Origin of the sequence: Aeromonas sp. QDB63, assembly GCF_027707425.1 — a bacterium.
GTDB classification, from domain to species: Bacteria; Pseudomonadota; Gammaproteobacteria; order Enterobacterales; family Aeromonadaceae; genus Aeromonas; species Aeromonas caviae.
In genome coordinates this window covers 150,436-206,896 of record NZ_JAPCIS010000002.1, presented here as the reverse complement: position 1 = coordinate 206,896, position 56,461 = coordinate 150,436, and the positions used below count along the sequence as shown (strand labels likewise).

The 56,461-nt window shown below is 61.6% G+C and carries 53 protein-coding genes and 4 tRNA genes (1 of these 57 cut by a window edge); 31 read left to right on the top strand and 26 right to left on the bottom strand.

The window, feature by feature from the left end:
- Positions 1-266, bottom strand: partial view of a GMP reductase gene (locus tag PG879_RS02465; protein ID WP_119196915.1) — the start only. It extends 778 nt beyond the left edge of the window; only the first 266 of its 1,044 coding nucleotides appear in the window; it begins with the start codon at positions 264-266; its stop codon lies beyond the left edge, outside the window.
- A 391-nt stretch (positions 267-657) separates the two neighbouring features.
- On the opposite strand from PG879_RS02465, the gene rloA3 reads away from it, so the two are divergent.
- A complete protein-coding gene (rloA3, locus tag PG879_RS02460; protein WP_041201491.1) occupies positions 658-1,137 on the top strand; it encodes a retropepsin-like aspartic peptidase RloA3 in 480 nt (159 codons plus the stop codon).
- A gap of 67 nt (positions 1,138-1,204) precedes the next feature.
- Here the strand turns inward: rloA3 and PG879_RS02455 are convergent, their stop codons facing one another.
- From PG879_RS02455 to PG879_RS02425, 7 genes are all read right to left on the bottom strand, one after another.
- Positions 1,205-2,644, bottom strand: a complete 1,440-nt coding sequence (locus PG879_RS02455) for an ATP-binding protein (RefSeq protein WP_045525604.1) — start codon at positions 2,642-2,644, stop codon at positions 1,205-1,207.
- Positions 2,641-3,333 carry a response regulator gene (locus PG879_RS02450; RefSeq protein WP_041215642.1) on the bottom strand — a complete coding sequence of 231 codons (693 nt, stop codon included), beginning with the start codon at positions 3,331-3,333 and terminating at the stop codon, positions 2,641-2,643. Before PG879_RS02450 ends, PG879_RS02455 begins: the two co-directional genes overlap by 4 nt.
- Positions 3,334-3,414: 81 nt before the next feature.
- On the bottom strand, positions 3,415-4,062 hold the full coding sequence (locus tag PG879_RS02445; RefSeq protein WP_134996602.1) for a tetratricopeptide repeat protein: 648 nt from the start codon (positions 4,060-4,062) through the stop codon (positions 3,415-3,417).
- A 1-nt stretch (position 4,063) separates the two neighbouring features.
- Positions 4,064-4,912: an SDR family oxidoreductase gene (locus PG879_RS02440; RefSeq protein WP_039039562.1), complete on the bottom strand. Its 849-nt coding sequence runs from the start codon at positions 4,910-4,912 to the stop codon at positions 4,064-4,066.
- Positions 4,909-5,565: a TenA family transcriptional regulator gene (locus PG879_RS02435; RefSeq protein WP_039039563.1), complete on the bottom strand. Its 657-nt coding sequence runs from the start codon at positions 5,563-5,565 to the stop codon at positions 4,909-4,911. Before PG879_RS02435 ends, PG879_RS02440 begins: the two co-directional genes overlap by 4 nt.
- The gene (locus PG879_RS02430) at positions 5,562-7,043 is read right to left on the bottom strand and encodes an AMP-binding protein (protein ID WP_270829663.1); all 1,482 of its coding nucleotides are present in this window, start codon (positions 7,041-7,043) and stop codon (positions 5,562-5,564) included. Before PG879_RS02430 ends, PG879_RS02435 begins: the two co-directional genes overlap by 4 nt.
- Positions 7,040-7,705, bottom strand: coding sequence for a thermostable hemolysin (locus tag PG879_RS02425; RefSeq protein WP_041215639.1), 666 nt, complete (start codon positions 7,703-7,705; stop codon positions 7,040-7,042). The genes PG879_RS02430 and PG879_RS02425 overlap by 4 nt, the downstream gene beginning before the upstream one ends.
- Before the next feature lie 187 nt (positions 7,706-7,892).
- Between PG879_RS02425 and PG879_RS02420 the strand changes: the two genes are divergently transcribed.
- From PG879_RS02420 to PG879_RS02410, 3 genes are all read left to right on the top strand, one after another.
- The gene (locus PG879_RS02420; RefSeq protein WP_201955596.1) at positions 7,893-8,534 is read left to right on the top strand and encodes a class I SAM-dependent methyltransferase; all 642 of its coding nucleotides are present in this window, start codon (positions 7,893-7,895) and stop codon (positions 8,532-8,534) included.
- Between the two features lie 74 nt (positions 8,535-8,608).
- Positions 8,609-9,835: a winged helix-turn-helix domain-containing protein gene (locus PG879_RS02415; protein WP_201932375.1), complete on the top strand. Its 1,227-nt coding sequence runs from the start codon at positions 8,609-8,611 to the stop codon at positions 9,833-9,835.
- Between the two features lie 94 nt (positions 9,836-9,929).
- Complete coding sequence (locus PG879_RS02410; RefSeq protein ID WP_270829662.1) at positions 9,930-10,892, top strand: hypothetical protein; 963 nt, start codon at positions 9,930-9,932, stop codon at positions 10,890-10,892.
- A gap of 69 nt (positions 10,893-10,961) precedes the next feature.
- Here PG879_RS02410 and frdD read toward each other — a convergent pair whose 3' ends face one another.
- From frdD to mscM, 7 genes are all read right to left on the bottom strand, one after another.
- Positions 10,962-11,318: a fumarate reductase subunit FrdD gene (gene frdD / locus PG879_RS02405; protein WP_010673803.1), complete on the bottom strand. Its 357-nt coding sequence runs from the start codon at positions 11,316-11,318 to the stop codon at positions 10,962-10,964.
- Positions 11,319-11,430: 112 nt separating this feature from the next.
- A complete protein-coding gene (locus PG879_RS02400; protein WP_010673804.1) occupies positions 11,431-11,829 on the bottom strand; it encodes a hypothetical protein in 399 nt (132 codons plus the stop codon).
- 16 nt (positions 11,830-11,845) lie between these two features.
- Entirely contained in the window at positions 11,846-12,580 is a 735-nt protein-coding gene (locus tag PG879_RS02395; protein ID WP_042065016.1) for a succinate dehydrogenase/fumarate reductase iron-sulfur subunit, read from the bottom strand.
- Positions 12,573-14,357 carry a fumarate reductase (quinol) flavoprotein subunit gene (gene frdA / locus PG879_RS02390; protein WP_143237203.1) on the bottom strand — a complete coding sequence of 595 codons (1,785 nt, stop codon included), beginning with the start codon at positions 14,355-14,357 and terminating at the stop codon, positions 12,573-12,575. The genes PG879_RS02395 and frdA overlap by 8 nt, the downstream gene beginning before the upstream one ends.
- Positions 14,358-14,872: 515 nt before the next feature.
- Complete coding sequence (locus PG879_RS02385; RefSeq protein WP_270829660.1) at positions 14,873-16,750, bottom strand: methyl-accepting chemotaxis protein; 1,878 nt, start codon at positions 16,748-16,750, stop codon at positions 14,873-14,875.
- Between the two features lie 156 nt (positions 16,751-16,906).
- Positions 16,907-17,584 carry a glycerophosphodiester phosphodiesterase gene (locus PG879_RS02380; protein WP_270829659.1) on the bottom strand — a complete coding sequence of 226 codons (678 nt, stop codon included), beginning with the start codon at positions 17,582-17,584 and terminating at the stop codon, positions 16,907-16,909.
- 29 nt (positions 17,585-17,613) lie between these two features.
- Complete coding sequence (mscM, locus tag PG879_RS02375; protein ID WP_270829658.1) at positions 17,614-20,889, bottom strand: miniconductance mechanosensitive channel MscM; 3,276 nt, start codon at positions 20,887-20,889, stop codon at positions 17,614-17,616.
- Positions 20,890-21,042: 153 nt separating this feature from the next.
- Here mscM and PG879_RS02370 point away from each other — a divergent pair, with 153 nt between their 5' ends.
- Entirely contained in the window at positions 21,043-22,377 is a 1,335-nt protein-coding gene (locus tag PG879_RS02370) for an MATE family efflux transporter (RefSeq protein WP_042880248.1), read from the top strand.
- A gap of 87 nt (positions 22,378-22,464) precedes the next feature.
- On the opposite strand, the gene PG879_RS02365 is transcribed toward PG879_RS02370, so the two are convergent.
- A complete protein-coding gene (locus tag PG879_RS02365; RefSeq protein WP_010673811.1) occupies positions 22,465-23,292 on the bottom strand; it encodes a M23 family metallopeptidase in 828 nt (275 codons plus the stop codon).
- Between the two features lie 137 nt (positions 23,293-23,429).
- On the opposite strand from PG879_RS02365, the gene PG879_RS02360 reads away from it, so the two are divergent.
- Positions 23,430-23,738, top strand: a complete 309-nt coding sequence (locus PG879_RS02360; protein ID WP_270829657.1) for a hypothetical protein — start codon at positions 23,430-23,432, stop codon at positions 23,736-23,738.
- 40 nt (positions 23,739-23,778) lie between these two features.
- On the top strand, positions 23,779-24,561 hold the full coding sequence (locus PG879_RS02355) for a BPSS1780 family membrane protein (RefSeq protein WP_270829656.1): 783 nt from the start codon (positions 23,779-23,781) through the stop codon (positions 24,559-24,561).
- A 61-nt stretch (positions 24,562-24,622) separates the two neighbouring features.
- Here PG879_RS02355 and PG879_RS02350 read toward each other — a convergent pair whose 3' ends face one another.
- A complete protein-coding gene (locus PG879_RS02350; RefSeq protein WP_041215629.1) occupies positions 24,623-25,537 on the bottom strand; it encodes a LysR family transcriptional regulator in 915 nt (304 codons plus the stop codon).
- Positions 25,538-25,657: 120 nt separating this feature from the next.
- Here PG879_RS02350 and PG879_RS02345 point away from each other — a divergent pair, with 120 nt between their 5' ends.
- The 3 genes from PG879_RS02345 (at position 25,658) to oxyR (ending at position 28,260) form a co-directional block, all read left to right on the top strand.
- Positions 25,658-26,515, top strand: a complete 858-nt coding sequence (locus tag PG879_RS02345; RefSeq protein WP_270829655.1) for a Vmh family MBL fold metallo-hydrolase — start codon at positions 25,658-25,660, stop codon at positions 26,513-26,515.
- 74 nt (positions 26,516-26,589) lie between these two features.
- On the top strand, positions 26,590-27,234 hold the full coding sequence (locus PG879_RS02340) for a DsbA family protein (protein ID WP_043155970.1): 645 nt from the start codon (positions 26,590-26,592) through the stop codon (positions 27,232-27,234).
- Between the two features lie 129 nt (positions 27,235-27,363).
- On the top strand, positions 27,364-28,260 hold the full coding sequence (oxyR, locus tag PG879_RS02335) for a DNA-binding transcriptional regulator OxyR (RefSeq protein WP_010673817.1): 897 nt from the start codon (positions 27,364-27,366) through the stop codon (positions 28,258-28,260).
- Between the two features lie 69 nt (positions 28,261-28,329).
- Here the strand turns inward: oxyR and PG879_RS02330 are convergent, their stop codons facing one another.
- Positions 28,330-30,819, bottom strand: a complete 2,490-nt coding sequence (locus PG879_RS02330) for a penicillin-binding protein 1A (RefSeq protein WP_270829653.1) — start codon at positions 30,817-30,819, stop codon at positions 28,330-28,332.
- 298 nt (positions 30,820-31,117) lie between these two features.
- On the opposite strand from PG879_RS02330, the gene tapM reads away from it, so the two are divergent.
- From tapM to PG879_RS02235, 19 genes are all read left to right on the top strand, one after another.
- Positions 31,118-32,179: a PilM family type IVa pilus assembly protein TapM gene (gene tapM / locus PG879_RS02325; protein ID WP_164884753.1), complete on the top strand. Its 1,062-nt coding sequence runs from the start codon at positions 31,118-31,120 to the stop codon at positions 32,177-32,179.
- Entirely contained in the window at positions 32,167-32,736 is a 570-nt protein-coding gene (gene tapN / locus PG879_RS02320; RefSeq protein ID WP_039039579.1) for a PilN family type IV pilus biogenesis protein TapN, read from the top strand. Before tapM ends, tapN begins: the two co-directional genes overlap by 13 nt.
- On the top strand, positions 32,733-33,329 hold the full coding sequence (gene tapO / locus PG879_RS02315) for a PilO family type IV pilus biogenesis protein TapO (RefSeq protein ID WP_041212566.1): 597 nt from the start codon (positions 32,733-32,735) through the stop codon (positions 33,327-33,329). The genes tapN and tapO overlap by 4 nt, the downstream gene beginning before the upstream one ends.
- Positions 33,330-33,331: 2 nt before the next feature.
- Entirely contained in the window at positions 33,332-33,859 is a 528-nt protein-coding gene (locus PG879_RS02310) for a pilus assembly protein PilP (protein ID WP_029314119.1), read from the top strand.
- Between the two features lie 16 nt (positions 33,860-33,875).
- A complete protein-coding gene (locus PG879_RS02305; RefSeq protein ID WP_128344347.1) occupies positions 33,876-36,101 on the top strand; it encodes a type IV pilus secretin PilQ in 2,226 nt (741 codons plus the stop codon).
- A gap of 191 nt (positions 36,102-36,292) precedes the next feature.
- A complete protein-coding gene (aroK, locus tag PG879_RS02300; protein WP_010673824.1) occupies positions 36,293-36,811 on the top strand; it encodes a shikimate kinase AroK in 519 nt (172 codons plus the stop codon).
- 17 nt (positions 36,812-36,828) lie between these two features.
- Positions 36,829-37,911 carry a 3-dehydroquinate synthase gene (gene aroB, locus PG879_RS02295; RefSeq protein ID WP_039039582.1) on the top strand — a complete coding sequence of 361 codons (1,083 nt, stop codon included), beginning with the start codon at positions 36,829-36,831 and terminating at the stop codon, positions 37,909-37,911.
- The gene (locus PG879_RS02290; protein WP_270829650.1) at positions 37,901-39,454 is read left to right on the top strand and encodes an SPOR domain-containing protein; all 1,554 of its coding nucleotides are present in this window, start codon (positions 37,901-37,903) and stop codon (positions 39,452-39,454) included. The genes aroB and PG879_RS02290 overlap by 11 nt, the downstream gene beginning before the upstream one ends.
- A gap of 70 nt (positions 39,455-39,524) precedes the next feature.
- Positions 39,525-40,397 (top strand): Dam family site-specific DNA-(adenine-N6)-methyltransferase, encoded by an 873-nt coding sequence (locus tag PG879_RS02285; protein ID WP_029314124.1) that lies wholly within the window; start codon positions 39,525-39,527, stop codon positions 40,395-40,397.
- A gap of 190 nt (positions 40,398-40,587) precedes the next feature.
- Complete coding sequence (rpe, locus tag PG879_RS02280; protein WP_270829648.1) at positions 40,588-41,262, top strand: ribulose-phosphate 3-epimerase; 675 nt, start codon at positions 40,588-40,590, stop codon at positions 41,260-41,262.
- Positions 41,249-41,914, top strand: coding sequence for a phosphoglycolate phosphatase (locus tag PG879_RS02275; protein ID WP_045525578.1), 666 nt, complete (start codon positions 41,249-41,251; stop codon positions 41,912-41,914). Before rpe ends, PG879_RS02275 begins: the two co-directional genes overlap by 14 nt.
- A gap of 39 nt (positions 41,915-41,953) precedes the next feature.
- On the top strand, positions 41,954-42,958 hold the full coding sequence (trpS, locus tag PG879_RS02270; RefSeq protein ID WP_010673830.1) for a tryptophan--tRNA ligase: 1,005 nt from the start codon (positions 41,954-41,956) through the stop codon (positions 42,956-42,958).
- Between the two features lie 119 nt (positions 42,959-43,077).
- On the top strand, positions 43,078-43,293 hold the full coding sequence (locus PG879_RS02265; protein WP_010673831.1) for a hypothetical protein: 216 nt from the start codon (positions 43,078-43,080) through the stop codon (positions 43,291-43,293).
- A 321-nt stretch (positions 43,294-43,614) separates the two neighbouring features.
- On the top strand, positions 43,615-44,196 hold the full coding sequence (locus PG879_RS02260) for an aminodeoxychorismate synthase component II (RefSeq protein ID WP_041212570.1): 582 nt from the start codon (positions 43,615-43,617) through the stop codon (positions 44,194-44,196).
- A 278-nt stretch (positions 44,197-44,474) separates the two neighbouring features.
- Entirely contained in the window at positions 44,475-45,692 is a 1,218-nt protein-coding gene (locus tag PG879_RS02255) for an aspartate aminotransferase family protein (protein ID WP_041212571.1), read from the top strand.
- Positions 45,693-45,767: 75 nt separating this feature from the next.
- Complete coding sequence (astA, locus tag PG879_RS02250; RefSeq protein ID WP_039039587.1) at positions 45,768-46,787, top strand: arginine N-succinyltransferase; 1,020 nt, start codon at positions 45,768-45,770, stop codon at positions 46,785-46,787.
- 67 nt (positions 46,788-46,854) lie between these two features.
- Positions 46,855-48,324, top strand: a complete 1,470-nt coding sequence (gene astD / locus PG879_RS02245; RefSeq protein ID WP_143237210.1) for a succinylglutamate-semialdehyde dehydrogenase — start codon at positions 46,855-46,857, stop codon at positions 48,322-48,324.
- A 69-nt stretch (positions 48,325-48,393) separates the two neighbouring features.
- Positions 48,394-49,191 (top strand): DUF1338 domain-containing protein, encoded by a 798-nt coding sequence (locus PG879_RS02240; RefSeq protein ID WP_270829647.1) that lies wholly within the window; start codon positions 48,394-48,396, stop codon positions 49,189-49,191.
- 180 nt (positions 49,192-49,371) lie between these two features.
- Positions 49,372-49,623: a hypothetical protein gene (locus PG879_RS02235; RefSeq protein WP_048207156.1), complete on the top strand. Its 252-nt coding sequence runs from the start codon at positions 49,372-49,374 to the stop codon at positions 49,621-49,623.
- A gap of 39 nt (positions 49,624-49,662) precedes the next feature.
- Here the strand turns inward: PG879_RS02235 and PG879_RS02230 are convergent, their stop codons facing one another.
- Positions 49,663-50,289, bottom strand: a complete 627-nt coding sequence (locus PG879_RS02230; RefSeq protein ID WP_270829646.1) for an HAD family hydrolase — start codon at positions 50,287-50,289, stop codon at positions 49,663-49,665.
- A 164-nt stretch (positions 50,290-50,453) separates the two neighbouring features.
- Between PG879_RS02230 and PG879_RS02225 the strand changes: the two genes are divergently transcribed.
- The gene (locus PG879_RS02225) at positions 50,454-51,818 is read left to right on the top strand and encodes an MDR family MFS transporter (protein ID WP_270829644.1); all 1,365 of its coding nucleotides are present in this window, start codon (positions 50,454-50,456) and stop codon (positions 51,816-51,818) included.
- A gap of 104 nt (positions 51,819-51,922) precedes the next feature.
- On the opposite strand, the gene PG879_RS02220 is transcribed toward PG879_RS02225, so the two are convergent.
- The 3 genes from PG879_RS02220 to yqfB all read right to left on the bottom strand — a co-directional run bounded on the left by PG879_RS02220 (position 51,923) and on the right by yqfB (position 53,711).
- On the bottom strand, positions 51,923-52,309 hold the full coding sequence (locus tag PG879_RS02220; RefSeq protein ID WP_010673839.1) for a DUF1622 domain-containing protein: 387 nt from the start codon (positions 52,307-52,309) through the stop codon (positions 51,923-51,925).
- 61 nt (positions 52,310-52,370) lie between these two features.
- The gene (locus PG879_RS02215) at positions 52,371-53,291 is read right to left on the bottom strand and encodes an alpha/beta hydrolase (protein WP_270829643.1); all 921 of its coding nucleotides are present in this window, start codon (positions 53,289-53,291) and stop codon (positions 52,371-52,373) included.
- An 87-nt stretch (positions 53,292-53,378) separates the two neighbouring features.
- Positions 53,379-53,711, bottom strand: coding sequence for a N(4)-acetylcytidine aminohydrolase (yqfB, locus tag PG879_RS02210; protein WP_042014549.1), 333 nt, complete (start codon positions 53,709-53,711; stop codon positions 53,379-53,381).
- Between the two features lie 270 nt (positions 53,712-53,981).
- Here yqfB and PG879_RS02205 point away from each other — a divergent pair, with 270 nt between their 5' ends.
- A complete protein-coding gene (locus tag PG879_RS02205) occupies positions 53,982-55,814 on the top strand; it encodes an SLC13 family permease (protein WP_113977792.1) in 1,833 nt (610 codons plus the stop codon).
- Between the two features lie 243 nt (positions 55,815-56,057).
- Here the strand turns inward: PG879_RS02205 and PG879_RS02200 are convergent.
- The 4 genes from PG879_RS02200 to PG879_RS02185 form a co-directional block, all read right to left on the bottom strand.
- Positions 56,058-56,141: transfer RNA gene (locus PG879_RS02200), tRNA-Leu, on the bottom strand.
- Between the two features lie 8 nt (positions 56,142-56,149).
- Positions 56,150-56,226 (bottom strand) — tRNA-Met (locus PG879_RS02195).
- Between the two features lie 36 nt (positions 56,227-56,262).
- Positions 56,263-56,337, bottom strand: a tRNA-Gln gene (locus PG879_RS02190).
- A 46-nt stretch (positions 56,338-56,383) separates the two neighbouring features.
- Positions 56,384-56,460, bottom strand: a tRNA-Met gene (locus PG879_RS02185).
- Position 56,461: the final 1 nt, after the last annotated feature.

Here is a 56,461-nt window from a genome sequence, read left to right as displayed (position 1 = left end):
TTGACGAAGGTTTGCCACTGCGCAAGGCTGTAGTGCTTGTGCACCGCCGTCATCATCTCGAAGCTGGCCAGGGTACGCGCCATGGCGAAGCTGCCGACGGTATCCATGTTGGCGGCGATGACGGGCACGCCCTGCCATCGGGTCTGGGTGTGCTTGAAGGTGAACTGGCGGGTCAGGCTGACTTGGGAACGGCTCTTGAGAGTAGAGCGCTTGGGGCGAAACAGGACATCCTTGAAACCGAGCTTCAAGTCTTCTTCGATACGCATTGCGAATTCCTTATTGAGCCTTGTGTGAGAGCTCACTTTGCAGTGGCAACTTTTCGGCAGGCGCAAAAAAACCGGTGGTTTTCAGGCCCTCCGGTTTACAGCAGTGTAGGCAAAAATCCCGTCAGAACAAGACTGATAATTCACGCACCGCTGTGGTAGCCTTTGGCGTCACAACCTGAGGATGGCCGCTAGCGTCATCCAGCACCCTGTTCTCCCCTCGTTTTCCTGCTGCATTCCCCACTCACGCGCCGTGCCCGGCATGGATTGTCGCCTGTTGGCACCGCGTCCAGAGCCCGCTCCCCTGCACGCCAGAATCCGGTTGACCCGGCAGTTGGCTGTGATACATCTGGGCGCAAGACTGACAAGGCGAGAGAGCAAAATGGGCAAGAGAATGGTGGCGGCGGCCATGATGTGGGCGCTGTGCGGCAGCGCGATGGCGGCCCAGACCAGCTATGGCTGGATCGAGAAGGGGGTGCTGATGCCCTACGGGGTGGCGGTCAAGATGAAGCTCGATACCGGTGCCCTCACTTCGTCGCTGGATGCCCGCGACCTGAAGCATTTCAAGAAGGATGGCAAGCCCTGGGTGCGCTTCAACCTGGTGCTGACCGATGCCAATACCGACAAGGTGGTGCGCCGGAGCGTGGAGCGACCTGTGGAGCGCAGCGTGACGGTGCGCGGGGCGGGCGGCATGGAGCAGCGCCCGACGGTGACCATGTCCGTCTGCGTCGGGGACCAGGTCTACAAGGAGTGGTTCACCCTGCGGGATCGCAGCAAGATGATCTACCCGGTGCTGCTGGGGCGCCGTCTGCTGGCGGAGCTGGGACCGGTGGATTCGAGCCGGACCTTCACGGTACAGCCCACCTGCGACTAGGGTGGTGCAGCCATGAAAAACGGGGGCCAGGCCCCCGTTTTTCATGGCGTGCGCAAAGGCTGACCCGTCATGCCTGGCGCGAGGCGGGAAGCAGCACACTCACTTCGAGCCCCCCTTCGGGCCGGTTGTGGATGTCGAGATCCGCTCCGTGAAGCTGGGCGATGCGCGAAACGATGGCCATGCCAAGGCCCACGCCATCCCCCTGCTGGGGATTGACCCGGAAGAAGCGCTCGCACAACCGGGAGAGGGCGGCGGTGGGGATGCCGGGGCCGTTGTCCCGCACATCCACCCGGATCCGGTTGCCCACCTGGCTCACCACCACGGCGACCTCGCCGCCCACCTGGGTGTAGCGCAGCGCATTGTCGATGAGGTTGCCGAACATCAGCTCCAGCAACATCGCCTGTCCCATTACCTGCACCTGTTCGGCGCCCTCCAGGGACAGCTGCTGATCCTTTTTCAGGGCGATGGGGGCCAGGGTCGCCAGGGTGCCCTGCAACAGGGGGAACAGGGGGAGGGCGGTGAGGGCCGGGCTCTGCTGGTTGTCGATGCGGGCCTGGGTCAGCAACTGGCGGATCAGCCGATCGCTGCGATCGAGGGCCAAGAGCATCTTGCGCAGGGCCTGCTCCCGGCTCTGATCATCCTCGGCCGTCATGGCGTTCTCGCTGTGGATGCGCAGCACCGCGAGGGGGGTGCGCAGCTCGTGGGCGGCCTCGTTGGTGAACTGTTTCTCCCGATCCAGAGTGTCAGCGAGGGCGTGCATCAGCCGGTTGATCTCCCCCACCAGCGGCGTCAGCTCCTCGGCCTTGATGGCGAGATTGAGGGGGCTCAGGTTGGCGGGATGACGCTCGCCGATGGCTTGCGCCAGCTGGTGCAGCGGTGACAGCCCCCGGGTGATCAGCCACCACAGCAGACCGAGCAGGAAGGGCAGGGTGATGAAGAGGGGTAGCATGGTGAGGGTGGCCATCTTGCTGGCCAGCTCGCTGCGTTCGTCATCCCGCTCCGCCACGATGAGCCAGGTCTGTTCACCTTCGTTGTAGAGGGTAAAGGTGCGCCACTCGTGGTGATCCTTGGTTTCGCTGTTGAAGCCCCGCTCCAGGGTGGTCAACGGTTGGGCCGGGGCATTGGGCGAGCGCAGCAGCACGGCGCCCTGCTCGCTCAGCAACTGGAAGTAGAGGTTGTGCTCGAATTCATGGCCATAGGGGGTGAACTCGTTGTCCTGGCCGAACTGGAAGAAGCCGCCCTTCTCGATGTGGGGCGTCTCGGGGACGGCCTGCACCCACTCCTGGTACACGGTGCCGTTGCGCGGCAGCTCGCCGCTCTGCTTGAGATAGCGGCTGAGCAACTGGTTGGTGATGCGGGCGGACTGGGCGAGACGGGCATCAAACAGCTCTTCCATCTCGTGGTTGGCCTGCAGGTAGCCGATAAGGCCGCTGATGGCGAGGCTGAGGCTGACCAGGGCCAGGATGCCGGAGAGCAGGAAACGGCGGATGGAACGGACACGGCTCATGGGGCGGAGGCTCCTCTTGCGCCCTGGACGTCGAGCTGGGGCACGATGTAACCGACGCCGCGAATGTTGCGGATGAGCTCGGGGAAGAATTTCTTGCGCAGATGGTGAATGTGCACCTCCACCGCGTTGCTCTCTGCCCCCTCGTCCCAGCCGTAGAGGCTCTGCTGCAGTTGATCCCGGCTCAATACCCGGCCGCTCTGGGTGATGAGCTCCTGCAACAGCTTGTACTCGTGGGGGGTGAGCTTGACCGGCTCGCCCCGATAGGTGACCTGTTGTGACGCGGGGAAGAGCTGCAGCTCCCCGTACTCCAGCACCGCCTGGGCCTGCCCCTTGCTGCGCCGCACCAGGGCGCGCAGCCGGGCGTTGAGCTCCTGCAGGGCGAAGGGTTTGACCATGTAGTCGTCGGAGCCTGCATCCAGCCCCAGTACCCGGTCGTCCAGGGCATCACGGGCGGTCAGGATGAGCACGGGCAGGGTCTGCCCCTCCCGGCGCAACTTGCGCAGCAGGCTGATGCCGTCGATGTCCGGCAGGTTGAGATCCAGGACAAGGGCGGCAAATTCCTCGCTCTTGAGCGCCGAGAGGGCCGGCATCCCCTGCTGGAGCCAGTCCACCGTGTAGCCGCTGCTGCGCAGGGCATCAACCATGCCGTCTCCCAGCATCACATCATCTTCCACCAACAGGATCCGCATTGTTCTCTCCCTCAAACGACACTGCCCACCAGTATGCTAGCTGGTGGGCAGAGTTGAAATAGCACACTGTGCTGCTTGTGTTTACAGCTTGGCGAGACGCTCGCGAATTTCCATTCTGCGGCCCTCGTCCGCCACCTCGCGGCCAGGGCGCGCCGGGGCGGCCAGGGCCTTGTCCAGATAGACCTTCGCCTGTGCCTTGTCACCCTGATCCAGCAGGAAGTCGCCGTAGAAGAAGTTGGGGTCGATGCCGGTGGGATTGATGGCCAGCGCCTGCTTGAGCAGCTTCTCCGCCTTCTCGTCGTCTCCAAAGCCCACCGGCCAGCCCGGCACCTGGTAGTAGAGGGAGCCCAGGCTGGTGTAGGCCGAGCCTTCCAGCGCCTTGGGATCCTGCTTGATGGCGATCTCGAGCTTGGCCTTGGCCTCCTTCACCAGGCTCAGGGCGCCGAGGCCGCCCTTGGCCCCCGCCCAGGTGCTCTTGACGATGGCGGACCAGATCAGCAGATCGGTGCGAAATGCCTCCTTGGCGCTCGCCTCATCGGCCTTGGCACTCAGGCTCTCCAGGCAGCTCTCCTTGGCTTTTCCGGTCTGCTGGTACTGGCAGTGGGCCCACTCCTGCTGAATGGTGGGCAGGGCATCGGCGGCCTGGGCCAGACCGCTTGCCAGCAGGCCTCCCAGGGCGAGCAACAGGGGGCCGTGACCAAATCGGGGACGGAAAGTGGCGTGCTTCATCTCAATGTTCCTTCTCGTTTGTCGCACAGGCGGGATCGCTCCTGTGATCGGGGGCTGGGGAGGCGGTGCGGCGGGCGTGGCGCTCGATGATCGGGCGCTGCTTGGCCAGGGCCATGTCCACCAAGGCGGGCAGCAGGCCGTTGAGCCGCACAAAGAGCTTTTCCGGCCAGCCGAGCCAGCGGCGGCGTGTCTCGTTGCACAGGGCGATGACGGCCTCCTCGGCCACGTCCTGTGGGCTGTCGGTCCGGGTGCCGAGCTCGGCATTCATGGCATAGGCCGCCTCGGAGTTGAGGTGGGTGCGGGTGGCGCGGGGGGCAAAGTGCAGCACCTTGATGCCGGTTCCCTCCAGCTCCCGCCCCAGGGACTCGCTGAAGCCGCGCATGGCGAACTTGCTGGCGCAATAGACGCTGTAGCCGGCAAAACCGATGGCCCCGAGGCTGGAGCCGATGTTCATGATGATGGCGGGCTTGCGCAGCCGGGGCAGCAGGGCCCGGGTGAGCTGGATGGGCGCCTCGACGTTGAGCAGCAACTGGCGTGTCACCTGCTCGCTGCTCTGATCTTCCAGCCAGGCGAACTGGTTGCAGCCCGCACTGTTGATGAGCACGTCCAGCCCCTCGTCCAGGGCCGGATGTTGCAGCAGCTGCGCCCGCTCATGGGGAGAGCCAAGATCGGCCGTCACCGTCTGGTGGCGATCCGGATGAGGCAGCTCCCGGCGCAGGCGCTCCAGGGCGCTGGCCCGACGACCGTGCAGCAGCAGATGGGCACCCTGGGCCGCCAGTTCATGGGCCAGGGCTTCACCAATGCCGCCACTGGCGCCAGTCAGCAGTATGCGTTTGCCTTCAAGCTTCATTGGCAGGATCCCGTGAGCTGATAGAGCATGTCGCCATAGAGGCGGTAGACCACCTTGGCGGCGTGAATGATGGCGGCCTGATCGGCGGCATCTTCCACCCGGTTCATCAGGGATTCGAAGAACTTGAGGTGCTCCTGGTCCAGGGCCCCGTGGGAGCTCAGGTAGCTCATGGCCTGGGGCGGCAGACCCAGACCGCTCTTGAGCTGGTCGGCGACGGTCAGGGCGATGGCGACGCTGGTGCCTTCCAGCACCTGCACCATGCCGAAGAAGCCCATGGGGTTGCCGCGTTGGATCTGATCGTAGAGGAAGGCCACCATCAGCTCGATGGGCAGGCCCGGCTGGCCGTGGCGCACCGCCTCGGCATCACCGCCGCAGGCACGGATGTCGTTCAGGATCCACTCCTGATGGCCGTACTCCTCGTCGATGTACTCCCTGATGGCGCCACGCACCCATTCGTACTCCTGCCCCAGCTTGCCGCCGGTGGCCATCAGGAGCGGCACCGTGTGGCGCACGTGGTAGTAGGCCTGTGCCAGGAAGGCGAGGTAGGTGTCACGGCTGATGTCGCCGCGGCGGCAGGCCTCGATGATGGGGGCGTTGAACAGGCGTTCGCGCTCGCAGGCGGTGGCTTGTTGCAGGGTCTGGTAGAAGCTCATGAGGTCTCTCCTGTGAGGCATTGGCTGATCTGCCGGGAAAAATGGTGATAAATCTCGTTGCGACGGGGGCGCCCGTTGGCCGTCAGCAGGCCGGGGAGCTGATCCAGGGCGACCGGCAACCAGTGATGGATGCGGGCGTAATCGGGCAACTGCTGGTTGAGCCGGGCAATCTGCTCTGGCAATTGGGACTGGCTGCCCGGCAGCGGCTGGATAAGGGCCACGTTGGCGGGCTGACCGTCACCGAAGATGACGATGCGGGCGATGGCCGGGCAGAGCTGGGCCTGGGCTTCCACCCACTCCGGGGAGAAGTTGCGGCCAAAGGCGGTGATCTGCACGTTCTTCTTGCGCCCTGTGATGTGCAGGTAGCCCTCCTCGTCGATCCGACCCAGATCCCCTGTGGCGATCTGGCTGCCCGTCTCGCCCTCTTCCCCCAGGTAGCCCAGCATGGCGCTGCCGCTGACCATGACTTCGCCGTCTGCGGCGATCGTCACCTGGCAGTGGGGCAGAGGCAGGCCGACGCTGCCGGGACGATCCCCGTGGGGGCCGTTCAGGGCGACCACGGAGCCGCATTCTGAGAGACCGTATCCCTCGTAGACCGGCAGCCCCGCCGCACGGGCGTGAGCGATGAGTTCGGGGGCGACCTTGCCGCCGCCCACGGCGACGAAGCGCAGAGTGCCGAGCTGTGTCGCCAGGGCTGGGGTATTGAGGCACAGGGCCAGAAGCAGGCGCAGCAACTCGGGTACCAGCACCAGGCTGTGGCTGGGCCAGCGCAGCAGTGCCTGGGCCAGGGCCGCAGGATCCAGCTTGCTGGAGCCCGAGAAGCCGAGTTCCCCCAGGGAAGGGATGCGGCTGCAGGCGCCGGTCAGCAGCGGTACATACAAGCCGGTCAGGTTCTCCAGCAAGGTGGTGAGGGGCAGCAGGGTCAGGTGTTTCTCAATCCGGGCAGGGGCCACCCGCAGGGCAAGGGATCCGCAGACCGCCGTCATCTGTTCCAGCGACAGGCAGACGCCCTTGGGTTGCCCCGTGGTGCCCGAGGTATAGGTGATCTTGGCGGTGCCCGCCGGCAGCTCGGGGAGGCGGGCCGGGATGCGGCGCCACAGGGGCACGGCCTGCTCATCGGGCCTGCCTGCCATGAGCACGAGGGGTGAGGCGGCTTGCCACCCCTGGTGCTCCGGGCCGACCAGGGCGTCTGCTCCGCTGCTTTCAAGCAGCCACGTCTGCTGCGCCGGACTGAAGAAGTGGGGAACCGGGATGACCACGATGCCGGCCCAGGTGCAGGCGAGATCGATCAGCGCCCAGGGCAGGCCGTTGTCGAGTTGCAGGGCCAGGCGGCGGATGCCGGCCCCTTGCAGCACTCCTGCCAGTTGCTGGATCTGCTGCCACAGGCTCTGGTAATCCAGCTCACCCTGGCTGCCTAGCAGTGCAGGCTGGAGCGGGGTCTGGCTGGCATGGTGGGCGATGGTGTCGAACAGCGTCATTGCGCGCACCTCCTGTCGATGTCGGCATGGTTAAAAAGGCGGGGCATGGGCCCCAGCAGGTTGAGCAGCAGGCTGCTCTGTGCGAGCACCTCGCGCCCCTGGTTGATGTCGCCTGCCATCACCTTGGGCTGGCAGCGGTAGTATTCGCCCCAGGCGCTGGCATCCTCTCCCACCTGATGGGCCTCTGCGAGTGCCAGCTCCACCGGGTTGAGACGCAGGCGGGTAAAGCTGTTGCGCAGCTTGGCGGTGCCGGTGAACACCACGTAGTCCAGGGCGTTGTCACACAGCAGACGGCACAGCGCGGCAAACATCAGGCGGGCGTGACCCGGTTCGCTGCAGGCAAGATTGCCCACTTCGATGATGCGGTGGCGGGCCGGACGTACCCCGAGACGGGTCTCGATGGCGGCCTCGACAGGCTGCTCCAGATATTGCTCCAGATAGAGAGGTTGCTCGTGCTCGCCATGGCAGGCCTGATTGAGGCCGCAGGCACCGACCAGCACGCCATCTGCCCGGTATAGCCCGAGCAGGCAGGGCAGAAAATGGGGAATGCGGGCGTTGAACTCGAGGGTGTAGGCGGCCTGGATATAGGTTTGCAGCGCCATGACCTGCTGCGGGGATTCGGCCAGGATCAACCGGTAGGGGGCTTGGATCTCGATGGTCATGGTTGGCTCCTTCTCTTGCGATGGGATGAGAGTAAAAGGGCAAACTTAAGAAACCCTTAAGGCGCAAAAAAAGACGAAAAAAACTGGCGGGGGGTGCACGGGGGTCGATGGGGGCACGAGACAAAACAGTTGCCAGCAGCGGGCGTGGCAGGCAATCTGCCCCGCTGTCGCCACCCGAGGAGTTGCCATGTCATCCCCTGTTCACTGTCCCCTGTGTCTCTCCCCTTGGCACCATGCCCTGCCGGTGGCGGGCAAGGGCTATTACCGCTGCCTGGCGTGCGAGCTGGTCTGGATGGACGAGGCGGACCACCTGGACGAGGGGGCCGAGAAAGCGGTCTATGACGGGCACGACAACCGGGTGGACGATCCCCGCTACCGGACCTTTCTGATGCGTGCCTTTGGCGAGGTGCTGGCCCGGGTGTCGCCTCCTGCCAGCGGCCTCGATTTTGGCTGCGGCCCCGGGCCTGCCCTCATCGCCATGGGGCGGGAGGCGGGCTTCGAGATGGCGGGCTACGACAAGTTCTATGCCGACAACCCCGAGTGCCTGACAAGGCAATATGACTTCATCACCAGCACCGAGGTGATAGAGCACATCGCCACCCCCCGCGCCGTGCTGGACACGCTCTGGGGCTGTCTCAAGCCCGGCGGGGTGCTGGTGTTGCAGACCCAGCGGGTGCTGGGGGACGAGCGCTTCAAGACCTGGCGCTATCGCCACGATCCCACCCATATCGTCTTCTTCGCCGAGGCCTCATTCCGTGCCCTGGCTGTCCGCTGGCAGGCAGAGGTCGAGTTTCCTCATGCCGATGTGGCGGTGTTCACCAAACCCTGAGCCGGGCGTTTTCATTTGGCCATGAGTTGGGCATGCTGGTGGCCTGATACCCAGGAACGGATGCCCCTATCTCCATGTCGATCCCCCACCTCTCATTGCAAGACGCTCGCCACCTGCAACTGGCGGCCCAGGGGCTGCTGACCCCGCGCCGCGCCAGAGCAACCCCCGCCGACCTGCTCGCCTGCATTCGCCGCATGGCGTTGCTGCAGATAGACACCATCTCCGTGGTGGCCCGCAGCCCCTATCTGGTGCTGTTCAGCCGTCTCGGCCACTACGATCCGCGCTGGCTGGAACAACTGCTGGCCGATGGTGACCTCTTCGAATACTGGGCCCACGAGGCCTGTTTCGTCCCCCGGGAAGATTACCGGCTGCTGCGCCATCGCATGCTGGATCCCGCCGCCATGGGCTGGAAGTTCTCCGCCCAGTGGCTCAAGACCCACGGCGGCGAGATAGCGCAGATAGTGGAGCGCATTCGCCAGGATGGCCCGGTGCGGGCGGCAGACTTCGAGCGCAAGGGGGACAAGGGCAACGGCTGGTGGGACTGGAAGCCCGAAAAGCGCCACCTGGAGGTGCTGTTTACCGCAGGCCAGCTGATGGTGCGCGAACGGCGCAATTTCCAGCGGGTCTACGATCTCGCCGAGCGGGTCATGCCGGAGTGGAATGACGAGCGGGATCTGCCGAGTCCTGATCTCGCCCGGCGGGACATGGTGCGAGCCAGTTGCCGGGCGCTGGGGCTGGTCAAGACCGGCTGGGTGGCGGATTACTATCGCCTTAAACGGGGGAAATACGACGCCCTGCTCCACCAGCTGGCGGACGAGGGGGAGCTGTTGCCGGTACGAGTGGAGGGGTGGCAGCACGGAGCCTTCGTTCACGCCTCCCTGGCCGATGAACTGGTCCGGGCCCAGGCGGGCTCCCTCAAGGCGAGCCACACCGCCGTGCTCTCGCCCTTTGACCCGCTGGTGTGGGATCGCAAGCGGGCCAGTGAGTTGTTTGGTTTTGACTATCGCATCGAGTGCTATACCCCGGCCCCCAAGCGCCAGTACGGTTATTTCGTGCTGCCGTTGCTGCATCGCGGCAAGCTGGTGGGCAGGATGGACGCCAAGGCCCATCGCAAGGAGGGGGTGTTTGAGGTCAAGAGCCTCTATCTGGAAGACGGGATCAGGGTGACCCGGACCCTGGCCCAGGATCTGGGCAAGGCCATCCAGAAGCTGGCGGAGTGGCACCAGACACCGACCCTGCGCTACGGCGCCATTCCTGCGCCCTTGCTGGCCCTGTGGCAGGAGATATCGTCGCCTCTGTAGTCAAACTTACGGGGATTAATAAGTACTTGTTCAAGTGTTGGTACGCTAATTGGTTAGCGTACAACGACAAGCTCAAATCGTGAGAGATATTAGGATGGTGACAGGACAACGATTTAATACCGCACTTTGCGGGCTTTCAGCAGAGTTCGGTTACTACCCAGAGTTTTGTGATATTGAGACCGATAGATTCTCAATCAGAACACTTCCCGAACATGAACGCATTGTGGCGCTCGTATCAGGGGACCCGAATGTCCTCAAAGGTTGGATCTATCCGGGGGCGCAGCAATATAGAGAATTCATGAGCGGACATGTTCGTTCAATGCCTTATAATGTTCGTGTTTTTGGGCTTCCCAAAACCCATGTTCTGACGCTTCCAGAGCGCAGAAACAGAGAGGAACTCGATTTTGTGGTGTGGTGCTTATCCTTTTTCACCGGTATGAGACTAACTACAACAGAGGCTGGCTTTCTCGATGCAACCCCCATCCAGCCGGGAAAGCTCGTTGATTTTATCCTGAGTCGCAGCACTATCGCCGATGTCATCGAATTGGCGCTGGACTATCTGGAATCGGAGCGTGGTGATGCTCGTGCGCCTAAGCGGGTGACTGCTGTCATCCATGCCTTGTTTTTGGCGCAGTATCCACAGAATCTCTCTTTTGAGCGATTTCAGTACCTGTACATGGCACTGGATGCTTGTTTCAGGCTAGTTGAAGTCAAAGAAGCGAAAAAACTCCAGATTTCTCATGCTGGACGTGTTCAATGGATGTGTGAAAAATTTGGTATGCCAGTACCTGATTGGGCTAAGAACAGCAAAACAGAGCCCTCATCGCTATCGGTCGCCCGTAATGACACTTTCCACGAAGCCATATTCTTTGATGGGCCGTTGGGATTTGCTAGTTACGACGGTAACCTGCGCTCAGCAGAACAGGAAAACACCCTACTGCAAATGGAAGCATTGGTTTGTCGGTTACTGGTGGCCATTCTTGGTAAGCCTGGCGTCGGCTATGTTAAAACCTCCGTCAATACCATAGAGATTCACGCACTGGAACTACGTGGATGAAGGCCAGAATTAAACCGCAAATAAAAAAACCGGGCACTGGGCCCGGTGTGTTATGCAGTCAGGATGTGCTTACTGGAGCACCAGCACCATCAGCAGGCCGACGGTGATGGCGGACACCAGGAAGGCGAAGCCATAGAACACATAGTGGTGCAGCTTGGTGGTGTGGATCCCCAGATCATGCAGGCCGTGGTAGATGCGGTGCATGCCGTGCCAGACGGGCAGGGCGATGATCACCAGCAGGATGCAGGCACCCCACCAGGAGCTGGCGAATGCCAGCACGCGCTCGTAGCTCATGGTCTCCACGTCCATGATGCCCATGGGCACCAGCAGACCTGTGATGAGGACAATGACCGGCAGCAGCATGGCAACCACCATGCCACCCGCACCAAACAGACCCCAGTAAATTGGCTCGTCAGAACGTCTCATATTTATTCCTCAAATCATGATTGAGTGATCGTGGCCAACGTTTCTGAGTGAGAGCCCGGTACCAAACAGTCACCAATAACCGGGTTCGTCAGAACGTCTTATGGTTTTCTCCTCAGGCCACGATGATCAGGACAAGCAGGGATACCGCCGCCAGCGCCACATACTGGGCAATGACGATCGGTTTCTCCGGCACCAGGTCTTCACCACGGAAGATGCGCATGGCTTTCGGAGCCAGGGCGAACCAGGTCTTGGCGTGGAACAGGCAGGCTGCCAGGGCGATGACGTGGAACAGGATGGCAATGGGGCTTTGCAGAGATTCCAGCCAGCCGTTGAATGCCTCCTGACCCTGTACCAGGCGCAGCAGACCCCACATCAGCACGACGGCGTAGATGGAGACGAAGATGCTGGTGCCTTCGCGGATCATGTAACCGGTGTAGAAGGCATTCTTCAGCCACCAGTCTTTCTTCATCTCGCGCACGTAAGGCTTACGTTTGCTCTCAGTGTTGTTCATGGTCTCACTCCTGGTCTCAGTCCGGCTTGAACATGGCGATCATGTAGTCCTTGGCGCTCTCGACCTTGCCAAGCTGGATGGCGGCGGCCGGATCCACGCCTTTCGGGCACACTTCGGAGCAGTAGCCCACGAAGGTACAGCCCCAGACGCCCTCGTCCTGGCTGATGATCTTCATCCGCTCCCTGGACGCGCTGTCGCGGTTGTCGGCGTTGTAGCGATAGGCCAGTGCCAGGGCCGCCGGACCGGTGAACTTCTTGTTGATGCCATATTGCGGGCAGGCCGCGTAGCACAGACCGCAGTTGATGCACATGGAGAACTGGTGATACTTCGCCATGTCAGCCGGCGTCTGGGTGTACTCGCCGTCGCACAGGCTGCGCGGCTCGGACGGGATGATGTAGGGCTTGATGCTCTCCAGCTTCTCGATGAAGTCGGACATGTCGACCACCAGATCGCGCTCGATGGGGAAGTTGTTGAGCGGCTCGATAGTCATCTTGCCCGGCAGGTAATCCCGCAGGAAGGTCTTGCAACCGAGTTTCGGAATGCCGTTGACCATCATGCCGCAGGAGCCGCAGATCGCCATCCGGCAGGACCAGCGGAAGCTCAAGGTAGAGTCCAGATGATCCTTGATGTATTGCAGCGCATCCAGCAGGGACATCTCTTTGAGGTAGGGCACCTGGAAGGTCTGCATCCAGGGCTCGTTATCCTGCTCGGGACGGTAGCGCAGGATTTCAATTTCGATCATCTCAGCCATTCTTCTTAGCCTCGTCTTGTTTCTCACCCTCGGAACCGTACACGCGCTTGGCCGGTTGGGATTTAGTGATCTTCACATCGGAATAGTCGATGGTCGGGGCCCCTTCGCCGTTGTAGAAGGAGAGAGTGTGCTTGAGGAAGTTGACGTCATCGCGCTCCTCGTAACCGTCCAGACGCTGGTGGGAACCGCGGGACTCTTTGCGGTTGATGGCGGAGTGCGCCATGGCTTCCGCCACGTCCAGCATGTAGCCCAGCTCGATGGCGTACAGCAGGTCGGTGTTGAAGACCGAGGACTTGTCGTTGATCTTGATCTTTTTGTAACGGGCTTTCAGCTCGTTGATCTTGTCGATGGTGCCCTGCATCAGCTCTTCGGTACGGTAGATACCGACACCGGCTTCCATGGACATGCCCAGTTCGTTGCGGATATCCGCCGGGTTTTCGGTGCCGTCGATGTCCAGCAGGGAGAGGTGCTGCTTGATGATCGCCTCGGCCTTGGCGACCAGCGCCTGGGTGTTGCCGTGTTGCTGGGTGGCGGCAAACTCGGCTGCCTGCTCACCGGCCACCTTGCCGAAGACCACGATCTCGGACAGGGAGTTGGAACCCAGACGGTTGGCGCCGTGCAGACCGACGGAGGCACATTCGCCAGCGGCATAGAGACCGGCCAGACGAGTGGCGCACTTGCCGTCGGTTTCGATGCCACCCATGGTGTAGTGGGCGGTCGGACGTACCGGAATCGGCTCTTTCACCGGATCCACACCCACATAGGCCTTGGCCAGTTCGCAGATGAAGGGCAGACGCTCTTTCAGGTACTTCTCGCCAAGGTGGCGCAGGTCGAGGTGAACCACGTCGCCCATGGGGCCCTGGATCACGCGGCCTTTTTGTTGCTCCTGCCAGAAGGCCTGGGAGAGACGGTCGCGCGGACCCAGCTCCATGTGCTTGTTCTTCGGCTGGCCGACCGGGGTTTCCGGGCCCAGACCGTAATCTTGCAGGTAGCGATAGCCATCCTTGTTGAGCAGGATGCCACCCTCACCACGACAACCTTCGGTCATCAGGATGCCGGTGCCCGGCAGACCGGTCGGGTGATACTGGACGAACTCCATGTCCCGCAGCGGTACGCCGTGGCGGTAGGCCAGGGCCATGCCGTCACCGGTGACGATGCCACCGTTGGTGTTGTAGCGATAGACACGACCAGCGCCGCCGGTGGCCAGCACCACGGACTTGGCCTGGATGAAGCGGGTGATGCCGTTCTGGATGTCAAAGGTGACGACACCCTGGACGCGGCCATCTTCCACGATGAGATCCAGACAGAAGTGCTCGTCGAAGCGCTTGATGGTCGGGTACTTGATGGAGGTCTGGAACAGGGTGTGCAGGATGTGGAAGCCGGACTTGTCGGCGGCGAACCAGGTGCGGGGGATCTTCATCCCGCCGAAACGGCGCACGTTAGCCTTGCCGTCCGGTTTGCGGCTCCAGGGGCAACCCCAGTGCTCCAGCTGGATCATCTCGTTGGTGGCGTTGTTGACGAAGTACTCGACTACGTCCTGCTCACACAACCAGTCACCACCGGAGACGGTGTCGTTGAAGTGGTTTTCCAGGGAGTCGTCATCACGGACGACGCCTGCGGCGCCACCTTCGGCGGCCACTGTGTGGCTGCGCATCGGATAGACCTTGGAAATCAGGGCGATCTCCAGCTCCGGGTGGGCTTCTGCAATGGCGATTGCGGCACGCAGGCCACCGCCACCGGCACCGATGATGGCAACATCGGTCTTGATAATATCCACATCTGCCTCCTTAGGGATAGATTTGCTGGGCACGATTTTGCTCTATGAAAAAAATTCAGGCTTGATGCAAGTCAAACTGCTTTGTTTTAGTACTTGGCAACGGTGATTTTTATTACAACCACCCCATTCCTTGGATGAAAATGCCGTCATTATCGCCATCCATCAGTGATCTGGATCAGCCGTACTCGCTACTCTGGTGATTTTAACTCCAAGATTATACGTAGTTTTCTTTCAAAAAAATGAGAAATGCCTCTCTTTTTGGGTATTACCCATAAAGTTTTTAAGTTTTTTATCAAAACAGTTTAATGATAACTATTATCACGATGACATATCGAGGTTAGGCATCAAAAAAGTAATGCGAATATAGCCATGACAGACTGGGCCCGTCTCCCATACATGGGCAAAAGGAGATGTCGATCACAGGATTGAGGGTCTCGAAAGGGGATTATAACCGTTGAAACAAAAAGGGTTTATAAAAAAAGGGGCCTGAACGGCCCCTTTCTTCCCATGGTCGATCAGATGCGGAACATGCCGACCTGATTATTCAATTCACCTGAAATATTTTTAAGCTGGGCTGACAGATTGCGGGAGCTGTCCGCATCCACTGCCAGCTCGTCCGAGACATCCTTGACCGCCTGGATGTTGCGGCTCACCTCGTCGGTGACGGCACGCTGTTCCTCGGCGGCGCTGGAGATCTGGGTCGCCATGTCGGAGATCTGGTTGATGGAGGTGGTGATCTGCTCCAGCGCCTGGGTCGCATCGTTGGCATCTTCCACGCTGTTCTGGGCCAGCAGCTGACCCTCGTGCATGGTACTGACGGCGCCCTGGGTGTTGCGCTGCAGGGTCTCGATCATGCTGCGGATCTCGACGGTGGAGCTGTGGGTGCGCTGGGAAAGCACCCGCACCTCGTCGGCCACCACGGCAAAGCCGCGTCCCTGCTCGCCAGCCCGGGCGGCCTCGATGGCGGCGTTGAGCGCCAGCAGGTTGGTCTGCTCGGCGATGCCCTGGATGGTGGAGAGGATGGTGTTGATCTCCTGGGCGTTCTTCTCCAGTTCCTGAATGATGCCGGAGGCCTGCTTGACCTGGGTGGCGAGATCCGTGATGGAGCGCTGGTTGCGGGCAATCACCTGCTTGCCGTGCTCGCAACTGCTGGAGGAGCTGCGGGCCGCTTCCGCGGTCTGCTCGGCATTGCTGGCCACTTCGACGGCGGTGGCGGACATCTCGTGCACTGCGGTCGCAATCTGGGAGATCTCGTTTTGCTGGCGGGCCAGCCCCTGGTTGGATTTCTCCGCCATGTCGTGGGAAGACCTGGCCTGCTGGTTGAGCTGGGTGGAGGAGTTGGAGATGTCCTGCACCATGACGTGGATGCGCTCGATGAAGGTGTTGACGTGCTTGGCGACGGTACCGACCTCGTCTTCACGCTCGATTTTGATGCGACGGGTGAGATCGCCGTTGCCGCGGGAGAGATCGACAATCGCCTCGCCCAGGGTTTTCAGCGGCGTCAGGGAGCCGTTGATGGCGACATAGGAGAAGCCCGCCACGATGAGGATGGTCAGCAATCCCTGAATGAGGTCGGAGGTGACCATGCGGGAGACGGACTGGTAGGCGACCGCTTCATCCACCACGATGCCGAAATACCAGTTGGTGTTGGGGATCTCGGTGAGGTCGAATACGCTCGCCTTGCCGCTGATATCCATCTCGGAGATGGTGTTGTCATGGGCCAGCTCGTTGACCTTGGCTGCCGTCAGTTCCGGGGAGATGGCGGTGGCGGGTTTGAGGGTCAGATCCTTGTCCGGGTGGGCGATGATGGTGCCGTTGCTGTCCACCAGAATGGCATAGGTGCCTTCCGAGTTCATGGCGAGCACGTCTTTCACCAGACCGTCGATGGAGACGTCACCGGCGATGACGCCGTCGGTGTTGCCGCGACTGAAGGGCTCGGCGATGGTGATGATGAGCTGGCCGGTGGTGATGTCGGCATAGGGGGCCGTGATGGCGAGCTTGCCGGCGGCCATGGCGTCCTTGTACCAGGGGCGCTGGCGCGGATCATAGCCGGCCGGCAGATCGGTCGGCTTGCTCTGGATCATCCGGCCATCCTTGGTGCCCACGTAGACGAGATCGAAGTTGCCCGCATTCATGGACTGGGCCAGGTGGCTGAGGGGCTCGTCTTCCTTGGCGAAGGCTTCCTTGGTGGCGGTGACGAGATTGATGCGGGCGTCGAGCCAGCGGGAGATCCCCTTGACGTTGGCGACCGAGCTGTCGTCGATGAAGCTCCAGATCAGCCGCTGGGTTTCACTGCGCAACTGGGAGGTGTTGTACCAGACCTGCAGGCCGGTGATGACCAGAATGATGGCCCCGATGGAGAGGACCAGCTTGTTCTTGATGGATAGGTTCATGTTTACATCCTTGTGAGCGTCAGTCAGAGATCCATGGTGTTTGTTATTGTTATGAGCCAACTCTGTATCGGCTGGCTATGGAGTTTATGTATCCCGGTGCACCGCATTTTTTCAATTCTTTTCACCTCCTTGTGGCCTGCCAGGCCGCGCCGATACTCAGCTGAATCGATCTGGCCGGTTGGTGAAGATGCCATCGACACCCATGCTGGCGAGGGTGCTCCCATCACTCACTTCGTCGACTGTATAGACCAGGATCTTGAGCCCCCGGCGATGGGCATCCGCCACCAGGGTCTCGTCGACGAAATCCACGTCGCAGTTCAGTGACCAGGCCCCCAGCGTCTCGGCGAAGGCGGCGCCGTCGAGGGGCAGGCTGGCCGTGAGAGCACCTATCCTGATTTCCGGTCGCAGTCCCTTGAAGCGTAACAGCTCGGGATAATGAAAGGAGGAAACGATCCAGTGCGCCTGGGTAAAGCCAAGCTCGGCCTCGGCCCGCCTGGTCAGGGCGGCCACCGGCTTGGCGGTGTGGGCGCCCTTTAGCTCGATGTGCAGTTCGCAGCGCCCCGCCACCAGTGCCATCACCTGCCACAGGGTCGGGATCCGCTCCCCGTCCCCTGCATCCAGGCTCGCCAGGTACTCCCGGGATTGCCCGGTCAGCACACCCTGGCCGTTGGTGCAGCGCTCCAGCCGTCGGTCGTGGAAGACCCAGAGCTCTCCGTCGGCCCACTGCACGTCCAGCTCGATGGCTTTGGCACCCAGATCCAGCGCCAGGCTCATCGCCTTGAGGGTATTCTCCGGGGCCAGGCCGCTGGCACCGCGATGGGCAATGATCTGCATGATGGCTCCTGTTGTCGTCTTTGGGGGCTTCATCCCCGGCTCATCCGGATGTCGATCTGCTGATGTGGCAGATGCATGCCGACCTGGCCGAGTTTCTCCAGGATCAGGGAATGTACCTCGTGCGTAATGGGCATCCGGTGATCCATGTTGTTGACGTAGAGCCGGATCTCGTAGATGAGGGCCGAGTCGGTGAACTCGATGAGGAACACCTCCGGGGTGGGCGTATCCAGCACCAGGGTGGATTCGCGCACGCTCTGCTCCAGCAGTTGCTGTACCTGCTTGGGATTCTGGGTCAGGCCGATGCGAATGCGCAAGCGGACCCGGGTGATGGCATCGGACAGGGACCAGTTGATGAACTGCTCGGTGATGAAGGCCTTGTTGGGGACGATGATCTCCTTCCTGTCCCAGTCCACTATGGTGGTGGCGCGGGTCTTGATCTTGGTGACGGTGCCGGTGAGATCCCGGATGGTGACGGTGTCACCCAGGCGGATCGGTTTTTCGAACAGGATGATGAGGCCGGAGACGAAGTTGGCGAAGATCTCCTGCAAGCCGAAGCCCAGCCCCACGGAGAGTGCCGCCACCAGCCACTGGGTCTTGGACCAGTCGATGCCGAGCATGGAGAAGCCGGTGAGAGCGCCAATCAGCAGTACTAGGTACTTGCTCACCGTGGTGAGGGCGAAGCCGGTGCCGGGGGAGAGGCTCAGATGCTGGAGCAGGGTGAGCTCCATCAACCCTGGCAGGTTGCGGGCGGTGACCACAGTCAGGATGAAGGCGAAGACGGTCAGCATCAGATCCTGCAGGGTGATGGCGGAGAGCTGCTCGATGCCGGCCACCTTGCTGCTCACCTGCCACACCTCGATGCTGCTGAGGAAGCTGAATGCCGAGTTGAGATCCGACCATTGCACCACCACCAGCATGGTGAAGCCCAGCATCAGCAGGGTGCGCACCAGGCCGAGGGACTGGGCGCTGATGGTATCCAGATCCAGCTCGGGCTCCTCCACCACATCGGGGATCTCGGAGCTGAGATCGTCCTCTTCCCGCTCCCGCTGCGCCAGGATCTCGGCCCGCTTCTGCTTGGCGCGATCGAAGGCGAGTCGGCGGCGCTGGATCAGCATCCAGCGGTGGGCCAGATAGTAGACGAGCAGGCAGCCGAGTCCCGCCAGCAGGCTCAGCTCCAGCTGGCGCAGCAGGGTGCGGGAGGTGTAGAAGTAGCCGAACAGGGCGCCCAGCACCGCCAGCAGCGGGGCCAGCATCAGGCTGTTCCAGATGAAGTGGTGCAGCAGATGGGGCTTGGTCATGTCTGCCTGACCCCAAGTGAGAGGCAGTTTTTCCCGGTTGAGGCGGGCAAAGAAGAGCAGCAGCCAGAGGGCCCCGATGATGAAGGCGAGGCGTCCCAGGGAGTCGTAGAAGGCGTGTTCCTGATAGCTGCTCGCCATACCCTGCACGAAGAAGCTCGGGATCAGCACCAGCAGCAGGGTACGAAATTGTCCCCATACTCGCTGCACCCGCTCCTTCTGCCAGCGGAAGTGGAGGATGAGGATCCCCTTCTCCAGGGTGAGGTGGCGCGCCACCAGCAGGGCCAGCAGCAGGAACCAGATTTCACCCAGGCCCCGGGCCACCGCCACCGCGAAGGGATATTGCCAGGCGCCGTCCAGCAGGCCGTGCACCATGAGCACCATGGCGGGCAGCGGCAGGGCGGCGAGCACGGAGCGCACCAGCAATCGGCTGGTGAGGCTGAACTTGTCCTGGGTTACCTTGCCGATGCGCGGGGCAATGTACTGGCTGTATTGAAGGAGGTGGCGAGCCAGTTTCAGCCAGCACCAGGCCAGCCCCAGCAGCCCGAGGCCAGCCAGGGTCAGGCTCAGGGGGTTGTTCTCGGCGATGGCCCTGGGCAGTTGCAGCCAGTTGGCCGGGTTGAAGGCAAGGCCGAGGGCGGCCGGGACGCCGAGCAGCACCGCCGGGCTCAGGGGGCGCACGTCCGGCATCCAGAACAGATGACTGGCACTGAGTTCGCGGATCTCGTCGATCTTGCTGTTCTGGCGGCTGTAGAGCAGCTTGAGGCGGGTCTGCTCCTGAATGAGGGTGTCGGAGGCATCGTTGAGCCGGGTCAGTAGTTGCCGTCTCGCCTTGAGCAGGTTGTCCAGCACGGCGCGCTGGGCCCTGTCCAGGGTGATGCCGTCTCCACTGAGCAGGCTGTTGCGCAGTTGCACCGGATCCTTCAGGGCATCCTGCTCGGTCTCGTACTGGTATTTGGCCATGCGCGCCTTGACGATGGCGGACTCCAGCCGCTCCAGCGGGAAGTAGGCGGGCAGATCGGCCAGCTTGCTGCGCAGGTTCTCGCCGTAGGCGTTGCTTATCTGCAACCACTCCAGCTGTTCGCGCACCGAATTGACCAGCTCGTTGAGCCCGGAGAGGGAGGTGTCCACCCCCCGTTGCTCGTCCTGCACCCGTTCAATCTGGTCCTCGAGGGCCCCCAGTTGCAGGGAGAGGGCCTGGTTTTGCTGCTGTTGCTCCTGCAAGAGGGGGAGGTCAGAGGTGAGCTGGCGGCGCAGGCGTTCGCTCTCGGCCAGGGCCTGCTCGGTCTTGTCCCGGCGCAGCTGGTTCTGCTGGGCAAGCAGACTGGTCTGCCACTCATCCTCGTCGGTGATGGCGAGGTTGAGCTCCTGCAGCTTGAGCTTGCCCAGATCGTTGCGCTGCTGGGCGGAGAGCTGCTCCAGCTCCAGCATCTGGATCCGGTCGGAGAGGCTCTGCTCTTTGAGTCGGGTGGCCAGTTGCTGGGCCTCCTGCAACCTGTCCGACTCGTTGCTGAAGCTCAGGCGATCGAGCAGGGAGCGGGTCTGGAGCAACTGCTTGCGCAACTCGTCGACCCGCAGGTGATACTCCTGGCCCGTGCTCTCCAGCTGGTTAAGGCTGTCGGTCACCGCCTGACGCTCCTTGCGCAGGTTGAGCTGGCGGTTGCTGCTCAGGCTGATGGCCTGGCGCAGGGCATCCTCCTTGAGGGAGGAGAGGGACGGGCGGGACTGGGGCTGATAGTTGTGCAGCCCCTCCTTGAGACGGGCGGACTCCTTGGGGTAGTCGATGAGGATCTGCTGGTAGGCCTTGCCCTGTTCCCGGTAGCGCTGGGCATCCCGGGCATATTGCAGCGCCTGCTGGTAGCTCTCCCGCAGTTGCTGGTTTTCCGGGGTATCCGTCTTGGGGATGCTTTGCAGCAGCTCCTCTACCTGAGTGATGGCATCATCAGCCTGGACAGCGGAGAAGGGGAACAGGCTGAGACAGAGCATCAGACAGAGCAGGCGTTGCAACATGGCGCACGTTTCCGTTCAGGAGAAGTCGCCCTAGCCTAAAGCAGGGGCCGGGGCGGGTAAAGCCCTCAAGATGAATGATCCACGGCACAAATAACGGGTGATCCGGGTCTTGTTTGGCTATTATTCTGGCCGTTCCCCTTCATTGAGCAATTTATGTCCTCCGTCGATCTGGGCACGGCCCCCCTTTCCCGCCTCTTCTTGCGTTACGTCACCCCCACGGTGGCCGCCATGCTGGTCACCGGCATCTATGTCACCATAGACGGCATCTTTGTCGGCCATATCCTGGGCCAGGACGGGCTGGCCGGCATGATGCTGGCGTACCCCATCTGCGCCGTGCTCTACGCGGTAGGGGCCCTGATCGGCATGGGATCCTCGTCGCTGGCCTCTTTCTATCTGGGCAAGGGGGAGCAGGCCAGGGCGCGCCACATCGTCGGCAATGCCCTGGTGATGGTGCTCATCGCCTCCGCGCTGCTCGCCTTCATTGGCATTCGTTACGGCGAGGCCATGCTTGTCTGGATGGGGGCGCAGGGGGTCATCTTCGACGCAGGCTTCGCCTATCTGCAGTGGTACGCCTGGCTCGGGGTGTTCGCGGTGCTCTCCATGGCCTTTACCGCCCTGCTGCGCAACGACGGGCGACCCGGCCTCACCACCTGGATCCTGGTGGGGGGCGGCGTGCTCAACGTGCTGCTCGACTACCTGCTGATGGCGGTGATCCCCTGGGGGCTGGCGGGGGCCGCCATCGCGACCATGCTCTCCCAGGCGGTCACCGGGGGCCTGTGCCTGTGGCACTTCTTCACCCCCCGCAGCCAGTTGCGCATTCGCTGGGATACCCTGGTGCCCGACTGGCGGCTGATGGGGGAGACATTGCGACTCGGGGTGTCGAGTTTTCTGATGTACCTCTACCTCTCGGTGGTGCTGGCGCTGCACAACAAGGCGCTGCTCTCGGTGGGCACTTCGCTGCACGTGGCCGCCTATGGGGTCATCAGCTACAGCGAGGCCTTCTTCTATCTCATCTTCGAGGGGATCGCCATGGGCATCCAACCCATCGCCAGCTTCAATGCCGGGGCGGGCAACTGGGCACGGGTGCTGCGGGTGCGTAACCTGGCATTGGGAGTGACCATGGCGGTGGCACTGTGCGGGATGATCCCGCTGTATCTGTGGCCGGAGGCAGTGGTTTATCTGTTTGCGGGGGACAATGCTGCCCTGTTGCCGGTGGCCAGCCTCGGTATCTGGCTCTACTTCTGGGGACTGCCCATGGAGGGCTTGCTGCTGGTGGGGGCCACCTATTTCCAGGCCATCAACCGGGCCCGCATCGCTTCCCTGCTCACCGGCGGCAAGCTGGTGCTGATCGGCGGTTTCCTGTGGGGCTTCTCCTCCCTGTGGGGAGTGGCCGGTGTCTGGCTGGCGCTGCCCACTTGCAGCACTCTGCTGGTCCTGGTGATGTGGCGGGCGATGAACAGGGAGGGGCGCCAGCACAGCGCTGCCTGAGATGTGGTCATGCGTCCATGAAAAAGGCAGCCTCGGCTGCCTTTTTCATTTTGAGTGCCCCTGCCTGTGGGCAGCAGGTCGCCGGCCTCAGGGCTTGAAGGCGCCGATAAAGATGGCGGGGTCGACGCGGGCGTCGTTGAGGCTGACGTTCCAGTGCATGTGGGGACCGGTGGCGCGGCCGGTGGCGCCGACCCGGCCGACGATGCCGCCGCGGGGCAGGCTCTGGCCCAGCTTCACGTCCACCTTCGACATGTGACAGAACATGCTGATGAGGCCTTGGCCGTGGTCGACGAACACCGTATTGCCGTTGAAGAAGTAGTTGCCGATGAGGATGACCTTGCCAGCGGCTGGTGCCTTGATGGGAGTGCCGGCTCCGACCGCGAAGTCGAGGCCGGAGTGGGGGTTGCGCTCCTCGCCGTTGAAGAAGCGGCGCAGCCCGAAGGGGCTGGAGAGCGGGCCCTGGACCGGCTTGTCAAACAGCAGGTTGCTCGGCTGAGCCGGGCTGAAGGTCTGGTAGGCGCGGGTCTGTTCGGCAAGCTCCCGGTTGATGCGGGTCATGTCTTCGGCCAGCGGATTGACCTGGCGGCTGTTCTTGAGCTTGATGTGCTGCTCACGGTAGTGCTTGGTGCCGACTTTGAAACTCAAGGTGCGGCCATCGCTGGTGGTCACCTGATGGGGGCCGGGCGCGCTCTTGAGCGGGATGCCGACGATGGCGATCCACGTCTTCCCGTCTTCCTGTACCACCAGCACAGGCTTGTCCTGATAGCGCACTGCGGGCGCCTTGGCCCCGCTTCCCAGTGGTACCACGGCCACGCCCCCCGGCACCGGGTGGTTGAGCAGGCGGCTGATAAACCCCGGTTCGGCGTGAAGCGCAGGGCTGCCGAGCAGCAGGAGAAGAAAGAAGAGGCGGCGCATGATGGCTCCATCGGATCAGGGGGAAAGCAAGAGGGGGGAGATGATGCCACATTCTGGCGGTGCTGTCCGTCAACCGTGGCCGATAAACTCATCGGCTGCGGCCCAGAAGGACGCAACGGACACGCCATTGCAGCGAGGTGAATGCTCTGGTTGCGGGTGCCTGCTTTCCCTTCGACCTTGCCAGCCTGATCAGGGGGCCGCTGCGCTACCGCATCTTGGGGGCGCTCACGAGCGACAACTGCTTCATCACCATCAGCCTGGCCGGTGTCGGGGTGGGCATGGTCGAGCAGGGGGCCCTGACCCCTATTCCATTCGATACCGCCATCGCGGTACCCTACTCGGCGGCTACCCAGGCCACCGACCACAAGGTGAGGCTCTACCCGACCCGGCTGCCGGGCCAGGTAGCACGCACCGGCCCCATCATGGTCACGGTGAGCGTGCCCTGAGGAGACGCCGCTTCGCCCCTATTTTTCGACGAGGTCAATGATGAACAGTGACAGGGCCCTGCGCCACGAACCCAAACGCCATGGCATAGGACAGGGCTGGATCTGGATCCGCACCGGATTCGACATCTTCAACAAGGGGATGGGTGCCAGCGTGGCGATGATAGTGCTCTGGTTTGTGGTGGGCATCGTGCTGGATCAACTGCCGGCGGGGGGCTTGATCTCCCAGTTGCTCTACATGGTGTGGGGGGCTGGCTGGGTGGCGGTGGCGCGGCGGGGTCACCAAGGCGAGGCGCTGCAATTTGGCGACTTCTTTGCCGGTTTCCGCCATCGGTTGACCCCCTTGATGCTGGGGGGCCTGATGGTGCTCGGCCTCATCATGGGGATCCTGATGATCTGCGTGTTCCTGCTGCACCAGTGGGGACTCACCGGCCTGTTGTCCGCGGATCCGGGCTCCCTGGCGCTGACCCCGGAGCAGGCACGGGGCTTCCTCGTCTGCGCCCTGGTGGGATTGGCACTGTTCGTTCCCGTGCTGATGGCCATCACCTTCGCCCCCGCCCTTATCCTCTTCCATCAGGTCGGGGTCTGGCAGGCAGCCAGGCTCAGCTTCAAGGGATGTCTGCGCAACATGTGGCCCTTCCTCTGGTGGGGGCTGCTCGGGGCCGTGCTGATCTTCTTTGGCGCACTTCTGATGCTGGTGGGCCTGCTGGTGGTGCTGCCTGCCATCAACTACTCCATCTATGCCGCCTATCACGACATCTATCTGGAGGAGCAGGAGGCCGAGGAGGGAGAGACCCCGGTCAAGGCATTCGGTTTCGAAGCCTGACCTGGCACAGGATGGAGCAAAGAGGGGCCGCTAGGCCCCTTTTTTGTGCGGCTCGCAGGGATCAGAGAGAGGGAGGGGCTTCCTGCCACAGGGGATCGTCCGCCATCCGCTCCACGAGAAAGTCGAGGAAGCTGCGCAGCAGGGGGGACATCTGTTTGCGGGTGCCATAAACGGCATAGACGCCGAGGCGCTTGGGCTGCCACGGGGTGAGCAGGGGGACCAGGGCGCCGCTTGCCAGATGGGGGTGAACCGAGTAGGCGGGTTGCAGGCTGATCCCCGCCCCGTCCAGGGTGGCGGCCAGCAGCAGGTTGGAGATGTTGGCGCTGAGGTTGCCGCTCACCGGGACGGATTCGGGACCATCGGGCCCCAGAAACTCCCACAAGCTCTTGCCGAAATAGGTGTAGGTGAGGCAGTTGTGCAGTGCCAGATCCTGCACCTGCTGCGGCGGAGCATGGCGGGCCAGGTAGGCGGGGCTGGCGCACACCACCGAGTGGCAGGTGCCGAGCCTGCGGGCCACCAGGTTGGGATCGAGGTCGTTGGTGATGCGCAGGGCGAGATCGATTCGCTCCTCCACCAGATTGACCGTCCGGTCCAGCAGCAGGATGTCGATCGCCGTGCCGGGGTAACGGGCCAGGTAGTCGTTCGCCGCCCCGACCAGCAGGGCTTCGGAGAGAGAGTAGCTGCTGGTGATGCGCAGTTGCCCCTTGGGGGCCTCGTCATGGCGGATGGCCAGGTGTTCCATCTCTTCCCCCAGGGCCAGCATGGCTCTGGCCCGGTTCAGCGCCTCTTCTCCCGGCCCGGTCAGGCTCAGCCGGCGGGTGGTGCGGTGCAGCAATCTGGCCCCCATCCAGCGTTCCAGCTCGGCCAGGTAGCGCGACACCATGGCGCGGGACATCTCCAGTTTCTCCCCGGCGCCGCTCAGGCTGCCCTGTTCCACGACGCAGACGAAGACCCGCAATGCGGTCAGCCTATCCATCTTGTGCCCCTATATGCTCGATTTGTGCAACAGTTATGCGCTTATTATACGGTATTTGTATCGATGGTGATGCAATAAACTGCGCTTATTCCATTAATCCACACCGATGAGCGTTATCTGATGAACAACACACTGCGTACCCTGACCCTGACCAGCCTCCTGATGACGGGATCCGCCCTGGCGGCCCCCCTGACCGTGACCGTCTACAACCCCGGCGAGAAGGCGATCTTCCCCGTCTCCTCCTCACTGGTAACCGGTGACAAAGAGGCCATCCTGATCGATGCCCAGTTCGACGTGCAACATGGCCAGGCGCTGGTGGACATGATCAAGAAGAGCGGCAAGAAGCTGACCACTGTCTATATCAGTGCCGGTGACCCCGACTTCTACTTCGGTCTGGAACCCGTCATGGCGGCGTTCCCGGATGTCAAGGTGCTGGCCGACCAGCATGTGGTCGACCATATCAAGCAGACCAAGGATGCCAAGCTGAGCTACTGGGGCCCGATCCTGGGCAAGGATGTACCCAAGAGCCTGACCGTGCCGCAAGTGATGACGGCCAGCCACCTGACCCTGGATGGCGAGAAGATTGAAATCAAAGAGATGAACACCCCGAATGCCTACCTCTGGGCCCCTTCCATCAAGACGGCCTTTGGTGGTGTGCCGGTCTACAGCGGCGTGCACGTCTGGATGGCGGACAGCCAGTCCAAGGCCGCTCGCAGCCACTGGGTCAAGGCACTGAACAAGCTGCTGGCCCTGAAACCCGAGCGCGTGGTGCCGGGTCACTTCCTGGGGACTGCGCCCAAGGGTACCGAAGCCGTGACCTTCACCCGTGACTACGTGCAGCGCTTTGAGCAGGAGCTGGCCAAAGCCAAGCACTCCGGCCAGCTGGTTGAAGCGCTGAAGAAGGCTTACCCCTCCCTGCCGGTCGACGATGGTCTGGCCATCGGTGCCAAGGTCAATACCGGCGAGATGAAGTGGTAACTCCCTGACGCCTACTTCCCTGTGTTTTTTACCGGGCCCGAGGGCCCGGTTTTTTATCCAGCCTTGAAGCGAGAATGATGATGAACGAAGCGCAAACAACTCTCCATTATGTCTATGACCCCCTCTGTGGCTGGTGCTATGGCGCCGCCCCCCTGCTGAAAGCCGCTGCCGAGATCCCGGGCCTTCGCATCGAACTGCATGGGGGTGGCCTCTGGATGGGCGCCAGGCGCCAGGCCATGGGACAGCCCCTGCGGGACTATGTGCGCCCCCATGACGAGCGCATCCACGCCCTCACCGGACAGCGCTTTGGTGAGCGCTACTTCAACGAGCTCCTGCTCAACGAGTCACTGCTCCTTGACTCCGAGCCGCCCATACGCGCAGTGCTGGCGGTGAGCGAGCTTGGCGGCGACGGCCTTGCCTTGTTGCACCGCATCCAGGAAACCCACTACCGGGATGGGGAATGGGTCGGTTCCCCGACACGGCTGGCAGCGCTCGCGCGGGAGCAGGGGCTGACACCGGAGGCATTCGCCCTGGCCTTTGGTCGGGTCGATCTTGTGGGCCATCTGGCCACAAGCCAGGCGTGGCTGCGCCGGCTCGGCGGGCAGGGGTTCCCGACTCTGGGATTGATGCAAGGGGAGCGCGTCGTTGCGCTGCCTGTCTCCTCCTATCTGGGAGAGCCAGCGGCGTTCGCGGATCACATCACCTCCCTGATGGGGTGAGTCTCTCGTCCATCGCCTGCGGCTTGTCAAAGGAGAGGGAGAGGGCAGACCCGTCTGCGCGCCTCCCTTGTCCCCCGCACCGTTCTTGTGCATGCTATCGGCCTCATTGAACGGCAGGATGCAGTACCTATGAACCTTCGCGATCTCGAATATCTGGTAGCGCTGGAAGAGGAGAAACACTTTCGCAAGGCGGCGGAGCGCTGCTTTGTCAGCCAGCCGACCCTGAGTGGTCAGCTGCGCAAGCTGGAAGATGAACTGGGAGTGATCCTCATCGAGCGCACCTCCCGCAAGGTGCTGTTCACGCCCGCCGGCGATGCCATGGCCCGTCAGGCGCGCAAGGTGCTCAAAGAGGCGCGAGAGCTCAAGAGCATAGGCCAGCACTTCGCCGAGCCCATGTCCGGCGAGATCCACATCGGTTTTATTCCCACCGTGGGCCCCTACCTGCTGCCCCACATCATCCAGGATCTGCGTGAACACTTCCCCAAGCTGGAGTTCTACCTCTACGAAGATCAGACCCAAGTGCTGCTCAAGCGGCTGGAGGAGGGGGAGCTGGATTGCCTCGTGCTGGCGGAGCTGGAAGGGATGGAGGGGTTTGGCGCCATCCCCCTCTATCAGGAGCCCATGTGGCTGGCCGTGCCTCAGCATCACCCGGAGGCGAGCGCCAAGGCGGTGCCCCTGCACAATCTCAAGGGCAAGAAATTGCTGATGCTGGCCGACGGTCACTGCCTGCGGGATCAGGCGATGGGTTTCTGTTTTGCCGCGGGCATCGGTGAGGATCAGCGCTTCAAGGGCACCAGTCTGGAGACCTTGCGCAACATGGTCGCCGCTGGCAGCGGCATGACGCTGGTGCCCAGGCTCGCCGTGCCCGCCAACCCGGAGGAGGGGGGCGTCAGCTATCGCCCGGTAATCAACCCCGTGCCGGGGCGCACCATCTCCCTGCTCTATCGTCACTACTCGGTGCGCCGCCCCTGCTTCAATGAGCTGGCGGCCCGCATCTCGAGTCTGATGAAAGCCCTGCTGGGCTGACGCAGCCCGCTCGTCATCCCGAAACAAAAACCGGCGCCTCGGCGCCGGTTTTGTTGTTTCCAGGGGGGCCTAGAAGATGTCGTCGGTGGAGACGGGACCGTCTGTGGTCGCATCGTCACCGCCATACACCTGGTTGCCATCGGAGATCTGGCTCGCGTAGCGGGTGGGCTCTGTGCCCTCCTTGAAGAACTCCTCCGTGGTACTGCCATCGGCGCGATTGGTCAGCAGACCGGTTTCACGATCGATGCGGACCTGCATGATCCCTTCGGGGACCGGCATCTTGCGTTCGGGCACCTGGTGCAGAGCCGTCTTCATGAAGTCAATCCAGATGGGCTGGGCGGCACCGCCGCCAAACTCGGCCCGGCCCAGACCGCGCTGGTGGTTGTCAAAACCGATCCAGGAGGTGGCCACCAGATTCGGGGTATAGCCGGAGAACCAGGCATCCCGGGATTCGTTGGTGGTCCCCGTCTTGCCCGAGATGTCGTGACGCTTGAGGTCACGGGCTGCCCGCCAGCCGGTACCACGCCAGCCATTGCCACCCCAGATGGCGGTGGTCAGGGTGTCGGTGATGAGGAAGGCGCTCTGGGCACTGATGGTCTGCGGTGCCATGTTGTTGGGCACGACAGGATCGATGGGGCACTGGGCCTTCCAGTCTGCCGTGGTATTGGCATAGGCATCCGCGCTGTCGAGACCGGCGGCGGCCAGCACGCCGCAGTCGCGGCAGGCGGCGGCCGGGTTGGCCTCGAATAGGGGGGTGCCGAAGCTGTCGGTCACTTCGGTGATGAAGTAGGGGGTGACCTGGAAGCCGCCATTGGCCAGCACCGAGTAGCCGCGCACCACTTCCAGCGGGGTGAACTCCGCCGCACCCAGCGCCAGGGATTCGTTGGCGGAAATGTGATCACGGGCGAAGCCGAAGCGGGTCAGGCCGTCGATATAGGTATCCAGCCCGATGGCGCGCATCAGGCGGACCGACATCACGTTTTTGGACTTGGCAAGGCCGAGGCGCAAGGTGGTCGGCCCTTCATAGATGGCGGGCGAGTTCTTGGGCTGCCACATGGGGCCCTTGGCAGGATCCCACTGGTTGATCGGTGCATCGTTGATGAGGGACGCCAGGGTATAGCCCTGCTCCAGCGCGGTGGCATAGAGGAAAGGCTTGATGTTGGAGCCGACCTGACGACGGGCCTGATCGACCCGGTTGAACTTGGAGAGCTCGAAGCTGAAGCCGCCGACCAGGGCCTCGATGGCGCCGTCTTGCGGGTTCATGGCCACCAGGGCGGCGTTGACGTCGGGGATCTGGGAGAGCAGCAACTCTTCCCCTTTCTCCCTGACCCAGATCTGGGCGCCGACTTTGAGTACATCCCGCGCCGATTTCGGGGCAAAGCCCTGGCGATCGTCGGTGATGAAGGCACGCGCCCACTTGATGCCATTCCAGCCCAGTTCGGCCTGTTTGCCATTCTTGAGCACCAGGGTGGCGCTCTTGTCGCCGAGCTGGGTGACCACGGCGGCCATCAGGGGCTGATAGGTCGGCTGCTTGGCCAGATGGGCCATGATCTGCTCGTAGTCCCAGGCCGTTTCACTGGCTTTCCACAGCAAGGCGGTCGGGCCACGGTAGCCGTGGCGGGTGTCGTAGTCGAAGACACCGTCCAGCAGCGCCTGATGGGCGGCGCGCTGACGCTTGGCGGTGACGGTGGTGTAGACGTGCAGCCCCATGGTGTAGGCATCTTCACCAAACTGCTCCACCATCTTCTGGCGCACCATCTCGCTCAGATAAGGGGCGTTCAGCGTGGTCTCAGCACCGTGAAAACGGGCCTTGATCGGCATCTTGGAGGCTTCGTCATACTGGGCCTGGGTGATTTTGCCGGTTTCCAGCATGCGACCCAGTACCACGTTGCGGCGGGCGAAGGCGCGCTCCGGGGAACGGATCGGGTTCAGCATGGAGGGGGCCTTGGGGAGACCCGCGATGATGGCGATCTCGTCCAGGGTCAGATCCTTGACCTCCTTGCCGAAGTAGACCTGGGCGGCCGCGCCGACCCCGAATGCCCGGTAGCCGAGGGGGATCTTGTTGAGATAGAGGGTGAGGATCTCGTCCTTGGAGAGGTTCTGCTCGATACGCCAGGCGAGGAATACTTCCTTGATCTTGCGTACCAGGGTCTTCTCGTTGCTCAGGAAGAAGTTGCGGGCCACCTGCTGGGTAATGGTACTGGCGCCCTGGCGCGCCTGGCCGGAGACGGCCCAGACGGTGGCGGCACGGATGATGCCGATGGGGTCAATGCCCGGGTGCTCATAGAAGCGGGCATCTTCGGTGGCGAGTACGGCATCGATCATGGACTGGGGAATTTCGTCCAGCCGCAGGGGGATGCGACGAATTTCGCCAAACTGGGAGATCAATTCCCCATCCCGGCTGTAGACCTTCATGGGGGTAGCCAGTTTGACATCGCGCAGGGCGCTGACATCCGGCAACTGGGGCTTGATGTAGAAGTAGATGCCGATGAGGCTGGCAACGCCCAGCACAGCACCCAGCATCATGACAATAAACAGGCGAACGAGCCATTTCAGCATGGAAGAACTACCAATCGTCTTAAAATTAGCCAACGGGCGCAGAGTATAGCCTTTTTACCCTCGCGGATTCGAGGTTTTCCTGTCCGCAAACAGGCGACCCCGAGAAGAGGCGGGAGGGTAGCACTCCAGGGCACAATTACCAAGGGGGCCGCAATCAAGGCCGAAAGGAGAGGGGCGTCAACTTTTGACACAAACTTTATGACATTGATAGATAGAGCATTATATTGAGTTAAGCCGTCACATCATGACGCGCTGTCCTACAATAAGTCCGAAAACCCAATAACGCATGGATGTGTATATGTTTGGGCTATTAAGTAAGGGATCCCTCGTCTCCATGGCGGGCATTGATTTTGGCAGTCAAACCATCAAGGCCGTCACCATCAGCGGACGTCCCGGCAAGGTGCACCTCGGTTCGGTTGCCGAGATCCCCATGCCAAGAGGAACGCTGGTCGACTATCAACTTCAGGACATTGAACGGGTCAGTCAGTCCCTCAAGTCGCTCAAGCGGCTCGTGCAGGGGGATTGCCAGAACGTGGCCACGGCCGTGACCGGTTCCAACGTCATCACCAAGATCATTCAGGTCGATACCAACATCAACGAGAGCGAGCTGGAGAACCAGGTTCACCTGGAGGCTGAGCAGCTCATCCCCTTTCCCCTCGACGAAGTGAGCCTGGATTTTGAAATCCTCGGCATGGCGAGCGACAACGGGCGTCAGGAGGTCCTGCTCAGTGCCGCGCGGACCGAGAGCGTCAGTGGCCGGGTCAGTGCCCTGACGGAGGCAGGCATGACGACCATGGTGGTGGATGTGGGGGCCCATGCGCTCGGACGCGCCGTGCTGGCTTGCTTGCCCGACCTGCAAACCTCGGAGAAACCGGTTGGCATCGTCGACATCGGTGCCAGCGCCCTGACTTTCGCCGCCCTGCTACGGGGCCAGGTCATCTATTCCCGGTTGCAGAATTTTGGTGGTGATCAATACAGCCAGGCATTGGCCTCTTTTTACAGCATGAGTATGGAAGAGGCGGAACTGGCCAAGCTCCAGGGCTCCTTGCCTGCGGATCATGAGGTGGATGTCCTGTTGCCTCACCTCAGCACCCTGGTGTTGCAGATACGGCGCAACGTGCAGCTGTTTTGCAGCTCCTCGGGGAACAAGGAGCTCTCCAGGCTGGTGCTGACCGGAGGGGGGAGCCTGCTGCCGGGGCTGGCCGGACAAATCGGCAGCGAGCTCAACTGCGAGGTGCTGCACCCCGATCCCTTTGCACTCTTTGGCAAGCCGCAGGGAGAGGGGGGGCTGACTCATGGGGCCAAGTACATGACGGCGCTCGGGCTGGCACTGAGGAGCTTCACACCATGTCAAATATAAACCTTCTGCCCTGGCGGCAGGCTCGGGCGCAGCGTCAGAAGAAACAATTCGGCATCCTGTTCGGTCTGTTCCTGGCGGGGACGGCAGCCATCGCCTTTGCCGCAGACTGGCTGGTGCAGCAGCAGATCGGTTACCAGCAGCAGCGCAATCAGCGGTTGCAGCAGGAGATGGCAACCCTGGACACCCAGCTTGGGGAGATCAGGCTTCTCAAGGAACGGCGCAAGGAGTTGATTGACCGCATGCAACTCATCGAGCAATTGCAGATGCGCCGCAACATCCCTGTGCGTCTGTTCAATCAGCTGCCGGTGCTGGTCCCCAACGGGGTGTATCTTGATAGCCTTGCCTTGCAAAACAACAAGATAGATGTGAAGGGAAAGACCGAAGCCTATGGCAGGGTTGCCAGCATGATGCGCCGAATCGACGGTTCCGGCTGGCTGACACAATCCCAGCTCAGCACCATCTTCACGGCCGAGGTGGCCCCCATCGCCCTGAGCCAGTTCTCCATGATGTTCCAGATTGCCACGGCGCTACCCAACGTGGCTAAGGGGCAAAAATGAACCTGCAACAACTCAACGACCTGGATCTCAATGACATTGCCCGCTGGCCGCCGATCGCCAAGGGCATCTTTGTCTTCTTCTGCTGTGCTCTGCTTGGCGGGGCACTCTATTACTACGTGATTGCCAATTCCCTGGCGGCCCTGGGTCGTGAAGCCGCAAAAGAGACCGAGCTCAAGGGACAATTCGAGAGCAAGGCCATGCTGGCCGCGAACCTGGAAGCATACAGAAAGCAGATGGTCCAGCTGGAACATCTGGTCGACACCCAGCTCAAACAGCTGCCCAACACCCACGAAGTCGCCGGTTTGCTGGATGACATCAGCTTCATTGCCACCGACAACGGTTTGACATTGAACAGGATCAACTGGGAGCCAGAGGTGAAACACGAGTTCTCCACCGAGCTGCCCATGCGCATCGAGGTCGTGGGCACCTATCACGAACTTGGCAAGTTCACGGCGGACATGGCTGCTTTGCCGCGCATCGTGATCCTGGATTCTTTCCAGCTCAGCCAGGGGAAGGGGGGTGAGCTGATCGGTATGTCCATGCAGGCCAAGACCTACAAGTACAACGGCAAAACCGTGGAGAAAAAGCCATGAGTATGAGAGCGGGCGTACTTCTCTTGTCGGCGCTGCTGTTGACGGCCTGTGGGGGACAGGAGGACATGGATGAGTATGTCAAACAGACCAAGGCCAGAAAGCCGGTACCGATCGAATCTTTGCCGGAGATAAAGCCCTTCTCTCCCATGGTCTATCAACGCAGCGATCAGCGCAGTCCGTTCATTGCACCCCAGCCGGAAACCAGTTCCAGGCTGGATGCCAAGGCCAAGCCGGACTGTGCCCAGATAGTGGCCAATCGGGAAAAGGAGGTGCTGGAACGCTACTCGCTTGCCAGCCTGAGCATGAAAGGCTCCATCGGCAAGCAGGGGCAGTTGTGGGCATTGATCAAAACCCCGGACGGGCAAGCCGTGCGCGTCGGGCTCAACCAGCACATGGGGCTGGATCAGGGCAGGGTCATCAAGATAACGAACACGCATGTTGACTTGATGGAGACGGTACCGGATGGCAAAGGATGCTGGGTCACCCGAGAAACCCAGCTGGCCATGGCCAATCTCGACGCAAAACTATGATCAGGGATGAGCAGAGATGAGAACAACAATAAGAAGGATGACCGGTGTGGCGCTGCTGTGGCTGGGCGGATGCACTCAGGTGTGGGCAGTACCCGCGTTGCAGGAGGTCAAGGTGAATCCCCTGCTGGCCGATCAACTCCTGCTGGAGCTCAGCTTCAGCGAACCGGTCAGCGGTTTTACGGACAGGTTGACCTATGAACCCAATCAGCTTCTGCTGCACGTACCCGGGGCCATCGGTGCCCTGACGGTCAATCCCCTGCCCATCAAGCAGCAAGGGGTGAACAACCTCCTGGTGGAGGGGAAGGGGCAGGGGCTCGACATCAAGATCGCCCTCGATCAGCTCACCCCCTATCAGGTCCATCAGCAGGGCAATAAATTGCTGGTGGCGCTGGGAGATAAGGCCGGGCAGCCGGTCGCCTCCTCGGCGGCGCCTGTTGCAGCCGGTCAGTCTGCGCTCGTCAGAAGCCAGCCGGTGACCCAGTCTGCGCTGATTGACACCCAGCGGGTTGCCCAGAACCAGTCCCAGTATCAGGCTCAGCCTGCCGTGGCTGCCACGCCTACCGTGGCTCCTTCGCCCGTTGCCCCCGGCAAGCCGGTGTTGTCCGTGTCTCAGGCAAACATGGGTGGCGCCTACTTCAACTCGGTCAAGGGCGTGGATTTTCGTCGTGGCAAGGAGGGGCAGGGGGAGTTCCTTGTGACGCTGGACAACAGTTCGGCGGCGGTGGATGTCAGCAGCCGTGGTCAGAAAGTGCTGGCCAAGTTCCACGGTACCCGGGTGCCTGATGATCAGCTCAACCTCATCAATGTGCAGGACTTTGCTACCCCGGTCTCCCAGGTGGAGGTGTTCCGCCAGGGCAATGACACCCTGTTCGAGCTCTCGGTGAACGGCCAGTTTGACTACCGTTACGATCAGGCCGACAAGATGTTCATCATCGAGGTGAAAAAACGGGTGGCCACCACGGCGGCGAAGCAGTACCAAGGCAAGCCCATCTCATTGAACTTCCAGGATATTCCTGTTCGTACCGTGTTGCAGATCATCGCCGATTTCAACAATCTGAACCTGGTGACCACGGACTCGGTTTCCGGCAACATCACGCTGCGTCTCGATGGCGTGCCCTGGGAGCAGGCGCTGGACATCATCCTCAAGGTCAGAGGGCTGGACAAACGGCTGGACAACAACATCCTACTGGTGGCACCGGCGGACGAGATTGCCGCTCGCGAGAAACAGCAGATGGAGAGCCGCAACCAGGTGGCGGATCTCGCTCCCCTCTACACCGAGTATCTGCAGATCAACTATGCCAAGGCATCGGAAGTGGCGGCCCTGCTCTCCTCCGAGAGTACCAAGCTGCTCTCCCCCAGAGGGGCGGTCAGCGTGGATGAACGTACCAATGTGCTGGTGGTCAAGGACACGGCGGATGTCATCAGCAACGTCAAGCGGATGCTGGATATCCTCGATATCCCGGTCAAGCAGGTGGTGATCGAGGCGCGCATGGTGACCATTGATGATGGTTTCGATGAGGCATTGGGGGTGCGCTGGGGGGTGACCAAGACAGACGGTCATGGCAACGGCACCTCGGGCACCATAGAGGGTAATGATGGCGCCGGAAACAATGATGGCAGTTCCACCATCACTCGCCCCAACGTAGAAGACAGACTCAACGTCAACCTGCCGGTGACCAACGCGGCCGGCACCCTGGCGTTCCAGGTTGCCCGTCTTGCCAATGGCACCCTTTTGGATCTTGAGCTCTCGGCTCTGGAAAAGGAGAGCAAAGCCGAGATCATCGCCAGTCCGCGAGTCACCACGGCCAACCAGAAGCCGGCCCTGATCGAGCAGGGGACCGAGATCCCCTATGTGGAGTCCTCTTCGAGCGGGGCGACCTCGGTCACCTTCAAGAAGGCGGTGCTGAGCCTCAAGGTCACGCCGCAGATCACTCCGGACAACAGGGTGATCCTGGACTTGACCGTGACTCAGGATACCAAGGGTGAAACCGTGCCGACCGGAACCGGGGATGCGGTGTCCATCAACGCCCAGTCCATCACCACCCAGGTGTTGGTCAACAACGGTGAAACTCTGGTGCTTGGCGGCATCTATCAACAGACCATCAAGAGTGATGTCAGTAAGGTGCCGCTGCTGGGGGATATCCCCGGGTTGGGCTATCTGTTCAAGAAAACCACCAGTGAAAACAAGAAGCGTGAACTGCTGATCTTCGTGACCCCGAGGATAGTGACCGACGCCCTCTGAAAACTTTACTTGTGAGAGTAAAACACATATAACCTTACGCCCCGATGAGGCTGGGGCGTAAGGGCTGCGGTTGCCAGTCCTGGTTTCTACTGAGATAATCCCCCTCCTGATCCATCGCAAGATAAGGTTCATAGGTACCCCGGTCGAGTGTTTACCGGGGCCATACAGTTTGTAATTACTAACGAAAAGACATGGCTGAGAAACGCAATATTTTCCTGATAGGTCCCATGGGTGCGGGCAAGAGCACCATAGGTAGACATCTGGCAGAACAACTGCACATGGAGTTTTTCGACTCAGATCATGAGATTGAGCGCCGCAGTGGTGCCGATATCGGCTGGGTGTTCGATGTTGAAGGCGAAGAAGGCTTCCGGATCCGCGAAGAGAAGGTGATCGGTGAGCTCGCCGAACAGCAGGGTATCGTGCTGGCAACGGGTGGCGGTGCCATCAAGAGCCGTGAAACCCGCAACAAACTCTCCGCACGCGGCATCGTGGTCTACCTCGAAACCACCATTGAAAAGCAATTGGCGCGAACCCAGAGAGACAAGCGTCGTCCCTTGCTGCAAACCGAAGAGCCGCCCCGTGAAGTGCTTGAGCGTCTTGCGCAAGAGCGCAACGCCCTGTACGAAGAGGTTGCCGATTTTGTCATCCAGACGGATGACCAAAGTGCCAAAGTTGTCGCTAATCAAATCGTCAAGTTGATTGGTATGTAATTCATTAGAGGACGTCCATGGAAAGGTTGAAGGTCGAACTGGGTGAACGCAGCTACCCGATAGAGATAGCTGCCGGTCTGCTGCAACGCCCCGAGGTACTGGCGCAGACGATCAAGGGCAAGCGGGTCATGATAGTGACCAATACCGTGGTCGCGCCCCTGTATCTTGAACAGATCATTCAGTTGCTGTCCGGTTTTCAGGTGGAACACCTGATCCTGCCCGATGGCGAGGCCTACAAAACCCTGGCGACCTTCGAGCGGATCATGTCTGCTCTGCTGGAAACCAGCCATGGTCGTGATACCACTCTGATCGCTCTGGGGGGCGGTGTGATAGGTGATGTTGTCGGCTTTGCTGCGGCAAGCTACCAACGAGGCATTCCGTTTATTCAGGTGCCTACCACGCTGCTCTCCCAGGTTGACTCTTCCGTCGGCGGCAAGACCGCCGTCAACCATCCTCTCGGCAAGAACATGGTGGGTGCCTTCTATCAGCCCAAGCATGTGATCATCGATACCGACTGCCTCAAGACCCTGCCTGCCCGGGAATTTGCCGCCGGCATGGCCGAGGTGATCAAATACGGCATCATCTGGGATGCCGCCTTCTTCTCCTGGCTCGAAACCAACATGACTCGCCTGCAGCGCCTCGACGGTGATGCACTCTCCTATGCCATTCGCCGCTGCTGCGAGATCAAGGCCGATGTGGTCGGTCAGGACGAGACCGAGCACGGCGTGCGCGCCTTGCTGAACCTGGGACATACCTTCGGCCATGCCATCGAGGCGGAGAAGGGTTATGGCAACTGGCTGCACGGTGAAGCCGTGGCGGCGGGAACCATGCTGGCGGCCGAGACGGCCCTGGCCCGTGGCGACATGACGGCGCAAGAGGTGGCACGAGTCCGCGATCTGCTGTTGGCCGCCGATTTGCCGGTCAAGGCACCGTCCGATATGGATTTTGCCGCCTTCATTCGCCATATGCGCCGTGACAAGAAGGTGCTGGAAGGCAAACTGAGGCTGGTGCTGCCGATCGGGATCGGACAGGCCCAGGTCGTGGCCGATGTGACAGACGAGCAATTGATGGCGGTGATCGAGTCTGGTCGTGACCACTAATAAATTGCTCAAACTGCCTTCTCAGCGGCAGTTGGTTGACCGGCTGCTGCACCTGATCGAGTTCAACCACCCCTTTGTTTTTCTCTCCGGCAAGCCAGGCAGTGGCCGTGGCACACTGTGCGAGTCGTTGCTTGCCCAACTGCCCGATGCGGTGCAGGTGGCCAGCCTCATCGGCAGCCCGTCCATGAAGATGGCGGATGTGCGCCAGTTGCTGTTGCAGCAGGTGGTGGCACGTCCCCTGTTCAACGCGCAGGATGCCCTGGCGGACAGCTTCTTTCGCATGGTGGGTGACAAGCCTGCCAGACTGCTGCTCATCATCGAACGTGCCGATACCTTGCCTGCCGAGCTGGTGGGGGAGTTGTGGGCGCTCTGTCGTCACAACGATACCTTGGCATCTCCTCATAAACTGGCCATCCTGCTCTCGGGTGATGACGCCTGGTGTCGCAACCAGAAGGCGCTCCTCAAGGGACGAGCCATGCCAGCCCTCGAGCTGGAGGTCGCGCCACTGAGCGCTCCTGAGCAACGTATCTTCTTGTATGAGAAGGCCAAAGAGCTCAAGATCCCGACAGCCCTCTTGCCCAAGCCGAAAGTGGAAGAGATCCTGAATGGGGCGGGCGGACATCCGTCAGCCATCATGCAGTTACTGGAGGATACCATGACCGACAGAAGGCCCAAGAAACGTCAGGCCGAGTTGCCCGTCAAGAAGATAGCGATCGTGCTTGCCCTGTTGGCGGGCGGGTTGCTGGCCCTGAGCTATCTGCCCCTGTTCGACAGTGCAGGCCAGGACCCCGCCCAGGCACCGTCCCAGGGGACGGCGTTGCCCGATCCCGTCTCAAGCGATCCTGTGAACGTCGGTGCGGCGAGCGGGGCCCTGAGTACTCAGACGAGCAGTGGCGCCGCTGCCATCCCGTCAGGGAATCAGGTTGCCCGCGATTGGCAGTCCGATGCCAAGCCCTTGCCCAAGAAGGTCGAGAGCGAGACGGTCACCACGGAGTCAACCAACTATGAGGGGCGCCGGGTCGTCATCTCCGACGAAGTGGTCGAGAAATTGATGAACCAGCCGAACGTCAGCGGCGCCTTGCCCACGGCCGTGGTGGATGAGCTGGTGGGGAGCGGTTCCCGTGCGGTCCCGACCGGAACGACGGCCCAGGTCAAGAATCCGGCCCCGAACAGTGCCCCGCGAACAGAGGCTCAACCGGCCAGTGGCGCGCAGACAGCGCCGGTAGCGACCCCGGCGGCCAAGGTGGCGTTGACGCCGGTGGCGACTCTCAACAAGAAGCCGAAGAATCACTACAGCATCCAGTTGATGGGGGCGAGCAACACCAAGGCGGTAGACAGCTTTGTGGCCGAGCATGGCTTGGCGGGCAAGGTGTGGGTTTACAAGACCCGCTTCCGTGGCAGTCCCTGGTATGTGGTGGTGCAGGGAGACTACGCCAGCAGTGCCCAGGCCAAGGCGGCCATTCGCAAGCTGTCACCTGCCTTGCTCAAGGGACAACCCTGGCCCAAGTCATTCGCCCAGATACAAAAAGAATTGAAGCAATAGCCAGCCACCCGAAGAAGGGGGTAGAATCACCCCCCTTTTTTGGGCATAGCCTTGTCAACACCGGACTTCCATGAAAAAAACACGCGCGTTTTTAAAATGGGCCGGGGGAAAATACTCCCTGGTCGAAGAGATCGCCGAGCGTTTGCCGGCCGGGCGTGTGTTGCTGGAGCCCTTCGTCGGGGCGGGATCCGTGTTTCTCAACACGGATTACGACGCCTATGTGCTCAACGACATCAATCCGGATCTCATTGGCCTCTACAACCACCTCAAGCAGCAGCCGGACAGCTTCATCAGCGAGGCCCGCAAGCTGTTCGTGGCCGAGCACAACCACAAGACCGCCTATTATCGGCTGCGTACCCAGTTCAACCAGACCGCGGCCGGGTTTGAACGGGCTCAGTTGTTCCTGTTTTTGAATCGCCATGGTTTCAACGGCTTGTGCCGTTACAACAAGAAGGGGGGGTTCAACGTTCCCTTCGGTTCCTACAAGAAACCCTACTTCCCGGAGAAAGAGCTGTGGGCGTTTGCCGAGAAGGCGCAGAAGGCGACGTTCATCTGCGAAAGCTATGCCGACGCCATGGCCCGTGCAGAGGAAGACTGGGTGATCTACTGCGATCCGCCCTATGCCCCCCTCTCCACCACGGCAAGTTTCACCACCTATTCGGCAGGCGGTTTCACCCTGGACGATCAGGCGCTGCTGGCCAGGCTGGCTCGCCACACCGCCGCCCATAAAGGGGTGCCCGTGCTCATCAGCAACCATGACATCGAGTTGACCCGCGAGCTCTATCGTGGCGCCCGGCTCGACGAGATCCTGGTCAAGCGCACCATCAGCCGCAACGGCGGTGGTCGCAACAAGGTGGCCGAGCTGCTGGCGCTCTATCCGCCCGGCATCGAGCCCGAACAGGGCTATTATCCCGGTGAGGCGGAGCTGGTTGCCGTAGGCTGAGTGAACAACGGTTCCTGAGGGGGCCGTTGTCATTTCTGATGCTGCCGCTGGTATTCCGTGAGCCGCGCCTGGCATCGTTTGCCGGCGATGGTGCCGGAGCGGCGTGTTCTGTAGATGCGGGTCGTTTTCATCGCCCTTTTGCGATAAAATTGCGCCGTTTTTTCTGCCACGCTGCCAATGGATGACGCTGATGAAAGACTTTCTGATTGCCCCCTCTATCCTCTCCGCCGACTTTGCCCGTCTGGGTGAGGATGTGACCAAGGTGCTGGCCGCCGGGGCCGACGTGGTCCATTTCGATGTGATGGACAACCATTATGTCCCCAACCTGACCATAGGCCCCATGGTCTGTCAGGCGCTGCGCGATTACGGCATCGAAGCGCTCATCGACGTGCACCTGATGGTCAAGCCGGTGGATCGCATCGTGCCTGATTTTGCCAAGGCCGGTGCCAGCCTGATCACCTTCCACCCGGAAGCCTCTGATCACGTGGATCGCACCCTGGGCCTCATCAAGGAGCAGGGTTGCCAGGCCGGTCTGGTGCTGAACCCCGCGACCCCGCTCAGCTGCCTGGAGTACGTGATGGACAAGCTGGACGTGATCCTGCTGATGTCTGTCAACCCGGGCTTTGGCGGTCAGAGCTTCATCCCCGGCACCCTCGACAAGCTGCGCCAGGTGCGCCGCCTGATCGACGAGAGCGGCCGCGACATTCGCCTGGAAATCGATGGCGGGGTCAAGGTCGACAACATTCGCGAGATTGCCGAGGCGGGTGCCGACATGTTCGTGGCGGGCTCAGCCATCTTCGGAAAGCCGGATTACAAGGCGGTGATCGACCAGATGCGCGCGGAGCTTGCCCATGTCCGTCGCTGATCGCCCCTTTGACCTGGTGCTGTTCGATCTGGATGGCACGCTGATTGACAGCGCCCCGCAACTGGCGCTGGCGGTCAACCGTACCCTGGCGGATCTGGGGTTGGCCGAGGCCGACGAGGCCGTGGTGCGTACCTGGGTCGGCAACGGCGCCGACAAGCTGATCCAGCGGGCTCTCGATTACCGCGACGCCCCGGAGCAGTTTGCCAAGGCCCGCCCCCTGTTCGACCGTCACTATCAGGCCTGTCTGCTGGAAGGCCTGGCCATGTATGACGGAGTGGCCCGTAGCCTGCGCCGTCTGCAGGGGCTGGGTTACCAGCAGGCCGTGGTGACCAACAAACCGAGCCACTTCGTGCAGCCCATTCTGGAGGCCCTCGGCATCAGCGACTGTTTCGCACTCTGGCTCGGGGGCAACTGCGTACCCGTCAAGAAACCGAGCCCGGAGCCGCTGTTGCACGCCTGCCACGAGCTGGGTGTCAGCCCGTCCCGCACCCTGATGGTGGGGGATTCCGAAAATGACGTGCTGGCCGCCCAGGCCGCCGGCATGAAGGTGGTGGGGCTCACCTATGGCTACAACTATGGCCGCCCTATCGCAGACTCCCGCCCCGACTGGGTTTGCGAGCAGTTTGCCGAACTCGACGCCCTGCTGGTCTGATCCAGACCGGGCTGGCGGATAACAAGGATTACTACTCTGATGACTAAACCAATCGTATTGAGCGGTGCCCAACCCTCGGGCCAGCTGACCATCGGCAACTACATGGGAGCCCTGCGTCAGTGGGTCAGCATGCAGGATGACTTCGACTGCCTCTATTGCATCGTCGATTTGCACGCCATCACCACTCGCCAGGATCCGGCCGCCTTGCGCAAGGCGTGCCTCGACGCCGCCGCCCTCTATCTGGCGGTGGGGATCGATCCGGCCAAGAGCACCGTCTTCATCCAGTCCCACGTGCCCCAGCACGCCGAGCTCGGCTGGATCCTGAACTGCTACACCCAGATGGGCGAGCTGTCGCGCATGACCCAGTTCAAGGACAAGTCCGCTCGTTTCGAGAACAACGTCAACGTCGGCCTGTTCGGTTATCCGGTGCTGATGGCGGCCGACATTCTGCTTTATCAGGCCAATCAGGTGCCGGTTGGCAATGACCAGAAGCAGCATCTGGAGCTGACCCGCGACATCTGCACCCGCTTCAACAACCTCTATGGCGAAGTCTTCACCCTGCCGGAACCCTTCATTCCGACCGAAGGGGCCCGGGTGATGAGCCTGCAGGACCCGACCAAGAAGATGTCCAAGTCCGACGACAACGAGGCCAACTTCATCGGCTTGCTGGAAGATCCCAAGCAGATCGTCAAGAAGATCAAGCGGGCGATGACCGACTCCGACGAGCCGGCCGTGGTGCGTTTTGATCCCGAAAACAAGCCGGGGGTCTCCAATCTGCTGACCCTGATGTCCGGTGTGACCGGCCGCTCCATCCCGGAGCTGGAGCAGCACTTCGAAGGCAAGATGTACGGCCACCTCAAGAGTGAAACGGCCGATGCCGTGGTCGCCTTGCTGGAACCCATCCAGGCGCGCTTCCGCGAGCTGCGTCAGGATGAGGCCCATCTGCAGGCCATTTTGGCGGCTGGCGCACAAAAGGCGCGTGAAAGGGCTGAAAAAACCCTGATCAGCGTATATGATGTCGTCGGCTTCGTTCCTCGAGCCTGACATACTGGGAAGGTGTAGTAGAAGAGAGCTGGGTGGATGCCTGGCTTTCTTTGTTTTACACCTTCCGGTTTGTCGCAACCTCCCCAATGTCAAACACGGGCTTTGCCCCAAGAGAAAGCATGTCTGTCGAATCACAAACCCTGAGTGAAGAGTTGGGTGACAAGGGTCACTGGCTGCGCAAGTTTCGCAAGGCCAAGAGCCTCAATACCTTGCAGTTGATGGTCTCCAACGCCATCGACAAGCACCACAAGACCCCGGCCATCGCGGCTGCCATCTATCTGGCCGAGTGCCAGCGGGAACGGGAACTGGAACAGGGCCGTTATCTGGACCGCTGAGGTCCGTTGTCAGCCCTTGCCAAGGTGACTCCTTCCCATCTGCCTGTCACGACCTGTGCCCTTTTCCCGGTCGCCTCCCGTCTCTTTTACCTTGCCATCCTGACATGGAGCGGTTGATGCTGCCCGGTCGGGGACAGGCCCACCGCCGGGTGGGGTCGACAGGCCCGGATCGCCATTGAAGAGCGGACAGACTGCACAGCAGGTGAGGTGATCGCCGGTTTATTAACGCAAAGAGACATGCCAGAATGCGCGGCGTTTGTCTGCCCGCGCTCGCAACGGGCTGTCCGATCACCGTCTCTGTCTTATTCCCAGGGTGTTTGCATGCTGCTACTCATCGACAACTACGACTCCTTTACCTGGAACCTGGTGCAATACTTCGGCGCTCTGGGGCAAGAGGTGGTGGTCAGGCGTAACGATGAGCTGAGCCTGGAGGAGATAGCCCGGCTTGCACCCCGCCATCTGGTGATCTCTCCCGGCCCCTGCACGCCAAACGAGGCGGGCATCTCTTTGGCCGCCATCTCCCGTTTTGCCGGCGAGATCCCCATCCTCGGCGTCTGTCTCGGCCATCAGTCCCTGGCACAGGCCTTTGGTGCCCGGGTGGTGCGTGCCCGTCAGGTGATGCACGGCAAGACTTCTCTCATCCGTCACAAAGGGGAGGGGGTGTTCAAGGGGCTCAACAACCCGCTGCGGGTGACCCGCTATCATTCTCTGGTGGTGGAGGCGGCGTCGCTGCCCGACTGTTTCGAGGTTACCGCCTGGAGCGAACATGCCGATGGCAGCCCGGACGAGATCATGGGGCTGCGGCATAAAACGCTGGCGCTGGAGGGAGTGCAGTTCCATCCGGAGAGTATTCTGAGCGAACAGGGGCACCAGTTGCTGGCCAACTTTTTGGCCGTTTCCTGAAAAAATTGCGATGTCTGTCTCAAAACCGTCATGAGGCAAAAAAAAATTTCCCTGAGACTTTATTCACCCTCCTCCCTGTCCAAATTATCTCTTGCCAACACCCCCTGAGCCGTTATGCAATGCGGTTGCCTAAAATCTCAAAGGCAATCGAACATTGTTCCTTATAGGCGGTTAAGTTACAGACTTTTTACTTTTTTTCTGTGATAATTCCGCCACGTTTACACGGATTTAACTTTTGGGCGGTGGATTATTCTGCCGCGAGATAGCAGGAGAGCAATATGTCAGAGTTGTTGGCAGTGACACGTGAAGTGTTTGATGAAGTGATGGTTCCCAACTATGCGCCGGCCAAAATCATCCCGGTGCGCGGCGAGGGGTCACGTGTCTGGGATCAGGAAGGCCGCGAGTATGTGGATTTCGCGGGCGGGATCGCGGTCAATGGCCTGGGCCATTGCCATCCCAAACTGGTCGAGGCCCTGAAATCCCAGGGTGAGAAGCTGTGGCACCTCTCCAACGTGATGACCAACGAGCCGGCCCTGCGCCTGGCCAAGAAACTGGTCGCCGCCACCTTCGCCGAGAAGGTCTATTTCTGCAACTCCGGCGCCGAAGCGAACGAAGCGGCCCTCAAGCTGGCCCGCCGCTACGCCATCGAGAAGTTCGGGGCCCACAAGACCCAGATCATCGCCTTCCACCAGGGCTTCCACGGCCGTACCTTCTTTACCGTCAGCGTCGGCGGCCAGGCTGCCTACTCCGATGGCTTCGGTCCCAAGCCTGCCGACATCACCCACGTCGCCTACAACAACCTGGAGGAGCTGGCTGCCGTCATCTCCGACAACACCTGCGCCGTGGTGATGGAGCCGCTGCAGGGCGAGGGTGGCATCATCAGCCCCACCGACGAGTTTGCCAAGGGGGTGCGCGAGCTGTGCGACAAGCACAACGCCCTGCTGGTTTATGACGAGGTGCAATCCGGTGTCGGTCGTACCGGCGAGCTGTTTGCCTATATGGGCCTGGGCATCACCCCGGACATCCTCACCAGCGCCAAGGCGCTGGGCGGCGGCTTCCCCATCGGGGCCATGCTGACCACCACCGAGATCGCCTCCCACCTGAAAGTGGGCACTCACGGCTCCACCTACGGCGGCAACCCGCTGGCGTGTGCCGTGGCCGAGGCGGTGATCGACGTGGTCAACACCCCGGAAGTGCTGAGCGGCATCAAGCAGCGCGAGCAGCTGTTCCGCGAAGGGCTGGAAGCCATCAACGCCAAGTACCACTGCTTCAGCGAAGTGCGCGGCAAGGGCCTGCTGCTGGGCGCCGTGCTCAACGATGACTTCAAGGGCCGCTCTCGCGACTTCCTGCTCGCCTCCATCGATCAGGGCCTGATGGCGCTGGTCGCCGGTACCAACGTGGTGCGTTTTGCCCCCTCCCTGGTGATCCCGGAAGCGGACATCAAGGAAGGGCTGGCACGGTTCGAGAAAGCGGTCGCTCAGGTGGTCAACGCCTGATCCAAATTGAGGTGGGGAGCCCTCCCGGCAGGAGCCGGGACCCCACCTGTCGTCAATGAAAGGGAGTTGTCATTTATGTTGGTTATCCGTCCTATCGAGCAGCGCGACTTCGCCGGCCTCAAGACCTGTGCCATCGAATCCGGCACCGGCATGACATCCTTGCCGGTCAACGACGAGCTGCTGCAACGCAAGATCGATGCCTCGACCCAGACCTTCCTGGACAAGCCCGCCGGCAAGGGCGAGTGCCTCTATTTCTTCGTGGCCGAGGATCTGGAGACCGGGGAGATGGTCGGTACCTGCGCCATCGACGCGGCGGTCGGCCTGTCCCAGGCGTTCTACAACTATCACATCGGCAAGGTGGTGCACTCCTCCCCCAAGCTCGGCATCTACAATGTCGTGGAAACCCTCACCCTCTCCAACGACTACACCGGCAATTCCGAGCTCTGCACCCTGTTTCTGCGTGAATGCGCCCGCGAGGGGCTCAACGGCCGTCTGCTCTCCAAGCACCGTTTCCTGTTCATGGCCGAACACCCCGAGCTGTTTGACAGTACCGTCTTTGCCGAGATGCGTGGTGTCTCCGATGGCAACGGCCATAGCCCCTTCTACGAGTGGCTGCAAAAACATTTCTTCTCGATGGATTTTCCCACCGTCGACTATCTCACCGGCATCGGCAAGAAGCGCTTCATCGCCGAGCTGATGCCCAAGTACCCCATCTACGTCAATCTGCTGAGCAACGAGGCGCGCGCCGTCATCGGCAAGACCCATGAAAAGACTCGGCCTGCCCTCAAGATGCTGCAGGATGAGGGGTTCGTGAATCGCGGTTATGTCGACATCTTCGACGCCGGCCCCACCGTCGAATGCGAGGTGAAGAACATTCGCAGCGTGCGCCGCAGCCAGAAGCTGGCGGTGCTGGTGGGTGAGCCCATCGGCGGCCATACCTACCTCATCTGCAACACCAGGTTCGAGCAATACCGCGCCTGCTACGGCAACATCCGGGTCGATCTGGACAAGCACGAAGCCATCATTCCGCCCAAGATGGCGGCCGCCCTCAAGGTGGAAAATGGCGACATGGTGCGCGTCGTCGATCTGGATTGACCCGCCCCGCAGCACAGCATTGAGACAGGCTGCCGAGGTGGCCTGCGTACCCACAGGGAGTGAATTGATGATGTCTTTAGTCCAGTGTATCGATGGCCAGTGGCTGGCCGGTGAAGGCAAGCCGTTCGAATCCATCGACCCGGCCAAAAACGAGGTGATCTGGCGTGGTGAGGCGGCAAGCCAGTCCCAGGTGGATGCGGCCGTCAAGGCGGCCCGCACGGCCTTCTACCATTGGTCCGATCTGGCCCTTGAAGAGCGCCTTGCCATCGTGCGCCGCTATGCCGACCTGCTCGGCGAGCACAAGGAGGCGCTGGCCCTGACCATCGCCCGTGAAACCGGCAAGCCCCTGTGGGAGACCCGCACTGAAGTGGCGGCCATGCAGGGCAAGATTGCCATCTCCATCCGCGCCCATGAGGAGCGTACCGGTACGGTGGAAAACCCCATGCCGGGCGCCAAGGCGTTCGTGCGCCACAAGCCCCATGGCGTCGTGGCCGTGTTCGGCCCCTACAACTTCCCGGGCCACCTGCCCAACGGTCACATAGTGCCTGCGCTTATCGCGGGTAACGCAGTGGTGTTCAAGCCTTCAGAGCTGACCCCCATGGTGGCCGAGGCCATGCTGAAGATCTGGCAAGAGGCGGGGCTGCCCAAGGGGGTGCTCAACCTGGTGCAGGGGGAGGTCGACACCGGCAAGGCGCTGGCCGGCAACCCGGACATCGACGGCCTCTTCTTCACCGGCTCCTCCCGTACCGGCCACTTCCTGCATCAGCAGTTTGCCGGCCAGCCGGGCAAGATCCTGGCACTGGAGATGGGTGGCAACAACCCGCTGATCGTGAAAGATGTGAGCGACATCGACGGCGCCGTCCATGCCATCGTGCAGTCCGCCTTCATTACCTCCGGCCAGCGCTGCACCTGCTCGCGCCGTCTGTTTGTCGAGCGCGGCGAGCGGGGCGATGCCCTGGTCAAGCGCCTGGTGGAGGTGGTCGGCCAGATCAAGGTCGGCCTCTATGACGCCGCCGAGCAGCCGTTCATGGGCGCCATGATCAGCGAGAAGGCCGCACTCGGCATGGTCGAGGCGCAAGCCAACCTGCAGCGCCTCGGTGGTGAAAGCCTGCTTGCCCTCAAGCACCTGGAAGCGGGCACCGGCTTTGTCTCCCCGGGCATCATAGACGTGACCGCGGTCAGCGCGCTGCCGGATGAGGAGTACTTCGGCCCGCTGCTGCAGCTCATTCGCTACGACGACTTCGATGCGGCCATCGAGAAGGCGAACGCCACCAGTTTCGGTCTCTCGGCCGGCCTGCTCGGTGACAATGAAGCGGACTGGAACCACTTCTTCAAGCGCATCCGTGCCGGTATCGTCAACTGGAACAAGCCCATCACCGGCGCCTCCAGTGCCGCCCCCTTCGGCGGCATCGGTGCCTCCGGCAACCACAGAGCGAGCGCCTACTATGCCGCCGACTATTGTGCTTACCCGGTCGCCTCCGTCGAAGACAGCAAGGCTGCTATGCCGGATCAGCTGTCTCCCGGTCTGACCTTCTGATAACAAGAAAATAAAAGAGGGGCACTGAACAGGTGCCCCTGTCTGTACCCGCAATCAAAGGAAAGAGAGATGCAAAAGGATATCGACACCCTGTTTGGCCATCTGTGGGACAACTACATTCAGGTCACCCCCAGTGCTCACAAGGTTCATCAACTGCTGGGCGGCGGTGCCCCCATCATCAACGATCACGTGGCGTTTCGGACCTACAACTTGCCCAAGCTCGGTCTCGAGAAACTGGCGGCCCACTTCCGCGCCCTGGGGTACGAAGAGAAGGGCGAGTATGTATTCAAGGCCAAGAAGCTCTATGCCAAACACTTCGAGCATAAAGATCCTGATGCGCCCAAGGTGTTCATCAGCGAGCTGAAGGTGGAAGAGCTCTCCGAAGGTGCCCAGGCCATCATCCACAAGCTGGTGGATCAGGTACCCGATCACCTCACCGACACCCAGGCCTTCCTCTATGCCGGCGCTCCCTGGCAGGTATCCTGGGCCGATTACCAGACCCTGCTGGCGGAGAGCGAGTATGCCGCCTGGATGGCCGCCTGGGGTTATCGTGCCAACCACTTCACCGTCAACATCAACCGCCTGAAGGACTTCGACACCATCCAGCAGGTGAATGCGGCGCTCAAGGCGGCAGGCTTCGTGCTCAACACCGTTGGCGGCGAGGTGAAGGGCGATCCCGAGGTGATGCTGGAGCAATCCTCCACCATGGCCGACAAGGCGGACGTGCCCTTCAGCGACGGCGTGCGCACCATCCCGAGCTGTTTCTACGAATTCGCCCTGCGCTACCCGCAGGCCGATGGCGTGCTCTACCCTGGCTTCGTCGAAGCGTCGGCTGACAAGATCTTCGAATCCACCAACGCCATGTAATGGCCGCCATGAAAACAACGCCCCGTCTGGGGCGTTTTTTATAGATTTACGCCGACCTGACACCCTCTTTACCTCCCCTTGACCCATCAGTTCGCGGCGATTCGCTAGCATGATGCCGCCCGCTGCCGTGGGCCATCGCCGCACCATGCCGGTGTATGCCACCCGTTTTGGAGTCATGCCATGAAGATTGTTCTGCCTTTGCTGTTTTCCCTCACTACTCTGACCGCCGCAGCGGGCGATCAGGGCAGCCGTACCCCGCCCAAGCCTCCGCGCGAGCTGTCGGCCGAGATGAAAGCGGCGTTTGAGAGCTGCAAGGAGCATGGCAAACCGGGGGAGTCGGAATTTGACAACTGCATGTCAGATCTGGGATTTGAGCGGCCGGACGGCCCGGCACCGGCAGGTGGGAAGCAGGGGGAGAATGAGGCCGAGTAAACTGGTGCGGGCCAGTCGGTTAGGATGGGCCCGCACCGCTCACACCCGTTGCAGTGCCCCTTCGGTGGCCAGCAAGGTGGTCATGCCGGCGGCCTTGCCCGCCTGAATGCCTATCCGGGTGTCTTCAAACACCAGGCAGTTGGCCGGGTTGGCGCCGAGCTGCTCGGCCACTTTCAGGAAGGTGTCCGGGTGGGGCTTGTGATTGACCACATCATCGGCACTCACCAGCACGGAGATGAAGGCATCGAGCCCGGTCTGACGCAGGATGTACGCCGCATGCTCCCGGGATGAGCCGGTGCCTATGCCCATGGGCACCTTGCCGTGGCAGCGTTTGACCAGCTCCCACATAGCGGGGAAGACGCTGACCCTGTCGATCTGTGCCAGATAGAGGGCAATCTTGCGGCGGGCGAAGGCCTCCACGTCGATGGCCAGCCCGTGCTGCTCTGCCAGCATGGTCACTATCTTGCGGGTGGGGATGCCGCCGTACTCGTTGAGCTGTGCCCGATCAAACGGCAGGCCGAACTCGGCACTGGTGATTTCCCAGGCATCCAGGTGCAGAGGCATGGAGTCCACCAGGGTGCCATCCATGTCGAAGATCAGGGCGTCGTACTCGTCGAATCGGGGCTGTTCACTCTGGTGATGATCGCAGGGGGATGACAGGGGCATGGGGGGCGTCCTCTTCGGCAAAGACTCACCCTAGCAGATCCGGCTCGCAGATGTCGCGACCTTCATCATGGTTGGCAGTGGTTTTGACCATCGGCTAATGATTTATGAGACAATAATGTGCCTTGTACCCCCTGTGCCGATATCTCACATGAGCGAGCCTGCCTATGTCCCCCAAAACCGTCTTCTCGAGCGTGGCCCTGGTGATCGCCCTGGGCTCACTGGAAAAGAGCATCGTCACCACCCCCTTGCCGATCATAGGGGTTGAGCTGAACGCCGGTGCCGCCCTCACCTGGGTCGTGACCGCCTATCTGCTGGCGGCCACTGCGGCCCTACCCATCTATGGCAAGTTGAGCGACATGTTCGGCCGGGTACGCATGCTCAACATCGGTATCGGCCTGTTTCTGGCTGGATCCGTGGCCTGCGCCCTGGCCCAGGATCTGCCGACCCTGCTGGCAGCCCGCGTGCTGCAAGGGTTGGGGGGCGGGGGGCTGATCGCGCTCGCCTTCACCGTCATCGCCGACTGTATTCCGCCACGGGAGGTGGGCAAGTATCAGGGGTATATCTCGGCGGTCTATGCGGTCTCCAGCATCGCAGGCCCGCTGCTCGGTGGCTATTTTACCGAGCAGCTCAGCTGGCGCTGGATCTTCTGGATCAATCTGCCTCTCGGTGCCATCGCCCTCTGGCTGGTGAACCGCAATCTGGGTCACCTCAATGTGCGTCGCCACAGCCGCTTCGACTGGAAGGGAGCGGCACTGCTCATTACGGTCACTACCCTCACCCTGTTGCTGCTCTCGCCGGAAGCGGCCTTGCCCGCCGTCTGGCTCGCGGCTGCGCAGGGGGTTGTCCTGTTGCTGCTCGTCCTGACTGAGCGGCGGGCGCACGACCCCATACTGCCGGCCCACCTGGTGCGCCTGCCGGGTTATCTGGTGAGCGTGCTGCTGGCGCTGGCCTCGCAGTTGCTGATGTTTGCCGTGCTGGTCTACCTGCCGTTGCAGATGCAGTGGCAAAAGGGGATGAGCGCCAGTGACAGTGGCGGGATCATGGTGATCTTCATGGTCTGCATCACGGCGGGGGCCTTCGTCGGCGGCAAGCTCATCGGTCGCACCGGTCACTACAAGCGTTTCGTGGTGGCAGGTTTTGCCCTGGCAGCGCTGGCCCTGTGGCAGATCCACTTCGACCTCTGGGCCAGAGTGGGACTGGGGTTTGCCGGATTGGGGCTGGGCCTGGTGCTGCCGGCGCTGTCGGTGGTGGTGCAAAACGCCCTGCCACGTGAAGATCGCGGCATCGGCATGTCGCTGTTCAACTTCGGCCGCGAGCTGGGGGGCGCGGTCGGGGTGGCCATCTGCTCCGTGCTGTTTCACTCCGCTCTGCCAGCGGGCAGCAGCCACAACCTGGCCAGCCTGAGCCCGGCCGAGCTGGCACCCGGTTTCAGCGCCACCTATATCGGCATGGCGCTGATCGCCACCGCCGCCCTGCTGGTCACCTTGCTGGCATTGAAGCGCCACGAGCTGGCCAGCAAGCACGCCTGATGGTTGCTATCGGATACAAAGAGGGCTCCCCGCGGGGAGCCCTCTTCATGGGATCAGGCAGGTGCCTTTCCTTCCGTGTCGTGGCCTTGTGCCACTCAGCCCGCTCATCGGGCGTCGGGGCGGGAAGGTGACCTGACAGGCTCGGGTTGCTGGCGCTCGGCCTGGGCATCGAGCTCCTTGCCGAGGAAGTAGTTCAGGAAGGTGCGGATGACCGCGATGATGGCGAGGCGCACCAGCTCCTCCTTGCTGGGGGCCACCGTGGTGGCCAGGATGTCGGCAGCGAGCTGGAACTCCAGCGCCAGGATGAGCCAGCTGCCGAAGCAGAGGCGGATACGGGGAAAGCCGGGCTCGTGATCCCGCACTCTGGCCGCCAGCCAGAGGGTCTTGCCAAGGCCGATGACCACGCATGCGATGGAGATGATCTCCAGCAGCAGCTGGAACAGCTCCACCCCGTGCATCATGCCCTCTTTCAGGCTCGCTATCTCGAACACTCGGGTTACCTCCCTGATTCAAAAGAGACACTTTTAACACGGCTTGGGGGCCGGTTCCAACTCAGAGTCTTCTGAGCATCATGGCTATCTGGTCGATGAGCTGACGAGCGGCAGGGCTGATGGCCGCCAGTTGGAAGTAGCCGTGGATGACGCCATGCTGCCGCTGGCAAGTGGCATCGACGCCAGCCTGCACCAGCTTGCCATACAGGGCTTCCCCTTCGTCGCGTAGCGGATCATATTCCGCCGTGACGATATGGGTCGGCGGTAATCCTGACAGGGCGGGATGGTGGAGCGGGCTGGCTTCGGGATGGCTGGGGGGCAGGCTGCCCAGGTAGGCGTGAAAACCGCTTGCGAGCATGTCCCGGGTGATGAGGTAGTCGTCACCGAGATCGCGGTAGCTTTGGCTCTCGCAGAGGGCATCCAGCATGGGATAGAGAAGCAGCAGGGCCTTGGGCAAGGGGGCGCTGGCAGCCTTGAGCCGCAAGGTGGTGACCAGGGCGAGATGACCCCCTGCGCTGTCGCCAGCAATGGCGAGACGTGCCGGATCTCCATGCCATTTCTCCACCTCGGCCATGATGGCCTGCGTGGCGGCCAGCGCATCGTCGTGAGCCGCAGGATAGGTGTGTTCCGGGGCGAGGCGGGTGTGTACGGCGAAGATCAGGGCGCTGGTCCGGTTGCACAGCATCCGCATCTGGCGATCGTGGGTCTCGAAATCCCCGCTGACAAAACAGCCGCCGTGAAAATAGATCAGCACCGGATACGCGGGGTCCGGTTTGTCTGCGGGCCGATAGCAGCGGATGGCGTGGTGATCGGCCTGCCACTCTTCGATGGCGCCCACCTCTTCCCGCTCACCGCCCAACAGGGCAGAGGCTAGGTAGCCGTCACGGCGCGCCTGCCAGCTCAGCTGGCTCGCCTTGGGACGACCTGCGGCGATGAAGTCTGCCACCATGGCTGCGATGGCCGGTTCGAGTTGTTTTTCCATAAGACACCAATGACTGTATATAAAAACAGTCATTGTGCGCTTTTGGCCCGTGAGCGCAACCGGCGTTAGCTGAGGCAGCTCACAAAATCAGGCTTCAATCAGCACGAATTCAATCACATAAAGGGGCGGCAGTGCGGGGTAGATATCGCGGATCACATCTTTAAGCTCGGGGAGGGTCATGTTCTCCTGACGGGCGTGCTCGTCGCTCAGCGCCTCAAAGGCGACCGCCTTGACCGAGATGACTTCAATGGTGCCAAAAGGCTGGTGTTCCGGGTTGGTGAACAGGGCCAGGCGCTGGCCGGGCCGCCAGTTTGCCTCGCTCTCGTCGCGGATGGTGATGGTCTTTCGGCCAGCCTGGATGTCGGCGACAAAGCGGCTGAAGAAGGTGAATGCCGGGTAGGCCGGGGTGTGCTGGGTCATGTCGTCTCCGAAGGGCAAGGGGTGAGAGGGCGGCTCAGGCCGCGGCGGGCCCATTTTAGGAGGGGCGGGGGGAGCGTGCAGCACTTTTTACCCCGACATGTGAAGGGCGACCGACTGCGTTCACGGACCGGTAAAATGGCCGCAACTGAACCTGAATGTGAGATGATGCGGTCTCCTCTTTCTTGATATGTAACAAATCAGGGGGACGGGCTCTGTGGTCTGATGGCGTCCGAGGCCGGCCGTGGTTGACGTTGAACAAAAGGAGCAAGTGTGAATTCCGAGTTGATCTGGGTGCTCAGCATGCTGGTGGGTGCCATTCTCCTGTTTATTACCAACAAGGTACGCATGGACGTGGTCGCCTTGTTGATCATCATCCTGTTCGTGTTGAGCGGCACCCTGACCCTGCCGCAGGCGCTGGCAGGATTCAGTGATCCCAACGTCATTCTGATTGCCGCCCTGTTCGTGGTGGGGGAGGGGCTGGTGCGTACCGGCATCGCCTATCAGGTGGGAGATGCCCTGGTGAAGGTGGCCGGCAGCAGCGAAACCCGCATGCTGGTGCTGCTGATGGTGGCGGTGGCGACCCTGGGGGCCGTGATGAGTTCGACCGGGGTGGTGGCCATCTTCATCCCCGTGGTGCTGAGCGTGGCGAACCGGATGGGGATCCCGGCGGGCAGACTGATGATGCCGCTCGGCTTTGCCGGCCTTATCAGCGGCATGATGACGCTGGTGGCGACGCCGCCCAACATGGTGGTCAACAGTGAACTGATGCGCCACGACATCCAGGGGTTCGGCTTCTTTGGCTTTACCCCCATGGGAGTCATGATTCTGGGGATGGGGATCCTCTACATGCTGCTGATGCGCAACCGTCTGGTGCGTGAAGGAGAGGAGGGCAAGGGCAAGCAGATGGGACGCAGCACCATGCGGGATCTCATCCGTGACTACCGGCTGGCGGGGCGAGCACGCCGACTGGCGATCCGGCCCGATTCCCCCCTGATCGGCCAGACCCTGGACGAGCTGCAATTGCGTGCTCGCTTCGGGGCCAACGTCATCGGGATGGAGCGCTGGCGCAAGTTCAGGCGGGTGATGGTCAGTGTCACCGGGGTGACCGAGTTCCAGGCCAAGGACGTGCTGCTCATCGACATGTCGGATCCCGAGGTGGATGTGCGGGAGTTTTGCAGCGAGGCGCGGCTCGAGCCCATGATATTGCGCGGAGAGTATTTCTCCGACCAGGCGCGGGAGGTGGGCATGGCGGAGGTCTCCCTCATCCCTGGCTCCCGGCTGCTCGGCAAGAGCATCCGCGAGGTGACCTTCCGTTCCCGTTACGGTCTGAGCGTGGTGGGGATCCGCCGGGATGGAGAGGCGCTGACCGGCAAGCTGGTGGACGAGGCGCTGCAGATGGGGGATACCCTGCTGGTGGTGGGGAACTGGAGCCTCATTCGTCAGTTGCAGACCCATCATCGCGATTTTCTGCTGCTGGGCCTGCCTGCGGAAGTGGACGAGATGGCGCCGGCCCGCAGCCAGGCCATCCACGCCCTGATTGCCCTCGGGGTCATGATAGTACTGATGGTGACGGATCCCGTGCCCAACGTCATTGCGGCGCTCATCGCCTGCCTGCTGATGGGCAAGTTCCGCTGCATCGATCTGGAGAGTGCCTACAAGTCCATCCACTGGCCGACCCTGATCCTCATCGTGGGCATGTTGCCCTTTGCCCTTGCATTGCAGCAGACCGGCGGGGTGGATCTCATCGTCGGCGCGCTCATCTCGGCGGTGGGGGAGATGGGCCCCAGGGTGATGCTGGCCAGCCTCTTCGCGCTCTGTGCCGTCATCGGGCTCTTCATCTCCAACACGGCGACGGCGGTGCTGATGGCGCCCATCGCGCTGGGGACGGCCCATCAGATGGGGGTATCGCCTTATCCCTTTGCCATGACCATCGCCATCGCCGCCTCGGCAGCCTTCATGACGCCAGTCTCGTCGCCGGTCAACACCCTGGTGCTGGGCCCGGGCAACTACAAGTTCATGGACTTCGTGCGCATTGGCGTGCCCTTCACCTTGCTGGTGATGGTGGTAAGCGTCATCGCCATCCCCTGGTTCTTCCCGTTCTGACGACAGCAAACGATATGGCGGCCTGCGGGCCGCCTTTTTATTGCCCGCAGTGCTCTGCGAGATGAAAAGGGCGGCATCACGCCGGAGCAGGGCATTGCGCTGTCGCAGAGGAGAGCACAAGGCTCAGCCGTTGATACATACGGGGCGTTGCAGGCGTGCGATGGCGTGGAGAGGGGAAGAAGAGCGGCAAACGCCGGATACAAAAAAACCAGCCTGAGCTGGTCTGTTTGGTACTGCTTTCGATGGTGCGGAAGGAGAGACTCGAACTCTCACGCCTAGGGCGCCAGAACCTAAATCTGGTGCGTCTACCAATTTCGCCACTTCCGCAAGAATAATGGTGGCTATGACGGGATTCGAACCTGTGACCCCCGCATTATGAGTGCGATGCTCTAACCAACTGAGCTACATAGCCGTCTTGTGCACGACTTGCGTCGAATACAAGCAAAAATGGCTGGGGCACTAGGATTCGAACCTAGGTATGGCGAGATCAAAACCCGCTGCCTTACCGCTTGGCGATGCCCCAACAGTGTTCTTTGCAATCGGATGATTGAAGGAACGTTTTTCAAACATGGTGGCTATGACGGGATTCGAACCTGTGACCCCCGCATTATGAGTGCGATGCTCTAACCAACTGAGCTACATAGCCT

Excerpts from the sequence above, each read along its gene's own strand:
- rloA3 (WP_041201491.1), top strand. The coding sequence starts at position 658 with ATGGTGGCGGCGGCCATGATGTGGGCGCTGTGCGGCAGCGCGATGGCG.
- PG879_RS02455 (WP_045525604.1), bottom strand. The coding sequence starts at position 2,644 with ATGAGCCGTGTCCGTTCCATCCGCCGTTTCCTGCTCTCCGGCATCCTG.
- PG879_RS02450 (WP_041215642.1), bottom strand. The coding sequence starts at position 3,333 with ATGCGGATCCTGTTGGTGGAAGATGATGTGATGCTGGGAGACGGCATG.
- PG879_RS02445 (WP_134996602.1), bottom strand. The coding sequence starts at position 4,062 with ATGAAGCACGCCACTTTCCGTCCCCGATTTGGTCACGGCCCCCTGTTG.
- PG879_RS02440 (WP_039039562.1), bottom strand. The coding sequence starts at position 4,912 with ATGAAGCTTGAAGGCAAACGCATACTGCTGACTGGCGCCAGTGGCGGC.
- PG879_RS02435 (WP_039039563.1), bottom strand. The coding sequence starts at position 5,565 with ATGAGCTTCTACCAGACCCTGCAACAAGCCACCGCCTGCGAGCGCGAA.
- PG879_RS02430 (WP_270829663.1), bottom strand. The coding sequence starts at position 7,043 with ATGACGCTGTTCGACACCATCGCCCACCATGCCAGCCAGACCCCGCTC.
- PG879_RS02425 (WP_041215639.1), bottom strand. The coding sequence starts at position 7,705 with ATGACCATCGAGATCCAAGCCCCCTACCGGTTGATCCTGGCCGAATCC.
- PG879_RS02420 (WP_201955596.1), top strand. The coding sequence starts at position 7,893 with ATGTCATCCCCTGTTCACTGTCCCCTGTGTCTCTCCCCTTGGCACCAT.
- PG879_RS02415 (WP_201932375.1), top strand. The coding sequence starts at position 8,609 with ATGTCGATCCCCCACCTCTCATTGCAAGACGCTCGCCACCTGCAACTG.
- PG879_RS02410 (WP_270829662.1), top strand. The coding sequence starts at position 9,930 with ATGGTGACAGGACAACGATTTAATACCGCACTTTGCGGGCTTTCAGCA.
- frdD (WP_010673803.1), bottom strand. The coding sequence starts at position 11,318 with ATGAGACGTTCTGACGAGCCAATTTACTGGGGTCTGTTTGGTGCGGGT.
- PG879_RS02400 (WP_010673804.1), bottom strand. The coding sequence starts at position 11,829 with ATGAACAACACTGAGAGCAAACGTAAGCCTTACGTGCGCGAGATGAAG.
- PG879_RS02395 (WP_042065016.1), bottom strand. The coding sequence starts at position 12,580 with ATGGCTGAGATGATCGAAATTGAAATCCTGCGCTACCGTCCCGAGCAG.
- PG879_RS02385 (WP_270829660.1), bottom strand. The coding sequence starts at position 16,750 with ATGAACCTATCCATCAAGAACAAGCTGGTCCTCTCCATCGGGGCCATC.
- PG879_RS02380 (WP_270829659.1), bottom strand. The coding sequence starts at position 17,584 with ATGCAGATCATTGCCCATCGCGGTGCCAGCGGCCTGGCCCCGGAGAAT.
- mscM (WP_270829658.1), bottom strand. The coding sequence starts at position 20,889 with ATGTTGCAACGCCTGCTCTGTCTGATGCTCTGTCTCAGCCTGTTCCCC.
- PG879_RS02370 (WP_042880248.1), top strand. The coding sequence starts at position 21,043 with ATGTCCTCCGTCGATCTGGGCACGGCCCCCCTTTCCCGCCTCTTCTTG.
- PG879_RS02365 (WP_010673811.1), bottom strand. The coding sequence starts at position 23,292 with ATGCGCCGCCTCTTCTTTCTTCTCCTGCTGCTCGGCAGCCCTGCGCTT.
- PG879_RS02355 (WP_270829656.1), top strand. The coding sequence starts at position 23,779 with ATGAACAGTGACAGGGCCCTGCGCCACGAACCCAAACGCCATGGCATA.
- PG879_RS02350 (WP_041215629.1), bottom strand. The coding sequence starts at position 25,537 with ATGGATAGGCTGACCGCATTGCGGGTCTTCGTCTGCGTCGTGGAACAG.
- PG879_RS02345 (WP_270829655.1), top strand. The coding sequence starts at position 25,658 with ATGAACAACACACTGCGTACCCTGACCCTGACCAGCCTCCTGATGACG.
- PG879_RS02340 (WP_043155970.1), top strand. The coding sequence starts at position 26,590 with ATGATGATGAACGAAGCGCAAACAACTCTCCATTATGTCTATGACCCC.
- oxyR (WP_010673817.1), top strand. The coding sequence starts at position 27,364 with ATGAACCTTCGCGATCTCGAATATCTGGTAGCGCTGGAAGAGGAGAAA.
- PG879_RS02330 (WP_270829653.1), bottom strand. The coding sequence starts at position 30,819 with ATGCTGAAATGGCTCGTTCGCCTGTTTATTGTCATGATGCTGGGTGCT.
- tapM (WP_164884753.1), top strand. The coding sequence starts at position 31,118 with ATGTTTGGGCTATTAAGTAAGGGATCCCTCGTCTCCATGGCGGGCATT.
- tapN (WP_039039579.1), top strand. The coding sequence starts at position 32,167 with ATGTCAAATATAAACCTTCTGCCCTGGCGGCAGGCTCGGGCGCAGCGT.
- tapO (WP_041212566.1), top strand. The coding sequence starts at position 32,733 with ATGAACCTGCAACAACTCAACGACCTGGATCTCAATGACATTGCCCGC.
- PG879_RS02310 (WP_029314119.1), top strand. The coding sequence starts at position 33,332 with ATGAGAGCGGGCGTACTTCTCTTGTCGGCGCTGCTGTTGACGGCCTGT.
- PG879_RS02305 (WP_128344347.1), top strand. The coding sequence starts at position 33,876 with ATGAGAACAACAATAAGAAGGATGACCGGTGTGGCGCTGCTGTGGCTG.
- aroK (WP_010673824.1), top strand. The coding sequence starts at position 36,293 with ATGGCTGAGAAACGCAATATTTTCCTGATAGGTCCCATGGGTGCGGGC.
- aroB (WP_039039582.1), top strand. The coding sequence starts at position 36,829 with ATGGAAAGGTTGAAGGTCGAACTGGGTGAACGCAGCTACCCGATAGAG.
- PG879_RS02285 (WP_029314124.1), top strand. The coding sequence starts at position 39,525 with ATGAAAAAAACACGCGCGTTTTTAAAATGGGCCGGGGGAAAATACTCC.
- rpe (WP_270829648.1), top strand. The coding sequence starts at position 40,588 with ATGAAAGACTTTCTGATTGCCCCCTCTATCCTCTCCGCCGACTTTGCC.
- PG879_RS02275 (WP_045525578.1), top strand. The coding sequence starts at position 41,249 with ATGTCCGTCGCTGATCGCCCCTTTGACCTGGTGCTGTTCGATCTGGAT.
- trpS (WP_010673830.1), top strand. The coding sequence starts at position 41,954 with ATGACTAAACCAATCGTATTGAGCGGTGCCCAACCCTCGGGCCAGCTG.
- PG879_RS02265 (WP_010673831.1), top strand. The coding sequence starts at position 43,078 with ATGTCTGTCGAATCACAAACCCTGAGTGAAGAGTTGGGTGACAAGGGT.
- PG879_RS02260 (WP_041212570.1), top strand. The coding sequence starts at position 43,615 with ATGCTGCTACTCATCGACAACTACGACTCCTTTACCTGGAACCTGGTG.
- PG879_RS02255 (WP_041212571.1), top strand. The coding sequence starts at position 44,475 with ATGTCAGAGTTGTTGGCAGTGACACGTGAAGTGTTTGATGAAGTGATG.
- astA (WP_039039587.1), top strand. The coding sequence starts at position 45,768 with ATGTTGGTTATCCGTCCTATCGAGCAGCGCGACTTCGCCGGCCTCAAG.
- astD (WP_143237210.1), top strand. The coding sequence starts at position 46,855 with ATGATGTCTTTAGTCCAGTGTATCGATGGCCAGTGGCTGGCCGGTGAA.
- PG879_RS02240 (WP_270829647.1), top strand. The coding sequence starts at position 48,394 with ATGCAAAAGGATATCGACACCCTGTTTGGCCATCTGTGGGACAACTAC.
- PG879_RS02235 (WP_048207156.1), top strand. The coding sequence starts at position 49,372 with ATGAAGATTGTTCTGCCTTTGCTGTTTTCCCTCACTACTCTGACCGCC.
- PG879_RS02230 (WP_270829646.1), bottom strand. The coding sequence starts at position 50,289 with ATGCCCCTGTCATCCCCCTGCGATCATCACCAGAGTGAACAGCCCCGA.
- PG879_RS02225 (WP_270829644.1), top strand. The coding sequence starts at position 50,454 with ATGTCCCCCAAAACCGTCTTCTCGAGCGTGGCCCTGGTGATCGCCCTG.
- PG879_RS02215 (WP_270829643.1), bottom strand. The coding sequence starts at position 53,291 with ATGGAAAAACAACTCGAACCGGCCATCGCAGCCATGGTGGCAGACTTC.
- yqfB (WP_042014549.1), bottom strand. The coding sequence starts at position 53,711 with ATGACCCAGCACACCCCGGCCTACCCGGCATTCACCTTCTTCAGCCGC.